This is a genomic window from Actinomycetota bacterium (genome assembly GCA_030017835.1).
GTDB lineage: Bacteria > Actinomycetota > Aquicultoria > UBA3085 > Oleimmundimicrobiaceae > Yes70-04.
On record JASEGU010000007.1, the window covers coordinates 1 to 45,977 of the forward strand.

The following is a 45,977-nucleotide window of genomic DNA, read 5'->3' on the forward strand; positions in this document are numbered from 1 at the left end:
AGCTCTGGGTGGCTGATATCACCTACATTCCGACTTGGGAGGGCTGGTTGTTTCTGGCGGCCGTGCTGGATGTTTTTACCAAAAGGATAGTTGGCTGGTCGATGAGAGATGATCTCAAGGCCGATATCGTCATCGATGCGCTTGGTATGGCGGTCGCCATGAGACGTCCTGGTCCAGGGCTAGTTCATCATTCAGATAGAGGCGGACAATATCGAAGCCTTGTCTTCGGCAAGACACTTCGAGACTCCAAGATTATAGCTTCGATGGGAAGCAGAGGCGACGCCTATGATAACGCTGCGGCCGAATCTGTCATGGCCACGATCAAAACCGAGCTTGTCCATAGAAATCGCTTCAAAACCAAAGATGAAGCAAGGTTTGCTATCTTCAGATATATTGAAGGATTCTACAACCCTTTAAGGCTTCATTCATCTTTGGGATACATAAGCCCAGCCGGGTATGAGAGAATGCTGATGGAGAGAGCGGCAGAAGCCGTTGTGCGTAGTTAAGGTGTCAACAGAAACGGGGTAACTCCACTTAGCTACTAGTTCAAGCTGGTGGGCTCATATCCGACAGCTTTGTAAGCAAAGAGGCAATCGGGGACTTCATCGATACAAGGGTTCGCGAAGCCGCGGGGGAGACCCTTGAAGAGATCATGGAGGCGGAGATGCGAGCCCACCTCGGGGCGGCCAAAGCATGTTTTCCGTCGGCCCGCTACCAGAGATGCAAAGTCCACTTCATGCAAAACGTCTTCTCAAAAGTGCCCAGGAGGGAGTCGGCCGATGTTGCCTTAATGCTCAAAGCAATTTTTGCCCAAGAATCAAGAGAGGCCGCTCTGTCAAAAGCCAAAGAGGCGGCAGATAAGCTTAGGTCTTGCCGGCTCACCAAAGCAGCCGAGGTTGTTGAGAACGGTATTGAGGCGAACCACAACCTTTTATTCGTTTCCGCCCCACCGCGAGCGCTATATCGCAAGCAACAATTTAATGGAGCGAGTCAACCGTGAGATCAGGCAACTTAGATATATCTCAGATGCTTGGGCTAGGCGCCGCTACATGGATATGAATCTGTTGCATGATATGGAGTTAGAGGAAGAGCCAGCCCGGGTGGGCTAGAGGAATTTACACACAAATGCTTGCACAACCCAAGTCCGGTCAAATCGAGTTAATTTATAGTAAATATTTTTTCAGGCATAAAGATTGAACTTAAATCGGTCGATAATACTAAAACCCAAAAACATCTTACCCACGTAAGCACGGGGGCAAGGGGGACAATGTCGGTCTAACCGGATTAAGGCGGTGCCATCTTGATTCCCAGTCTGGGGGACGATCTTTTAGATGTTAATAGCTGTGGGGTCTTGCTCGTTTCGTCCGACGGGAAGATCATCATGTCAAGCCGGCAATTTGAAGAGGTTAGCGGCTACGCTAAGGACGAAATCCAAGGAGCATACCTTAAAAAAATTATCTCCGAAAGCGATCTTGCGGCGGTTAGTGGCCTTCTTGAAAGGCGAAAAAAGGGAGCCATAAGCGATAAAGAGTGCCTGGAGGTTACCCTGATCAAGAAGGACCAGGGTGAGAGTCCAAGCCTCCTCGACATCAAGCCCTTAAGGAGCATCGATCTAATCGCCCTTAGATTTCGCAAAGCAAGTCACGCTTCGGTAAATATCGACGATCTTCAGCACGAAAAACTTCTGAGAGACTCCCTGCTTAAGGCTATCTCCCATGCGGTCATCGGCATAGAGAACCGCAAGATAATCTTTGCCAACGATGCCGCCTTCGATGTCTTCGGCTGGAGGCCGGAAGAGCTTATTGGCCAGAGTACCAGGGTGCTCTATCGGGATGAAGATGATTACAAAAGGATCGGCTCTCTCTTCTACCTCGTCCTTGAGAAAGATAAGAGCCACCGCGAGGAGTTTACCTGCGTTCGCAAGGATGGCAGGGAGATAATCTGCTCGGTCACCGCTTCCAGGATAGGCGAGGTTCTACAGAACAAGAAGATAGTTGCGGTCTATGAGGATATAACGGTCGAAAAGTCGGTCGTAGAGAATCTAAAGCGTCGGATGTTTGAACTCAAGGCGCTCTCCGATATCACCTCCAAAATAAGCTCATCCCTCGATTTGAACGAGGTCTTGAAGATCAGCTTAGGCAGCATCAAGCAGCTTTTGACGGCGGAGTCCGGCTCGATAATGCTTCTCGATGATGAGGCCTCCTATTTGAGCGTCGTATATTCGGTCAATCTGCCCAAGAAGTATATGAGCTTCAAAGAAGGCATTGGCGAGGGGATTGCGGGTTACGTGGCCAAGACGGGCGAGCCGCTCCTGCTCAAGAAGGACATGAAGGATACCCGCTTCCACAAATATCAGAGGAAGAAAAAGATTAGAGACGCTCTCTGCGTTCCCATTATCTCCAAGGGCAAGACAATAGGCGTCTTCAACCTGAACAACAACAAGGGCGAGACCTTCGGCCAGAGCGACCTTCGTCTCTTTACAATCCTAGCCTCCCATGTCGGGGTGGCCATCGAGAACGCCAAGCTCTATCAGGATGTCAAACAGGGACTTCTAAATACAGTCCAATCTTTGGCCATGGCCGTCGATGCCAAAGATCCCTACACCAGGGGTCATTCCGAGCGTGTTACCAGGATAAGCATAGGTATCGCCAGAGCTATGAATATGAACTCAAACGAGCTCGAAGATATTGAGATGGCGGCCAATCTGCACGATGTCGGAAAGATCGGGGTGGCCGAGAGCGTCCTAACCAAACCCGGTTTTCTCTCCGATGTCGAATGGGAAGTGGTCAGAGAGCATCCTCTGATTTCGGCGAGGATTCTGGAGCCAGTCGCTTTCTCCAGCAACGTCATAAATTTTGCTCTCTATCATCACGAGCGGCCGGACGGCACCGGCTATCCGGTCGGTCTTGCCGGCGACGACATCCCGCTTGGAGCCGCCATCATCAACGTGGCCGACGCCTATGATGCCATGACCTCAAACCGACCATACCGAAAACCCCTCTCGGTCGAGGAGGCGAAGATGGAACTGATAAAAAATAGCGGCAGCCAGTTCCACCCCACGGTGGTCGATGCCTTCCTCTCGGCCGAGATCAATTGACACCTCCTTCTTTGATTAGCCCGAGCCCCTAAAACCTGCTAAAATTCTCGATTATGACCTTTAATTCCGTCAGAAAAAAGAGGAAGAGACTCCTTGTGAGCGGGGTCGTTCAGGGAGTCGGTTTTCGCCCCCTCATTTATCGTCTCGCCCATGAACACGATCTTAAGGGTTGGGTCTCAAATTCCCCCAAAGGCGTCGTCATCGAGGTCGAGGGAGAAGAGCGCGCTCTTAAGCGCTTCATCGAGGAGGTAAGACCCAAAGCTCCGCCGCTTGCCAGCATCGACGGGTTCGAGGTGGAGGATATGGCCTTGGCCGGCTACTCTGATTTCACCATCGAAGAGAGCGAGGCCGACGAGGCGAAATCGACTCTGGTCTCGCCGGACATCGCAACCTGCAAGGATTGCCTTTCCGAGATATTCGACCCAGCCGACCGAAGACACCGCTATCCCTTTACCAACTGCACGAATTGCGGTCCCCGCTTCACCATCATCGAAGATCTTCCTTACGACCGGGATAAGACGACCATGAAAAAGTTTACGATGTGCGCTCTTTGCGCCTCGGAATATAACGATCCCTTGAACCGCAGATTCCATGCCCAGCCCAATGCCTGTCCGGTCTGCGGCCCCAAGCTCATTTTGGTGGGGAGCGGAAAGCTGACAGCTGGCGGCAGAGATAGAGAAATTGACCCCGATGACCCAATCAAAGAGGCGGCAAGGCTGCTCAAAGAGGGCAAGATAGTTGCGATCAAGGGCCTGGGCGGCTTTCAGCTCGCTTGCGACGCTCAAAGCGAGGCGGCCGTAAGCGAGCTTAGAAAGAGGAAGCGTCGCCCGGCAAAACCCTTTGCCGTGATGATGGGGGGCCTTGCGCAGGTGAGAGAGCACGCTCTTGCAGGAGGTAAGGAAGAGGAGATACTCCTTGGCACAAAACGACCGGTCCTCCTTCTTGAGAAAAGGCCGCATAGCGGGCTTGCCGCCTCCATCGCTCCGGCCGTCGATCGTTTCGGCGTCATGCTTCCCTATACGCCCCTTCACCACCTGCTCATGGAGGAGGTGAACCTCCCCCTCGTCATGACGAGCGGCAATCTTAGCGAAGAGCCGATCGCCTACAAGAACGGGGAGGCCTTGGGGCGGCTCTCTTCGATCGCCGACCACTTTCTCTTAAGCGACCGAGACATCCATTCCCGCTACGACGATTCGGTTGCCGAGGTCACAAACGGTCAAGAGGTGATCGTGAGAAGGGCCAGGGGTTATGCGCCCGCTCCCATAAATCTCACCTATGACTCGAAACCGATTCTGGCCGTCGGACCGGAGCTCAAGAACACCTTCACCTTGGCCAAGGGCTCATACGCCTTCGTAAGTCAGCACTTTGGAGACATGGAGGACATGGAGACCTTCTCTCACTTCGAAGAGACTCTCAGTCTATATAATAAGCTCTTTGCCATCCGGCCCAAAATCGTCGCCCACGATCTCCATCCGGATTACATGACGACTAAATTTGCCAAATCAATGGACGGGGTGGAGCTCGTAGCCGTTCAACATCACCATGCCCACATCACAAGCTGCATGGTCGAAAATGGTCTTGAAGATGAGGTCATAGGGCTCGCCTTCGATGGGAGCGGGCTTGGGACCGATTCAAGCATATGGGGCGGTGAATTTTTCCTCTGTGATCTCAAGAGCTTTAGCCGCCTCGGCCACCTAAAGGAGGTCGCTCTGCCCGGGGGAGATGCGGCCATAAGGGCGCCCTACCGGATGGCCCTAAGCCATCTTATCAATCATTTCGGCCCCGACTTATCACATCTTAAACTGGACTTTCTAAAGCGGATGGATGATAAAGAGATGGAGAATATCAAGATCCAGGTCGAGCGGGGGATAGCCAGCCCGCCGACCTCCAGCATGGGCCGCCTCTTCGACGCCGCCGCCGCCCTTATCGGCATAAGGGAGAGGGTTAGCTACGAGGGGCAAGCGGCCATAGAACTCGAGGCGGCCGCAAGCCTGAGCGAGGAGGGCGCCTATCCCTTCACGCTTACGGCCACAGAGAAAGAGGGCTCTTCCCATCCCGTCTGGGCGGTGGACGCGGGCCCCCTCATCGAGGCCATGGTCTCCGATCTCAATTATGGCGAGGAGACGGGAGTCATATCCGCAAAGTTTCATGGCGCCGTGGTCGATTTCTCAGCCCTTATCTGCGAGCGGATATCTGAGGCGACCGGCATAGATAAGGTCGCTTTGAGCGGCGGGGTCTTCCAAAATCGGCTGCTAAGTAATAAACTTATCTCTCGGCTTGAAGCTCTCGGCTTCTCTGTCTATACTCATAAGCTCGTTCCGACAAACGATGGGGGCATCTCGCTTGGCCAGGCGGCGGTGGCCAATTTCAATTTGAGGATTTGATGAACTTTTCAAGGAGGCAATTATGTGTCTGGCCGTACCCGGTAAGATAGTTGAAATGAAGGATAACCAGATGGCCGACGTCGAGGTGAACGGGGTCAAGATGGAGATCGGCCTCCACCTGATCGGCGAGGTTCAGGTCGGCGATTACGTTCTGGTTCACGCCGGATACGCCATCGCTCCGGTCGATGAGGAGTCGGCCAAGGAGACGATGGAGTTCTTGAAAGAGATTGAAGAACTGGACGAGATAGCGAGGCTTGCCCACCAAGATGAGATACATTGACGAATATCGGCAGCCCGATTCCATAAAGGGTCTGGTTGCAATGATAAAAGAGATATCGACCAAGCCAGCCAGGATAATGGAGGTCTGCGGCACCCATACCGTCTCGATCTCCAAGAACGGTCTGCGTCAGCTCCTTCCCAAAACCGTATCCTTAATCTCAGGGCCGGGTTGTCCGGTCTGCGTCACGGCCACCGGCGATATCGACCGGGCCATAGCCTTTGCCGAAAGCGAGGGAGTCATCTTGGCCACCTTCGGCGACATGATGAAGGTGCCGGGTTCATTTAAGAGTCTTGGAGAGGCCGCGGCCAAAGGGGCGGATGTGCGAGTTGTCTATTCCACCTTGGACGCCGTCAAGCTTGCCGAGAATAATCCCAAAAACAAGGTCATCTTCTACGGCGTCGGTTTCGAGACGACCGCTCCGACGGTAGCCCTCTCCATCCTTGAGGCCAAGCAGCGAGGGCTCAAAAACTATTTCATCTACTCTGTCCACAAGGTGGTGCCGCCCGCGATGGCTGCCCTCTTAAGTCTGGGGGAGATAAAGCTGGACGGCTTCCTCTGCCCAGGTCACGTCAGCGCCATCATCGGCAGCCGTCCCTACGAGTTTATTGCCACCGAGCACAAGATACCCTGTGTGATAGCCGGGTTTGAGCCGGCCGATATCCTGATGGGCATCTATATGCTGATTAAGCAGATAGAAGCGGGCGAGTCCAAGGTCGAGATCGACTATGGCCGTGGGGTCAAGAGGGAGGGCAACGAGCGGGCAAGGGAGATAATGGACGAGGTCTTTGAGGTGGCCTCGGCCAACTGGCGGGGAATTGGCGTGATAGATGGGAGCGGACTCGCCCTGAGAGAGGAATTTGGCCGTTTCGACATAACCAAGGCTCTCAGTGTTGATCTTCCCGAGGCAAGGGAGGTCAAGGGGTGCGGTTGCGGCGAGGTCTTAAGGGGGGTCAAGCTCCCCTTCGAGTGCAAGCTCTTTGGCAAGGCCTGTAGGCCGGAGCGTCCGGTCGGTCCCTGCATGGTCTCGAGCGAAGGAAGCTGCGCCGCCTATTACAGATACGAGGGAGAGGCCATTTTGAAGGAAGGTGAAGATGACTCAAGATAGCCAAGATATCATCACCCTAGGTCACGGGAGCGGAGGCAAACTCTCGGCCGAGCTTGTGAGCGGGGTGTTTCTACCCTTTTTTAAGAGCTCCATCCTAAATAAGCTGGACGACTCGGCCGTCATCTCGCCCCAAAAGGGTAGAGTCGCCTTCACCACCGACAGCTACGTCATCGATCCCATCTTCTTCAAGGGGGGAGACATCGGAAAGCTGGCCGTCTGCGGAACGGTCAACGATCTGGCCATGAGCGGGGCGACCCCTAGATATCTGAGCGCCTCCTTTCTGATTGAGGCCGGCTTCCCCCTCACCGATCTCAAGAGGATCGCTTGGTCGATGGCGGTCGCAGCCGAAGAGGCCAAGGTAGAGATAGTTACCGGAGATACCAAAGTGGTCGAGGCGGGTTCGGCCGATAAGCTCTTCATCAATACGGCCGGCCTCGGCTTCATCGAGGACGCCGTCGATATATCGGCTTCCAAAGCCAAGGTCAAAGACCTCATCATAATCTCGGGCACCATCGGTGATCATGGGATATCTATAATGAGCGAGAGGGAGGGTCTCCGTTTCGAGACCGATATCCTAAGCGACTGTGCTCCCTTGAATCATCTGGTTGCCGCCATGATGAAAGTGAGCCGCAATATTCGTGTCCTTAGGGATCCGACCAGGGGCGGGCTGGCCACCGTCCTAAATGAGATCGCAGCAAAATCCAATGTTGGAATCTGCCTGGAAGAGGCGAATGTCCCGGTAAAAAGCGAGGTAAAGGGGGCTTGTGAGCTTCTAGGCTTAGACCCCCTCTACGTTGCCAACGAGGGCAAACTCTTGGCCGTGGTGGCCAAGAGCGATGCTGAGAAGGTCTTGGAAGCGATGCGGACTCGCCCGGAAGGGAGAGAGGCCGCGATAATCGGCGAGGTCGTCGAGACGCCGAAGAAGAAGGTCTTCATGAGGACACCGTTTGGCACGGCTAGGTTGGTCGATCTTTTGGTCGGCGAACAGCTCCCCAGGATCTGCTGATCTTATCCCAAATTTTCCCTGCTCAATTGGCAAAGTTTCAAGGCGGCGCAGAGGACGGCCGCGTCCTTGAAACTCTTGGGGTCCAGCCCGGTCAGATCGTAAATCTTCCCTAGTCTATATATAAGGGTGTTCCGGTGGGCAAAGAGCATCCTTGAGGCGGTCGTAATGTTTAGATCGGCTTCGAAGAAGACATCGAGCGTCCTTATGAGCTCACCCTCACCCTCGATCGCGCCCAGGACCCCGGCGCAGTAGTTCTCCCTCTCGGTAAAGTCTATCGATGCTAAGAGGTTTGTCAGCGAGTTGTCCTTAGCGTGAAATATCCCGCTTATCATACCCCTGCTTCGCCCGATCTTTAGGGCCAGCACGGCTTCCTTAAAGGAGCGTCTGGCCGAGTCTGTCGCCGAATAGTAGTTGCCGATGCCGATGGAGGTTTCGACCTTATCTTTGGTCTTAAGGTATTCAAAGAGGGCGCCTCCGACCTCGATCAGTTCGCCCACTATCTCGCCCGATCTCAAGATGTGGCGGTCAAAGGGATCGCTTACCGAGGCGTCGGATATTTGAAGGCTCTTTATGACAAAGGCTCCGCCGCCTCCCATCCGGGCGGAAAGGTGGTTGGTCTGGCCGAAGAAGGCCGAGATCGAGGCCAAGAGTTTCTCCTCTTTCGGCCCCAGATTATCCTCCCTCCGAAAGCCGCTCCAATCGATGACCATAGTCGCGAGCGGACGGCTGATGTCGAAGGAGAGGAGCTGGCTCATGATGTTTATCGAGTCCATATCAGTTTCGTCGCTCATGGAGACCAGGTCGAAAGCGAGTCTCTCTTCGTGATTTTGATTGCTCGGTCTTGCCATCTCTTTCATATGGGATCTTCCCCCCGTTCCACTAAAGCGCGTTCGTCCCTTGGGACTCGCTTTCCTTGTGCAATTATAACAAATTTGACTATATGTTTTTAGCCATTTTGACTAATGACAAGGCTGGCTCTGGGCGGTAAGCTCAATCAATAAAAGTACGGTTTAAGGTCGTTATTTTCTTTAAAGTTCCGGTCTTTTTTAGGGGTTTTATTACGAAAATCCGCTTGGAAGTCGCCTTAAGGCGACTTTATGGATTTTTCTTTACCATATATGCATCTTGAAAACCCTGGTTACTTAGACTACCTGTCCAGATGAAAGTCGCTCGGCTTCGATTTGGACACTGCCGCTACCAATAGTTGGCATGGGCGCCCAAAGATCGCCGTCTTGGCCTATTCTTCCATTTAAGCCGGTCTTTTCTTGGCTTTACGTTTGGCTTCGCATATAAGGAGGTGGGGAGTTTTTTCAAGGCCTTGTAACCGATGTTTACAAGCTTCTAAAGAACTTCAAGCTAAACCGGTTTTTTCCTTATCTACACGGATATTCGCATGAAAAGCAATCCCAAAACCTACAAGGAGGTGTAAGTGAATTGAGAGATATTTTTAAAAGCTTGAGCCGAAGAGAATTTCTTAAATATTCGGCAAGCCTGGCCACCCTTCTCGGTCTCTCCGAATTGTACGTTCCCCAGATCGCCTCGGCCATCGAGGGGGCCAAGGCAAAACCGGCTCTTCTCTGGCTGAATGGGGCAAGCTGCACCGGAGATACCGTATCCTTGGTCAACTCCGATCAGCCGACCCCGGCCGAGATAGTCTTAGACATCCTCTCTGTCCGCTATATGGAGACCGTTATGGCCGGTCAGGGCGACGTGGCCGAGAAGGCCTTTGAGGATACAGTGGCCGGCGGCGGTTACGTCTTTGCTCTGGAGGGTTCAGTCTCGACTGGAGCCGGCGGCATGTACAACACCATCAAAGGCAAGCCCGTCATGGACATGATCAAGAGGGCGGCTGCCAATTCCATCGCCAACATCGCCGTTGGAACCTGTGCTTCTTACGGCGGCGTTCCGGCCGGAGATCCCAATCCGACCGAATGCAAAGGCCTACAAGAGGTGGTCGGTGGCACGGTCGTCAACATCCCAGGTTGTCCAGCTCACCCCGACTGGATCGTTGGAACCGTCACCCATCTGCTCCTCTTCGGCAAACCGCCGGAACTGGACGCTCAGGGTCGCCCCAAGCTCTTCTATGGCAAGCTCATCCACGACAATTGTCAGAGACGCAACGCTTACGAGAGGGGAGAATGGCTCAAAGAGTTCGGCCAGGACGAGACCGACATGCTTCATTGCATGGCCGGCAAGGGCTGCCGCGGTCCGATAACCCATTCCGATTGCCCGATCCGCCTCTGGAATAGCGGAACCAACTACTGCATTGGAGCATCGGCTCCCTGTGCAGGCTGCGTGGAACCTGACTTTCCCGATTTCAAGGATAAGGACGGCAATATAATATCCCTCTATTCGCCCGTTATGGAGACTCTGGCATTCAAAGAGAGGCTGGATGCGGCCGCAGAGCCGGAAGGTTCCTCTTCCGGTGCCGTCTTAGGCGCGGTGGCCGGAGTGGCCGCTGGTGCCGTCGGCGGGTATTTGGCGGGCAAGAAAACGAAAGAGGGTGATGAATAGATGGCAGAGAGAATCGTAGTCGATCCGGTAACAAGGATTGAGGGCCATCTGGCCATTGAGGTTGAGGTAGAAAACGGCGTCGTCAAGGATGCCTGGAGCAACGGAACCCTCTTTAGGGGCATCGAGCTCATCCTTACGGGGCGCGATCCGCGCGACGCTGCCATTATTACCCAGAGGATCTGCGGCGTCTGTCCGGCCGAACATAAGTACGCTTCGGTCGAGGGACTCGACATGGCCTTTGGGGCCGACGTGCCCGATAACGGCCGCATCATCAGGAATCTTATCTCCGGCGCCAACTTCGTCCAGTCGGCCATTTTACACTTCTATCACCTGGCCGCTTTGGATTATTTGGACATCATGGCCGTAGCCAGCTACGCCGGAAATGATCCGGCCCTGCTTGAGGTCAAGCGCAAAGTGGTGGCCCTGGTCGAGGCGGGAGATACCAGTCCATTAACTCCTCGTTATGATCCAGATGAGTTTTCGGTCAGCGATCCGACTATCGTCACCGCAGCTGTGGCCCACTACCTGCAAGGTTTGGAGGTCAGGAAGAAAGCTCAGGAGATGCTGGCCATCTTCGGCGGCAAAATGCCCCACCACGCGAGCTTCGTTCCGGGTGGCGTAACCGTCCGCGTCGATGCCGACAGGATCTCCAGGTTTTACAGATATCTTACCGAGATAACCGAATGGGTGAGAAGGGTATATGTCCAGGATGTCCTAACCCTTGGCACCGGTCCCCTAAAGCCGCTCCACGATCTCAAAGTCGGCTTTGGAACCGGCAACTTCTTAGCCTATGGCAACTTTGACATGGGCCGCTCCGGCGATTACAAGAATCGTTTCTTGCGCTCCGGCGCCATCGCTGGCGGCGAGCTCGTTCACATCCCCTTGGATCCGGATAAGATCAAGGAGTTCGTCAAGTACTCCAAGTATACTGACGAGTGCACCAATCTGCACCCCTCTCAGGGCAAGACGATACCCGATGTCAACAAGGAAGGCGCCTACTCCTTCATCAAGGCTCCACGCTACGATGGACGCTCAAGTGAAGTTGGGGCGTTAGCCAGGATGCTGGTCACCACCGCCGAGGGCAAAGATCCCGGCGTCACCTTGGCCGGCGGCAGCAAGAAGACCTTGGCCGACATCATCGGGCCGCTTGGCGTCCATCCTTCGGCTGTGGCCAGGCATGCGGCTAGAGCCTATGAGTGCTTGCTTGTCTGCGAGGGCATGCAAGACTGGGTTATGCAGCTAGATCCAAATGGGCCGGTCTGCAACGACACCCCAGTTCCCAAGAGCGGCAAGGGCTTCGGTATAGTCGAGGCTCACCGGGGCGCCGTGGGTCACTGGATGGAGATAGAGGACAGCAAGATCAAGAGCTATCAGGTCGCTTCGCCAACCCTGTGGAACTGCTCGCCACGAGATGATGAAGGGGTTAGAGGCCCGGTCGAGACGGCTCTGATTGGAACTCCGGTTCCCGATGTGACCAATCCGACCAACCTGGTTAGGGTCGTCAGATCCTTCGATCCGTGAATTGGTTGCGCGGTGCACGTGGTGCACCCAGAGACCAACGAGATCTTGAAGTTCAAGGTGACTTAGAGATAACTTCAATCTCGTCAGATAGTAAGAAAGCAATAGTTAAAACCGTCGTTCTCGGAGTGGGAAATATCCTGCTCCGAGACGAAGGTTTTGGGGTCTTTGTCGCCGAGGAATTGGCAAAAATGCCCCTTCCCGAAGGGGTGACCGCCGTCGATGGTTCGATGGTTGGACGCGACTTCGCCCCCCTTCTGCAAGAGAATGATAAGGTAATCCTGGTCAACGTCCAAAAGAGAGACCTTCCCCCCGCCACCCTATTCAAAAGCGATCTTAATCAAGTGAAAGAATCGATATCCAAGAAGGTTACATCCCTCGATCAGCTCGCCTTCTTTGCCGCCCTAGATGATCTAACCTTTGCCGGTATCCCTCCTCAAGTGGTAGTCATCAGTCTTATGCCCAAGGTAATAGACGTCGGCATGGGCCTTTCCGATGAGGTCAAAGCTTGCGTCCCCAAAGCCATCGAGATGATTTGGCAAGAGATAGAGGCGGTTAGGTAGTTAACTCATCTGGAGACCGGCAGCTAACTGCAAAAGCTTTGAAACATATTGGACTCCCATGAGGAGTCTTAATGCAACAGATCAATGCTCATATTGAGAGATTCGTTTCCACCATCCAAAAGCAACACGTCGGCTGGCATATGGATGAACTATATGAACCAAGCGAGTTTAATCCCGGCCTAATGAAATACCTTATTTGGTACAATACTGAAAAAGCATACAGAGGACTTAACAAGCTCTCCCCACTCGCTTATTATGTTAACAACTTTATACCAGCCCAAAAGTCCAATATGTTATGGACGCTTACACTTTAATGCTCGTCTTGGATATAAGATTTAGGTTAGCTTAGGATTGGCTTAAATGACTGTCCAGGAAGTGAAATCTTGAATGAATATATAGTCAGCGCCTGTTTGGCCGGGGCCAAGTGCTCATACGATGGGCGGGGTAGACTAAACGAAGAGATATTTGCCCTCGTCCAAGAGGGGCGGGCGATTGCCATCTGCCCCGAAGTGATGGCCGGTCTCCCTGTGCCCAGAATCCCGGCCGAGATACTGGGGGCAAGCGGCGAAGATGTGCTGGATGGGCGGGCCAGGGTTATAACAAAAGACGGACGCGACGTGACGGACAAATTTTTAAAGGCGGCCCTTCTCTTTGTGGAAGCGGCAAAATCTAAGGGGATAAAGCGGGCAATCCTTAAGGCCAAGAGCCCCTCCTGCGGGGTGGGCCAGGTCTATGACGGGAGTTTCGAGGGGAGATTAATCCAGGGCGATGGGGTTACGGCCGCCCTATTGAAACGGGAAGGCATAGAAGTTGAAGTCAGATAGGCTAAGGGCGATAGCCCTCTTCTCGGGCGGTTTGGACAGCATCTTGGCCGTAAAACTGATTGAGGACCAAGGGATCGAGGTTATCGGGGTCACCTTCGTAACCCCCTTCTTCTCCGCAAAGGCGGCCGAAAAATCGGCCAAAGAGATAGGAATTCCTTTAATAATCAAAGATATAACAGAAGAGCACTTTGAAGTCGTTAAATCACCCAAGCGGGGGCGGGGCAAGAATATGAATCCCTGCATCGACTGCCACTCCCTGATGGTTAAAGTAGCCGGCGAATTAATGGAAGAGACGGGCGCCTCCTTCATCATCAGCGGCGAGGTCTTGGGCGAGAGACCGATGTCTCAGCGGAGGGACGCCCTAAAGCTGGTCGAGAAGGACTCGGGCTTTGAGGGGTATCTTCTTCGTCCGCTCTCGGCCAAACTGCTTGACGAGACGATCCCGGAACGGGAGGGCTTGGTCGACAGAGAGAGGCTCTTGGGTATCAGCGGCCGCTCGCGAAGGGTTCAACTTGAATTGGCCGAAAAGTATGGGTTGAAAGAGTTTCCGGCCCCGGCCGGGGGATGTCTTTTAACCGATATCGGATTTTCAAACAAGCTAAAGGAGCTTCTAAAACGAAATGAAAACCCGAGCCGAAAGAGTCTTGAAGTTTTACGTTTCGGGCGCCACTTCTGGCTGGACGGGGCTCTTGTCATCGTCGGCAGAGACCAAAATGAGAATGATAATCTTTTGAAACTGGCCGAAGAGGGCGATACCATCCTTTTTGCCAAAGACTTTCCCGGCCCCTTGACGCTGATCAAAGGAGAAGTGGGTGATGATATACTTAAGAAAGCGGCCGAGCTAACCACCCGCTACGGCAAGGCCAAGGAGCTAGGCGAGGTCGAAATGGTCTATAGGAAACCTTGGCAAGAGCCGAAGACATTTACGTTTAGAAAACCGAAAGGGTAAGGGGGCAAGATGTTCTCTCTTCCGTCGTTTAAGATCGGGCGCATCTTAGGTTTCGACATCGAGATCAATCTGACCTGGCTGGTAATCTTTGCCATCATCCTCTATCAATTCACCGGCATCTATCTGGAGGAGACCTCCTTTGGGATCAGTCTGGCCCTCGGCTTCATAACCGCCTTCATCTTCTTCTTCTCGCTCATACTCCATGAGGTAGCCCACTCCTTTGTAGCCAGGGCGAACAATCTTCCCATCAAGAAGATCACGCTCTTCATCTTCGGCGGGGTGGCTGAAATGGGAAGCGAGCCCGCGGCTCCAGGCGTGGAACTTAAGATGGCCGTGGCCGGTCCCTTGACCAGTCTTCTGATATCGGCCCTCTTCTACCTCGCCTTAAATGCGGCCCGAAGATTCGGCCTGGCCGGTCCTTTCGAAACTCTCCTCTATTACATCTTCTATCTCAACATGGCACTGGCCATCTTCAACCTGTTGCCCGGCTTTCCTCTGGATGGGGGGCGGATAGTTCGGGCCGTTCTCTGGCACTTCTTGGACGACATAAAACAGGCCACCAAGGCCGCAGCCATCCTCTGTCAAGTTCTCGCCTATTTTCTGATATTCTTGGGAGTGGCATCGATCTTTGCCGGAATCATCGCCGGGATCTGGCCCATTATGATCGGCTGGTTCTTGAGCCAAGCCGCCCAGGGCAGTTACCAGAACGTTGTCCTACAGAAGGCTCTTTCCGGAGTCAAGGTATCGGAGCTAATGACGCCAAATGTGGTCACCGCTTCGGCTGAGGTTAACTTGGCCGAGTTGGTCGAGGAGTATTTCATGCGGTATCGCTTCGGCCGCTTTCCCGTGGTGGATGATGGAAGATTATTGGGCGTGGTAACCCTGCACGACGTCAAAGAGGTGCCCAAAGAGAGTTGGCCGAGCGTTCGGGCGGGCGATATAGCTCACATGGCCGGGGCCACCACGATCAGCATGGAGAGCGACGCCGTCCATGCCTTAATGCAGATGGCCTCAGGTGAGCTCGGCCACCTTCTGGTCGTAGATGCGGATGGAAGGCTGGTGGGCCTGGTGACCAGGACGGATATCATCCGCCTGATCAAGATAAAGAGCGAGCTTGGTTCCTAGCCTTCAATCTAGAAGCTCTAGAAGCTTTTTCTCCAAATCCTCTCCCGCGATGTAGCCGATATCCTGGATGGTTCCATCGGTCCTCAAAAGGACGAAGGTCGGCAGAAATGTCACGTTGAACTGCCTAGCCTCATCTTCACCCTCTCCAGCCGAACCATCGAAGATCCTAAACTCCACCCTATCACCGTACTTCTGCCAGAGCCCGTCCACGACGGGCCTTATCTCTATGCAGGCCGGTCAGGTGGGCGAGGTGAACATGATGAAGACGGGTCTCTCGGTTGAGTTACCCTGGTGGTTATACTTTGCTCCTGCTGGCTTTGCGCAGGAGGCAAGGAGTAAGACCGCGATGAGGCCAAAGGTTGCCATCAGTCGTTTCTTCATAAAGTTGCCTCTTTCGTATCCAAGGGTCTGGTTTGCTATCTGCAAATGGCACAGCAATAATTTTAATCTCTTTTCCGCAAAATTCAAAATGGGCCAGAGATTTGTTAAATTTGCAAAAAGCCATTAAAATCGGCGGCAAAAAATGTTAAATTGAAACAGTAAGTTACAAGCCTTTAAGAGGGGGAGAACTAGCCGATTTGAAGAAGAGGATACCAGAGGGCGCCATAGAGAGACTTGCCCAATACTTGGATTGCTTGATGGAGCTCAAGAAGAATGGGCATAGCACCGTATCATCCAAGGATATCGGGGAGATAACCGACATCAACCCGGCTGAGATCAGGCGCGATCTGGCTCTCTTTGGCTCCTTCGGCAAGCGGGGCGTCGGCTATGATACCGACGATCTGATAGAGAAGATAAAGAAGATAATGGGCTCGGACGAGCAGCACAAGATAGCCGTCATCGGGGCCGGAAATCTGGGCTCGGCCATAGTAAGTTACGGCAAGTTCAAGATGCATGGTTTTTTGGTGGTAGCCGTCTTCGATAACGATCCCGCCAAGATCGGCAATAAGATAGGCGGGCTCATCGTCAGCGATTTACGGGAGCTGAAGGACCAGGTCATCGATAAGAATATTACCGTTGGCGTGATCGCAACCCCGCCCGCGGCCGCCCAGGCTATCGCCGACCTATTGGTCGAGGCTGGTATCAAAATAATCTTAAACTATGCCCCGGTAACCGTAACCGCCCCCAAGACGGTCAGAGTCCACAACACCAGTCCCTTAAAGGAACTCCTCTATACCCTCTATTACCTTTCAGGCAGCGGCAAAAGGAAGCGCTCTAAATCGTAGAAACAACTCCTCTGTGAGCCTTTGAAAAATTGGGCATTGACATCTGAGGGATTTTGTTGTAACACTAAAATCAAGCAACAAAAGTTACAATAGCTAATCGAATAACAGAATAAAATCAAGAATCTCCGACTCATCTCCTCCTACTGGGAGGACTGAGCGATAGGGTGTAGGAAGCAATTTCTATGCCTGCCTGTTAACTTGCAAAGGAGGTCCTTGGCAAATTGCCATGGGCCTCCTTTTTATTGGTCTTTTTTGAAGATCTCATAACTCAGCTTTGACGGTGGGAAGAAAGGAGGGGGGGATATCTCTTACCGGTTTCTTTGGTTTAGGGATGCGAAAAATTTTGGGATTGATTTGAGAGTGTGGGAACGTTTGAGAAGGGAGTGATTTTACGCGTGAGGTTGACACGAAGAAGCTTTCTAAAACTTACTGGTTCATCGGTGGCTACAGCCACTCTGGTGGAGTTCGGCTTCGATATGGCGGCTGCCGCCGCCGAAGCCGAACAGCTCAGAACGACTGGGGCCAATATGGCCCATACCATTTGTCCTTATTGCTCCTGTGGTTGCGGGGCCATCGTCTACTCCGATGAGAAGGGGCATCCGCTTGCCATAATCGGCGATCCCGATCATCCGACCAACCAAGGCAGCCTCTGCCCCAAAGGAGCCTCGATGTTTCAGGTAGCCGCCGATACCGCCGGCAAGAGAAACAGAGGTGTGCTCTATCGCAAGCCGGGCGGCCGCGACTGGGAGGAGAGGACTTGGGATGAGGCGATCAAGACCATAGCGAAGAAGATCAAAGAGACTAGAGACAAGCACTTCATCGAGAAAGATGCTGACGGGAATCTGGTCAATCGTCTTGAGAAGATGGCCGCCCTGGGCGGCGCCGCCGTGAACAACGAGGAATGCTATCTCTGGGTCAAGGCGATGAGAGTGCTTGGCCTGGTATATATCGATCACCAGGCTCGTATATGACACTCCTCTACGGTGGCAGGTTTGTCACCGACGTTTGGCAGGGGTTGCATGACCAACCATTGGATAGATCTCAAGAACAGCGATTCGGTCATGATTATGGGCGGGAACGCGGCTGAGAATCACCCGATGTCTTTCAAGTGGGTCACCAAGGCGATGGAAGAAAGAGGGGCGAAACTCATAGTGGTCGACCCCAGGTTCACCCGGTCCGCGGCCAAAGCGGACATATACGCGCCCATTCGCCCGGGCAGCGACATAGCCTTCATCTTGGGCATGATCAATTATGCCCTCGAGAACGGCAAATATCACGAAGAGTACGTGAAACACTATACCAACGCTAGCTGCATAATCAAACCCGATTTCAAGTTGCCCGGTGATTTGGACGGCCTCTTCAGCGGCTTTGATGCGTCAAAAAAGGTCTACGACGAAGCGTCTTGGGGATATCTGACCGAAGAGCTCTACGATGAGAAGGCGCCCGAAGGCAAGGTCAACGCGCCAAAAAGGGATATGAGCCTGTCCGACCCGAGCTGCGTCTTCCAGCTTCTTAAAAAGCATGCGGCCCGCTACAGCCCCGAGATGGTCGAGAAGGTCTGCGGGACGCCGAAGGAGAAGTTCCTTGAAGTCTGTGCGGCCTTTACCGAGACCGCCGATCCCAAAAAAGCCGGCACCATCCTCTATGCCATGGGCTGGACCCAGCATACGGTCGGTACGGAGAATATCCGCGCCTTCGCCATGCTCCAGCTCCTTCTGGGCAATATCGGACGGCCGGGTGGCGGAGTGAACGCCTTGAGGGGCGAGCCCAACGTTCAGGGCTCGACCGATCATGCTTTGCTCTTCGATATCTTGCCGGCCTACTTGGCAGTTCCAAAGGCCGGGGATACCTTCCGGGCTTACGCCGATACTTTTACGGTAGATCGGGCGGTAAAAAATGTCATCCCCGGCTCCATCTCCTGGTGGAGAAACGGCGAGAAGTATATAGTCTCCCTCCTTAAAGAGTGGTGGGGAGATGCGGCGAGCCCAGAGAGCGACTTTTGCTTTGACTGGCTACCCAAGATCGGCAAAGGCTTCATGGGCGGCGGCTACTCCCACATAGCCATGTTTGAGGCGATGTATGCCGGCGAGATCAAGGGGCTTCTCTGCATGGGGCAGAATCCGGCCGTAAGCGGCCCCAATTCCAACATTGAGCGGGCTGCCTTGGATAAGCTGGATTTTATGGTCGACATCAACCTCTTTGAGACCGAGACGAACAGCTTTTGGAAGCGGCCGGGGGCAAATCCCAAAGAGATCCAGACGGAGGTCTGGAGGTTGCCGGCTGCCGATTCAGTCGAAAAGGCGGGCTCAATCAGCAATTCGGGCCGCTGGATCCAATGGCGCGAGAAGTGCGCTGAGCCCCTGGGTGACTGCAAGAGCGATCTTGAGATCGTCGACCTGATCGTAAAAGAGGTCAAAAAACTCTATGCTGAGGAGGGCGGCAAGGCCGCCGAGATAATAACCGGTCTCAATTGGGACTATTCCAGCCCGCAGGGCGAGGTCGATGTGGTCGAGGTGGCGAAGGCTTGCAACGGCTATACTTGGCCCGATAGGACCAAACTGGTCAAAAACTTTACCGCCCTGGCGGCCGACGGTACGACCGCCTGCGGCAACTGGCTCTTCTCGGGGACCTTTGCGCCTGACGGAAAAAATCTCATGGCCAGAAGAACTCCTGAGGCGGAGGGCATCGGAAACAATCTCGAGTGGGCGTTCGCTTGGCCGGTGAACAGGCGGATCGTCTATAACCGTGCCTCTTGCGACCTGGACGGACGGCCCTGGAATCCGGATCTTCCCGAGGTCTGGTGGGATGGCAGCGCCATCGATAAAGAGACGGGCAAGCCAGGCCTCTGGGTCGGCAATGATATTCCCGACTTCGCCAAGACGAAAGCGCCAAGCGCCCTTGGCGGGGATCTGCCGGCTATCATGATGAACGAGGGCTTATTCAAACTCTTTGCTTCCCGCAAGGAAGGTCCCTTCCCAGAGCACTACGAACCGCTTGAGAGCCCGGTTCAAAATGGCATGTCGAAGCAGCAGATCAATCCGGTCATCAAGCTCTGGCATGAAGTCAACAAGGATAACAAGGTAGGCACCGCTTCCGATTACCCCATCATAGCCACCACTTACCGCCTCACCGAACACTGGCAAAGCGGCATCATGACCAGAAACCAACCGTGGCTGAACGACTTGGTGCCGGGGATGTTCGTCGAGATCAGCAAGGAACTTGCCGAAGAGAAGGGGATAAGATCCGGCGATACGGTCGAGGTGGTTAGCGCGCGTGGTTCGGTCCAAGCCTCGGCCATGATCACCGGGCGGATAAAGCCGTATACGATTGATGGCAAACTGATCCACTTGGTGGGACTGCCCTGGTGTTTCGGCTATAGCGGACTCTCAACCGGCGGCCCCAAAAGGATTGACTACGGCGCCAACCAGCTCACTTCCCATGTGGGTGACGCTAATACCATGATCCCCGAGTACAAGGCGTTTCTGGTTGACGTAAGGAAGGTGAGTTAAATGGCCAAAGCGATACTTTACGATGCCTCAAGATGTACAGCCTGCCGCGCCTGTTATGTCGCCTGTAAGCAGTGGAATGTCTTGGCGGCCGCCGGGGTCAAGGAGATCGGCGGCGATTATAACGCCTTGACCCTGGATGGCACGACCTGGAATCTGATAGACTTCGTCGAGAAGAATGAGCCGGAGGGGTTTAAGTGGCTCTTCATAAGCCAGAGGTGTATGCATTGTGCCAAGCCGAGCTGTGTAAATGTCTGCGCCGCCAATGCCATCAAGAAGGATGAGGAGACCGGATTCGTCCTGATAGACCAAGATCGCTGTATCGGCTGCAAGAATTGTCATTATGCCTGCCCTTTCTGGGGAGGGGTCCCTCGCATCAGAGAGAGGCTCTCCAAAGAAGAGGTCGATTGGCTGGGAGCGGATAAGATCATCCCCGGAGGCCGCCGGGCCGGGGTGACCTACAAATGCCGTGGCTGCGTTGACCGGGTCAAGAACGGTCTCGAGCCGGCTTGCGTTACCACCTGTCCCACCGATGCGCTCCAATTCGGAGAAAGAGAGGAGATACTCTCGATCGCCGCCGGGCGAGTTGAGTTCCTTAAAGATCGGGGAGAGACCAAAGCTCAAATATACAGCCCGGAGGGAGTCGGCGGGACGGGAACGATCTATCTTATACTCGATGACCCCAAGGTCTACGGTCTTCCCGAAGCGCCCAAGATCTCAACATCCGACATGCTGACCAAGTGGTTAACAGGCTTGGTTACGGCCGGAATATTTGGCATCGTTCCCTTGTGGGCGATATTTAGGACAGCTCAGCCACAAGAGAAGGAGGAGAGCTAATGGAAATGGCACCTACCTATTATTGGAACTGGTTGTTGGCTTTGGAGATGTTCTCGGGAGGCATGGCCGGGGCCGCCTTCTTCATTGGAGCCATGGCCGAATTCTTCGGCCATGGCCGGCTTAGGAGGATAACCGAGCTTGGCTCGGAGATGGTCCTGCCCTTGACGGCCCTCTCGTTTTTGGCCCTTCTGCTCGATCTCCCGCTTCAGAGAGTCTTTTTCTTCTGGCGCTTTCTGATCTTTAAGCCGATCTCCTCGATGAGCCAAGGGGTCTGGCTGCTCATCTCCTTCACCCTGGTTGCCGGAGTTATAGTTCCGGCTATCCTCTTGGCTGGGGGCAGCCCGGTCTTCCTTTATTTAAAAAAGAGGGAAGAATTGGGAAGGTCACTCTCGTTCCTTCAAGGGAAAGAGGGCTTAAGGAAGTTTCTCTCGTTCATAGGCATGCTCCTTGGGGTCGGAGTCATGGGATACTCCGGGGTGGTCTTGGCCGACAAGTCTGTCCCCCTCTGGAGCGCCAGCATATTTCTCCCCGCCACTTGGGTGGCTGCCTCCTTCACCAGCGGGCTTGCGGCCATAAGGCTCATCTTGATCCTGCGGGGTGAGCGGGGCGAAGCGGCCGAGATTGCCGTCTCTAAAGCTCTTAAGATTTCGATATTCGGCATGGCCGCCGCTATCGTCGTATTTCTGGTGGCTTCAGGCAGTCATGCCGGCGCTCTTCTGTGGAGCGGTTGGGCCATACTCTTTTGGATAGGGGTGGTCGGTGTCGGAATCGTGGCGCCGGTATTCTTGGAAGCTACCAGAAAAGAGAAGGAACTCACTTCGACCATACTCGTCTTGATCGGGGTATTTTTCTACCGCTTGGTCATCCTCTATGGAGGATAGACTTAAAAACGGCAGAAAGGGAGGCGAGACGATCGGCCTTGGATGAATGGAGCAGCCGGTTTGTGATGTTCTAAAATTTGGAACATAATTATCTATCACATAAGGGGCCTTGGCCCCTTATGTGATTCGGATAGGAGGTGCCGATAATTCTTAAGCTCGACCAGAAGACTCCGTCAAAGACGGATATCAAGGAAGAGATAGATCGCTACAAGGAGAGCCTTTCGACCCCGCAGGGGATGCTCGACCTCTTTGGGTCGATCTTTGAGTTGCAGTCGGAATATTTGGAGAGGATCGATCCCTTGAGGCCCGAGCTATCAGAGGAGGAGATAAACGCCTCCTTGAAGCGGGGGGAGCCCTTGCTTCCGACGGCGCCAAGGGGGGAGGTCCCGCCGGTCTTGTTCAAAGAGATGCTCGCCCGGTTAGCCCTTATCATCGATGAGAGAATCCCCAGGAAGATTGCCGGTCTGGGCAGGCTCATGGGCGGCAGCGGATTGGGAATCGAAGAGGTCGGCCCGTTCGTTGAGAAATTTGAAGCCGGTGACGATCGTTTCTTTGAGCAGTTGGCCAGAGAGTGGGAGATAGAGAAGTCTGTCATTCTCTTCATGGCCACGCAACTCTTAAATCCATTCTATGATGCCTCTTCCCAAGGTCTAAGACCGAAGATCAACCACCATAACTGGGGCAGAGAGATTTGTCCGGTCTGCGGCGGCAAGCCCTTTATCGCGAAATTGAGAAGAGAGGATGGACTCAAGATCTTATGCTGTGATGCCTGCAATACGCAGTGGTGGATTCAGCGGATCCACTGTGCTCACTGCGGCAATACCGAGAGCCGGGGGTTTACCCTATTCTCCATTGAAGAAGACCAAGCTCATCAGCTCGAAGTCTGCAACGAGTGCAAGAGGTATATCAAATTGGTGGGTGAAGGGATGGCCGAGCGCCAACCAATCCCAAGGGTGGAAGATGTTGCCACCATTAAACTCGACATGATCGCCAAAAAGAAGGGGTACCTGCCGCTAGTCCAAATGCCGGCCGGTCAGAGCCGGTTGATATGATGAAGGATGTTGCATCGATCATCCTTACCGGCGGCAAGAGCAAGAGGATGGGAAGCGACAAGTGCGCCCTTAAGCTCTCCGATAAGAGCATCCTTGCCGAGCTGATCGATCTTGCCGGGCCCATTTCGAGCGAGATCATCCTAGCCGGCGGCCAATTCGAAAAGTTAGCCGCCTATGAGGTCAAAACCGTTCAGGACGAGGCGGCCGGTCTCGGCCCCCTTTCAGGGATTCTGGCCGGTCTCAAGGGTTCAAACTCAGAACATAATCTGGTCGTATCCTGCGACATGCCCTTCGTTAACAGAGATTTGATAAAAGAGATGATCGGGCGGGCGGCCGGAAACGATGTGGTCGTCTGCGAATCGCCCAATGGCCTAGAGCCCCTCTGCGCTCTCTACTCCAAGGCCTGTATTCCTCATATCGAAGCGGCCTTGGCTAAGGGTGAGAGGAAGGTCATCTCCTTCTTTGGTGAGGTCAGAGTCGAAGTCATCGCCCAAGGTGAGGTGGCCAAGATAGATCCCGATTTCTTGACCTTCTTCAACATCAATACCCCGCTCGATTTCGAGCGGGCCAGGGAGATAAGAGAGATGAAGCTTACGGGAGAGATAGAATGAAGCCCAAGGTGGTCATCGTCATCGGAAAATCTAATAGCGGGAAGACGACGCTGATTGAGGGGCTCATTCCGGAGTTGACCAAGAAGGGATATAGGGTGGCCACGGTGAAAAGGGCGCGGCACGGTTTTGAGATAGATAAACCGGGCAAGGACTCGCACAAACACGCAAGGGCGGGAGCGAGCGCGGTCCTTGTCGTCTCCGATGACCGCTTGGCCCTCATCAAAGAGCTTGAGGGCGAGCCGCCGCTTGGAGATCTGATCGAAGCTCATTTTGAAGCGTTCGACCTGGTGATCGTCGAGGGCTTCAAGGAGGAGGGTTATTCCAAGATACTGGTTTTAAGGGGCCTTGAGGGCGAGGAAGAGTTCTTGAGACTTTCAAGTATCTTAGCTCTGGTCAGCGACGAGGCAAAGGATTTTGGAAGCAAGAGATTTAGAAGCAGCCAGGCTGTAGAGGTAGCAGCCTTCATCGAGAAAGAGATAATAGCAGCTAAATAAGGGTAAATCCCTTTGACAGCCCTTTGCGCTTTGTGCTATATATACAGAGTCTTTTTGAAAAATTGGGAGGAAATCTAAATGACATTACTTGGTCTTATCGGCGGGCTTGGCATACCGGAACTTGTAATAATCTTGGTCATAGTCTTGGTCATCTTCGGGCCAAAGAAACTTCCCGAGATCGGCAAGGCCCTTGGCTCGGGCATCCGCGAGCTCAAAAAGGGAGCCGAAGGCAAGGATGAAGAGACCGAGGTTAAGAAGGAAAACGCCGAGGGCGAAGAGAAGAAATAAGGATTTATTATCCGGCAAATTTAACCGTTCAATCAAGAGAGATACCGCTTGGGTGCGGTATCTTGCGTTTTGAGGGGTTTTTGTAGCTTTTCTATTTCACTTACTTAATATATATTTTGTAATCGGAAGGCGCCCAATCTCTAACTGACCAAAGGAAGGTTGGAATCAAAAAAATAAAGGGGGTTAGCAGGGCGATCCCTTTCCGAAATTTTTGGTGCCATAGTCAAAAAAGGGGTTTTTAGTTGAAGATTAACACGCCTTTTAAGAAGCCGATTTCGGCTGTTTTTGTAGCTCTACTGATGTTTAGTACGCTATTTGGCCTTATCGGTTGCTCGCCAACCGCTAAAAAGACTGAGCCTAAAGGCGAAAAACTGATCTTGGCCACCACCACCAGTACCCAGGACAGCGGCCTCTTGGACGTTCTCATCCCAATGTTTGAAACCGACTACGGCTATAAGGTCAAAGTGGTGGCCGTCGGATCCGGCGAAGCGATGCAATTGGGGAGCAACGGAAATGCCGACGTTCTGCTGGTCCACGCCCCTGCCGATGAGGAGACTTTCATGGAGAACGAGTTCGGCAAGGACCGTAAGGCCGTTATGCACAATGACTATGTCTTATTGGGCCCAGCACAAGATCCGGCTGGGATTAGGGGAATGAAGGTGGCCGACGCTTTTAAGACCATCATGGAGAAGAAGGCCGTCTTCGTCTCACGGGCCGATAATTCGGGCACCCACAAAAAGGAGCTTAAGATCTGGGGCGCCATGGAGCCCTTGTGGGATAACTATCTTGAGAGCGGTCAAGGCATGGGCGATAGCTTGACTTTGGCCAGCAACAAGGGCGCCTACATATTGGCCGACCGCGGCACCTATCTTGCCATGAAGGGTGCGCTTGAACTGGGCATTATGGTGGAGGGGGAGGATATCATGTTCAATCCTTACCACGTTATTACAATCAACCCGGATGAGTTCGAAAAGGTCAACTATCAGGGGGCATCAGACTTCATGAATTTCATAACCCATGCAAAAACCCAGAAATTCATCGGCGAGTTCGGAGTGGATAAGTTCGGCCAGCCGCTCTTCTATCCGGATGCGGCTTAAGATTTAAAGAGAGGTTCGATGGAACTTCTGATAGAGGGATTTAAAGAGGCTCTCCATATCCTCTTATCCTTGGATCCTCAAGTAATCGAGATAACCAAGCTGACCCTGAAGATCTCAGGGTCAGCTACCCTTTTTGCCCTCATCATCGGCATACCCTTCGGTCTCTTTCTGGCCTTATACAGGTTTCCCGGCCGCCGGCTGATCGCCTCCCTGGTCAATACGGGCATGGGGCTTCCCCCGGTCGTGGTCGGTCTATTTTTGGCCCTCATCCTCTGGCGAAGCGGACCGCTCGGTTTTTTGGAGATCATGTATACTCCCCTTGCCATGGTGGCAGCCCAAGTCGTCATCGCCCTTCCTCTGGTCACCGGTTTTACCATGGCGGCCATCGGCGCCCTCGATCCCGATATCATTCTGCAGGCCAGAGCCCTTGGGGCCTCTAAAGGCCAGTCGCTTCTGGTCGTCCTGAAGGAGGCCCGCCTGGGAACCTTGGCCGCGGCCATGGCCGGCTTTGGCGGCATCATCTCCGAGATCGGCGCCGTTCTGATGGTGGGGGGGAACATCAAGAATCAGACGCGCGTCCTTACGACGGCCATCGTTCTTGAGACCAGGATGGGCCGGTTCGAGGCGGCCATCGCCCTTTCGATAATCCTGCTCGTTTTGAGCTTCTCCGTGAACTACGCCTTGACCGTCATCCAGCAGAGGGGGAGTGAGAATTGGCCGCGTCGCTTCTTAAAGTAGAGAACTTAAAGCACCGCTTTGGCGAAAGACTGGTTTTGAACCTTCCTTCATTTCAACTTGAAAGGGGAGAGACCACCGTCATCTTCGGTCCAAATGGATCGGGCAAGAGCACTCTGCTGCGCATTTTGGCTCTCCTGGAGAGGCCCAGCGAGGGCCGAAGCTATTATGATGGCCGCCAGGTCTCTTCCAAGAACTCCCTTGAGCTTGCAAGAAATGTGGTCCTGCTCTTACAGAAACCCCTCTTCTTTGCCGGAAGCGTGGCCGAGAACATCCTATTTGGGCTCAAAGTCAGAAGGGTTCCAAAGGAGGTGGCCCAAGAGAGGCTAAGCAGGGCGGCCGCCCTCTTCGAACTCGATGACTTATTGAAGAGGAGACCTCAAGATCTCTCCGGAGGAGAGCTGCAGCGGGTCAACTTGGCTCGGGCCTTCATACTCCAGCCCAAGGTCCTTCTGTTGGACGAACCATTCTCGGCTTTGGACGCGGCGATAAGGAATGATCTGATGGCCGTACTTAAAAGGGTCATCAAAGAGACCGACCAGACCACGCTCTTTGTCACTCATCACCGAGAGGAGGCGGCCCTTTTGGCCAAGCGGATGGTCGTCATGTTGAACGGTCAAATCGTCCAGGATGGCTCAGTCGAGGAGATCTTCTTGCGACCGGCCGGTCCCGAGGTGGCCAGGCTGATGGGAACCGAAGCGATACTCTACGGCCGGGTCGCCGAGAGATTGGGCGAGCTGGCCAGGGTAGCCGTGGGAGACGGGAGGTTCATCGTCGATGTTGGCGGAAAAGCGGGAGATGAGGTTACCCTCTTCATCCGGCCCGAAGACGTCTTCATCGCCAAGGAAAAGGTTCAAAGCAGCATCAGGAATTGGTTTGAAGGAGAGATAGTCGAGGTTGATTTCTTAGGACACCTCTTTCTCTTAACCCTCGATTGCGGGTTTCCGCTCAAAGCCATGGTGACCGGCCTTGCCCGCGAAGAGCTTGGCCTAGAGGTGGGCACTTCCGTTTTTGCCGGCGTTAAATCCTCCTCCATCCACGCTGTCAAAAGCTAGGCCGCCTGCGATTTTACATCGCTTAAGGAGTAGATTAAAATAGCTAGTTACTCGGTGTTACATATTGCGACCGAGGGCGATGCGCGATAGGTAATTTTAGGCGGTGATATTACGCTTAAGCCAAAAGAGGCTTTAGAAATAATTTTGAACGAGATAAGGCCGCTCCAAGCGGTAGAGATGCCCTTGTCCGCCTCCCTCAGCCAAGTCCTGGCCGAAGATATCTTCTCAAAGGAGCCCATTCCCCCCTTCGACAACTCGGCTATGGACGGCTACGCTGTAAGGTTTGCGGGCGCCCGTGGGGCTTCCAAGGATGGGCCGGTAAAGCTCAAAGTCATCTCTGACCTGGCCGCCGGCTGCTCGGATGAGTTTACGGTCAGCGCGGGTCAAGCGATAAGGATAATGACCGGGGCGCCCATCCCAAGCGGGGCCGATACGGTCGTCAAACAAGAGGATACCGATATGGGGGGCGATGAGGTTGCCATATTCTTTCCCCCAAAACTTGGAGATAACATCCGCCTAGCCGGTGAGGATATTGCCAAAGGCGAGAAGGTCTTGGAGGCCAAGCACCTCTTGCGGCCGGCCGAGATCGGGGTGCTGGCCTCTTTGGGCTGCTCGAAACTTAAAGTCTTTGCCCGGCCCAAGGTTCAAATCCTCTGCACGGGCGATGAGCTCATCGGGATAGATGAGGCGATGGCTCCTGGCAAGATTAGAAACAGCAATGCCTACTCATTGAGCTCGCAGGTGAAGGCGGCCGGAGCCGAGGCGCTCGGCTTTAGCACCGTCAGAGACGACCCGCAGGCGACCAAAAAAGCGATAAGCGAAGGGCTTAAATCGGCCGACGTCCTCATCATCACGGGCGGAGTCTCGGTCGGCGATTACGATTTTGTAAAGGAGGCCATGGAGACCCTCGGGGCCGAGCAAAAATTCTGGAAGGTCGCCCAGAGGCCCGGCATGCCGCTTGCCTTCTGGCTGCTTGGCGGCAAACCCGTCTTTGGACTTCCCGGAAATCCCGTCTCAACCATGGTCTGCTTTGAGGAGTACGTGCGGCCGGCCCTGCTCAAGATGATGGGAAGAAAGCACCTCTTCCGCCCAGAAGCTCAGGCCATCCTAAAAGAGGATTTTAAGAAGAAGGTTGCTCGCCAGTTTTTCGTTCGCGTTATAGTGCGCGCAGAGGATGGCCGCCACTACGCTTCGCTTACCGGGCCGCAGGGCTCGGGGATACTCAAATCTATGACGCTGGCAAACGGCCTTGCCGTTATACCGGCTGAAACCGACTTTGTAGCAGCGGGCGATCCGGTCAAAGTCCACCTGACCGAACTGCCGGAAGACCACTAAAGGGTGAGCAACGTGAGTGAGCTTATCGATCCATACGGCAGAAGAATAAATTATCTTCGGATATCCATCACCGATAGGTGCAACTTAAGGTGCCGATACTGCGTGCCCGAAGGCGGACTGAAATGTATCAAACCGCGCTCGGGTCTCCTCTCCTTTGAAGAGATGATCAGCTTGACCTCGATTCTAGCCGAGGAAGGGATCGAGCGGGTCAAGATCACGGGCGGCGAGCCGCTCACAAAGAAGAGTATCACCACGCTCATCAATGGTCTGGCCGCTATCAAAGGGATAAAGGACCTCTCTATCACCACCAATGGTCTTCTCTTGGCCGATCAGGCTGGATTACTCAAGGCGGCTGGGCTGAGCCGGGTGAACATTAGTTTGGACTCTCTGGACGGCGAGAAGTATTCTCGCTTGACCCGAGGCGGAGATCTAAGCGCGGTTCTAAAGGGACTTAAGGTGGCTCTTGAGGCAGGTTTTGATCCCATTAAGATAAACGTCGTCCTCATGAAGGGGATAAACGATGGGCTGGCCGATCTGGCCGCCTTCCTTGAGTTCATAAAGGAACGCCCCATCCACTTAAGGTTCATCGAATTCATGACGCTGGGAGACGGCGTCGATCCCGAATTTTTCATTCCTTCCTCTGTGATCATCGAGCGGGTAAGAAGCCTTGCCAGTCTGGTTCAGATCGAATCGCCAGCGGGCGGCGGGCCGGCCAGATACTTCGGTGTCAAAGGGGCGCGCGGCACGGTCGGGTTCATCTCTGCGATGAGCGATCCCTTTTGTGCAGAGTGCAACCGAATCAGGCTATTGGCCACCGGTGCCCTAAAGACCTGCCTCTTCACTCCCGAAGAGATCGACATAATCGGCCCGTTAAGAAACGGGGCGAGCGACGAGGAGATGAAGAGGATCCTCAAAGATGTTTTAGCCGGCAAACCCAAGGATCGCCTGGGCGGCCAGGGTGAGGATTTCAAATGGCGGATGTCCGAAATAGGAGGCTAAATCGTGAAGGATGACGATCGGACCAAGGTCCATATAATAGATGTCAGCCCCAAGGCCGAGACGCTGAGAGAGGCCGTTGCCAAGGGCTCTATCAGGATGAAGAAGGAGACGGTCGATCTGATCTTAGCGGGCAAGATGAAGAAGGGTGACGTCTTGGCCGTGGCCCAGGTGGCCGGGGTGATGGCGGCCAAAAGTACGCCGAGCCTAATTCCTCTCTGCCATCCCTTGAGGATCACCGGCGCAGACATCGATTTTAAAGTCGGGGAAGATATAATTGAGATAGTCGCCCGCGTCAGGTGTTTGGATAGGACCGGGGTAGAGATGGAGGCCCTGACGGCTGTGACTGCCGCGGCTTTGACCATCTATGATATGTGCAAATGGACGGATAGGGGCATGGAGATAGGCGAAATACACCTCGTCAGCAAGACGGGCGGAAAGAGCGGAAACTACCAAGCTAAATAGGGGGTCATCCATGAAGCTAGGTATCTTAACCATCAGCGATAGAGCGGCAGCGGGCGAGCGGGGGGACGGCAGCGGTACCCTGATTGCCGAGATTATGAGGGACGAAGGGGCGGAGGTCGTCGCCTACGAGATAGTGTCAGACGAAAAGAAGCTGATAACCAAAAACCTCATCAGGATGGCCGATGATCTCAAAGTTGATCTCATCATCACGACGGGCGGCACCGGTCTTAGCCCTCGAGATGTTACCCCCGAAGCGACTCTTTCGGTCATCGAGCGCGAGGCGCCTGGTCTCTCCGAAGCGATCAGGGCGGAGAGCTTGCGAATCACCCCTAACGCGATGCTTTCAAGGGGTGTGAGTGGGGTGCGCGGAAAGACCCTCATCGTCAATCTGCCCGGCAGCCCCAAGGCGGTCAAAGAGGGGCTCTTGGTCATCATCCCCGCCCTCGGCCACGGCATCGATATTTTGCGAGGCCTTGGCGAAGAGGCCGCCTCAGACGAGCGTTTGTAAACCGCAATAATCTTTGCGCCAAATCTCCTCCAAAGTTTTTGAAGCTAACTTCCATTTAGGGGCATCATGTTAATATATGCAACGAATTGCCGGTCTATTAAAAGGAGGATTAGCATGAAGAAGAACATGGGAACGGCGGACAGGGTCATCAGGCTTATAATCGCAATCGGGATATGGGTTCTCTACGCGATGGGCAGGATCGAAGGTCTTTTTGGAGTTATCCTTGGAATAATCGGCGGCATCTTCTTGGCGACCAGTTTGCTTGGCTTCTGCCCGCTCTATGTGCCCTTTAATTTCTCCACCAAGATGGACTAGTTATCTAAAGCTGCAGGTGTTAGTTGTGGAGCATTGTCTGGTCAACACGACTCTTTTGAGGCGCCGCAGTTATAAAAAAGGCAATGGGCGCCTCATTCTTGCTTGAAACTGGAAATTTCAGTCGAAAGGAGGTGAGAGGGAGTTGGTCAACAAAACTGAGGAGTCATCGAAGGAATGGGAGGCTAGTGGACTCTTTATTCTGGCAGGTCTATTTATCGGCATGGGGATTGGCTGGGCGCCAGGCTACCTTGCCTGGGGCCTCTTCATGGGCCCCAGGCGTCGGCCTTCTAGCCATGGCGATAACGAGGCTTTAAGTTTGGCGGTGGGTGAGATCGAGCCGCCAAATATCAATAAGGAATATTAACCACTCTTATTTATTGATGCAAAAAATCCAGCTTCCCGCTTGAAATTGCATTTTGGGGTATTTATGGCAGCGCGCCATCAACCTAACGCTCTCATCCTTGCGCTTATCGCCTCGATGATCGGTTCTATGGTGTCGTACTTTTCGAGATCTTCCGGCTTGATTTCCGAGGCCTCAAAGAGGTCCGCCCAGACCCTTTCGGCTATCCACTGGGCATATTTCTTGGTGCTTCCATGCCTTGACTTGTAGATGACGACAGTTTTCATCCCCTCTTTACCTCACTTTCCCATCGGGCCGGCTAGGCAAGCATATATTGACAAACGCCCCTCTTAAACCAATTTATCAGAAATCGGTCCATAAGGTAAGATTGAAAAAAACTTCACATCCCTTGAGGGAGGCTGACTGCCCAAATACCTCTTAAAATTACCCTTTGCAGCCGCCTTATTTGTATTTTGCACCTTTCTTGGTATGATGTATAAACTTTAAAAGTTCAAGGGGTAAGCGATGGGTAGCAGGAAAAAAAGGACGATAATCACCATCATTCTGATACTCTTTTTTTTGGCGGCGCTCCTCTACACCACGGCGAGTTCCTTCAATTACTACCGGACGCCGAGCGAGGTCTCTGGCGACCCCTCTCTCTCTGGTAAGCGGATAAAGGTTGCAGGTCGCCTCTCTTCGGAGATTGCGCCGGTGGTGGGCGGCGGACAGGCCTTTACCATCACCGATGATAAGACGGATATCAGGGTCACTTATGACAAGTCTCTGCCCCCTTCGCTTGGCGCTGAGACCGAGATAATAGTCGAGGGGACTTTTGATGGTAAAAATGGGCTGATCGAGGCGGACTTGGTTCTGACCAAATGTCCCTCCAAATATTCTTCCAAATGATGAGGTAGCAATGGCGCAGCTTGGCAGGATAAGCATCCTTATCTCCCTTCTATCTTCGGCCACCGCGGCCGCAGCCTTGCTCTATGGGCTCAAGATGAGACATGCAAAATCGGTAAGAGGCGGCCACTTGGCCCTCCTTGTCACCCTCTTTTTTACCGCGCTCGCCTCGCTTGCCTTACTCATCGCCTTTTTGACGAGGGATTTTTCTCTCACCTACGTCTACAATCATTCCAACCGGAGTCTCTCTCCGCTCTTTACGATCAGCGCTTTTTGGGGGGGTCAAGAGGGTTCGCTCCTCTTTTGGCAGCTTCTAACCTCGATCTGTAGCGCGGTCTTCTTGGCGAGCGACAGAAAAGGGCGGCTGAGTCAGCACGCTCTTTTCATCCTGGCTCTGGTGCAGCTCTTTTTTCTGGTCCTTCTGGCCGAGCCGGCCAGCCCCTTCAAGCTGATGGGTCAACTACCATCTGACGGCCTCGGTCTAAACCCGCTCCTTCTCCACCTTCAGATGGTCTTTCATCCACCCATCCTCTTTATGGGTTACGCCGCCTTTACCATACCGTTTGCCCTTGGCCTGGCCGCTCTGACCACCGGTCAGACCGATGGGGCCTGGGTTGAGCGGGCCAAGAAATGGACTCTTTTTGCTCACCTCTGTTTGGGCATCGGGATCCTGCTTGGCGCCCTCTGGGCCTACGATGAATTGGCCTTTGGCGGCTACTGGGCCTTCGATCCGGTCGAAAATGCTTCGCTTCTTCCTTGGCTGGCCGGCTCGGCCCTCCTTCATTCCTTAAACATCCACCAGAGGCGGGCCATCTTAAAGATCTGGTCGGTGGCACTGGCCGCCATCGCCTTCTTCTCCTGTCTGCTCGCCACCTTCATCACCAGGAGCGGGGTCATAGAGTCGGTCCATGCCTTCGGCCACTCGCCGATTGCCGCCTATTTCACCTGGTTTCTAGTCGTCCTGACCGCGGCCTTCATAATTCTCATCATCTTCAAGGGGCGGGTTTTTGCGTCCGATGAGATGGAATCGCTTCTCTCCAAGGACTACGGCTTCCACTTAAACAACATCCTTCTCGTCTTTTTTTCGATCGTCATCACGTTCGGCACCTTCTATCCCGTCATTACCGAGGCCGCCTTCGGCAGCCGGATATCGCTCGGCCCGCTCTTCTTCAATCGCATCATCCCGCCTCTGGGTTATATATATCTATTATTTTTGGGCATCTGTCCCCTCTTGGGCCAGAAAGCGACCGAGCGGGAAATGCTTATCAAAAAGATGACCTATCCGCTGCTTGCCGCGGCGACTCTCTTCAGCCTGGCCTTCTTCCTTTGGGGCAATAGGCTCATGGGAAGTTTGGGGTTTGGCATCTCTGCCTTCACCTTCGTCGCCACCCTTTCCGCCATATTTTCGGCTAGAGTTGAGGGGACTTCTTCGCTTGCACAAAGATTTGTCTCAAACCGCTCAAAATACGGCGGCTATCTGGCCCATCTTGGGATCGCCATAATCTTTGTCGGACTCATCGGGACCAATTTTTACGCCGCAAGCGGTCAGGCCACCTTAAAAAAGGGAGAGTCATTCATGGTGGGAGACCTTCAGGTGACAAATCTTGCGGTTAGCGTAAAAGAAGACGAAAGCAGAGTCGAAAACATCGCCGCCTTGAGCGTAGAGACCGGGGGCGAGCGGATGATAAGGGTTGAGCCAAAGCTCATTTTTCACAAGGACTTTGGCAAATCGACGGCTAAAGTAGATATCAAGGGGGGCCTTTTGCGGGATATCTATGCCAATCTGATGAAATTCCATGAGGACGGCACCGTTCACGTCGAGATCAAGATAAACCCCTTTGCCTCCTGGCTCTGGATGGGCGCCTGGGTCCTCTTTAGCGGAACCTTGGCCGCCTTCTGGCCCAAGGGGCGCGGCCGGTAACTCAATTTTGGAGCGGGATATGAAAGTCGATTCCGATTCGATCATAATCGAGAACTTAAGCTTGAGTTATGGCGTCCGCCGGGCCGTTTCGGGACTCGACCTTAAGGTGGAGAGGGGAGAGACTCTGGCCATCTACGGGCCGAACGGGGCCGGCAAGACGAGCCTGCTAAAACTGATTGCTACCCTGCTTAAACCCAAATCAGGCTCGATATCATACTTTGGTCTAACTTCCAGAGACGATCCGGCCTCCGTCAAGAGGATGATCGGATACTCCGCCCACGAAACGCTCCTCTACAAGGACCTGACCGCCCAGGATAACCTGATTTTCTATGGCGGTCTCTACGGCCTCTCCGATCCCAAGCGGCGCGCCTTAGAGATTTTGGACCTGGTCGGCTTGAGCGGGCGAAGGGGCGATGCGGTAAGATCGCTTTCGAAGGGGATGGGTCAACGCCTGGCCATCGGTCGCACCCTCCTGCACGATCCGCAAATAATCCTTCTTGATGAGCCGCTTAGCGGGCTTGACCTCAGAGCCGCCTCCATCTTTGAGCGGCTAATGAGCCGTTTAAAAGAGGATAAAAAGACGGTCATCTTCACCACCCATGATTTTGAGAGCGGTCTTGGCCTCTCTGACTCGGCCGCCGTCATGGCGGGCGGCAAGATAAGGTTTAGAAGCCAAGGGGAGGCGCCGAGCCCAAACGATTTCAAAGAGATATACGCCTCTGCGCTAGAAGGGGGCCCCTAAAGCCATTAAAGAGATACTCGTCTTGATGAAGAAGGACTTGAAACTCGAGCTTGTCACCAAGGAGAGCATGAGCGCCATGCTGATCTTCGCCCTCCTTGTCATGGCTACCTTCGGTCTCGCCTTTGGAGGCGAGCTTCCAAAGGGAATGGCCGCGGCCGGGCTGCTCTGGATAACCTTCCTCTTTGCCCACATCCTGGGCTTAAACCGCGCGTTCTTCTACGAGAAGGAGGAGGGCTGTATGGAGGGGCTTCTTCTTGCCCCGATCGACCGCTCCTGCATATATATCTCCAAGGTCCTCTCCAACTTCATCTTCTTGTCTCTGATGGAGGCCCTGGTCATACCGATCTTCCTGATCTTCTTTGCCGGTTCGGCCTTAAGCCTCATCTCTTGGCTGATGCTTGCAACCTTAGTCCTGGCCAACCTCGGGATGTCGGTCATCGGCGTCTTGCTCGCGGCCATCTCGATGAATACCAGGGCAAGGGATCTCATGCTTCCCCTCCTCTTCATCCCGGTCATCGTGCCGGTCCTGCTTGCTGCCATAAAATCGACCGAGATAATCACCGCAGGCGGGGAGGCCGGCGCGCTATTTGTTTGGCTGAGACTCCTTCTCTTTTATGATATCATCTTTGCATTGGTCGCCTTTTTGACCTTTGAATATGTCGTGGAGGAGTAGATATTGCATAGCGGCCAGCGCCTTGCACCCCTAAGGCTCATCGCCTTCATATCCGTCCTTTTATCACTCTATCTGGTCTTCTTTTATGCTCCGATCGATAGCTATCTTGGGCCGGTCCAGAAGATCTTCTACATCCACTTCGCGACCGCCATAATCCCTTATCTCGCCTTTCTGCTGGTGTTTTTGGCAAGCGTGGCTTATCTTTCGACCAGAAGGAGGGCTTTCGATCGATTGGCCCACGCTGCGGCCGAGGTGGGCCTCCTCATTGATACGATTTTGCTGGTGACCGGGACCATTTTCGGCAAGCCGACCTGGGGGGTCTGGTGGGTCTGGGAGCCGCGCCTAACTACTTCGCTCATCATGTGGCTCCTCTACGCCGGCTATCTCATGCTCCGCTCCATGACCTTGGACGGCGACAAGCGGGCAAGCCTTTCAGCCGTTTACGGCATAGCGGCCTTTGTCAGCGTTCCGATATCCTTCATGTCGATCAGATGGTGGCGGTCCGTCCATCCCCTTCTGATCTCGCCAAGCAAGATAAACTTGGATCCCTCGATGTGGGGGGTGGCCTTGTCCACCCTTGCCGCCTTCACCCTCTTATTTTTCTATCTCTTGCTCCTTAAAATGGAACTCATTGCCGTTCAAGATGGCATAGATGAAGTCAAAGAAGAAATGGGGGACCTGATATGAGCTACGTCTTAGCCGCCTATTTTGCCGCCTGGCTCCTGCTCTTTCTCTACGTATCCAGTCTGGAGATGAGGGCCGCCTCTTTGAGGAGGGATCTTAACCGGCTAAAAGAGGGCATAAAGGACGGTCGGGCTTGATATGGAGCGCTTAAGCGTCGTCTTTATGCTGCTTAGCATCTTCGCCTATCCACTCGCTTTTCTGGCCTATCTTGAGCACTTCTTCACCAGAAGGAGGATGATGGCAGGTTTGGCCACGGCCATTCTCGCCTTCGGCCTTGCTGCTCAGACGATTTCCTTCATTTTTCGGATGAGCGCTTCGGGCCACCTGCTTGGGGCGAGCGCCTACGAGTCTCTGGCCTTGGCCGCCTGGTTCGTCGTCCTTGGCAACCTGATGGTCGAGCGGTACCTCAAGATAAAGACCTTGGGGCTGGTCGTCACCCCGGTCGCTCTGCTCTTTCTCCTTAGAGCCTACTCCTACTATAAACCGCCGAGCGCCAGGGTCGCGCCCATTTCCGGCTCGTTCGTCGATATCCACTTCATCTCGATGTTTACGGCCTCGGCCGCCTTCGCCATAGCGGCGGCCTCAGCTATCCTCTATCTGATTCAGGAACATAACTTCAAGAAGAAGAGAGCGAGCGGTCTTGCCATGCGCCTTCCCTCCTTAAGCATCTTGGAGCGGGCCGAAGAGGGGGCGGTCATTTTGGGTTTCATCTTTCTGACCATCACGCTGATCACCGGGGCCATTAGGGCCAATCAGGTCTGGGGCACCTTTGTCGATGCCATCGTCATCGCCTCGGGCGTGGCTTGGCTGATATATCTCGCCTATATCCTGCTTAAAATGGTAATCGGTCTGCGCGGACGCAAACCGGCCCTCCTTGCCATCATCGGTTTCGGGGTCATTCTTGCCATACGATTTGCCGTTGTGCCGTATCTTAGTTATCTGCACGGCTACCGGGCTTAGATGCCATGGCCAAAAGGGGTTTTTGATGGGTTACTATCCGATAAATATCGATCTTGAAGGGGTAAATTGCCTGGTGGTCGGCGGCGGAACGGTGGCCGAGAGGAAGATCTTGAACCTGATTGAGGCGGGCGCCAAGGTAAAGGTCGTATCGCCCGATTTGACGCCTGCCTTAAGTCAACTTAAAGAGGCCTCAAAATTGGAGCACGTCAAAAGGGTCTACCGAGCCGGCGATCTTGAGGGAGCCCGCCTCGTCATAAGCGCAACCAGGGATGCTGCGGTCAACGGGGCCGTATCAAAAGAGGCTAAACGGTCCCACCTTCTCATCAATGTGGTCGATGCCCCAGGTCTCTGTAATTTCATCGTTCCCTCGACCGTCAGGCGGGGCGATCTCACCGTTGCCATATCCACCTCTGGGACGGCGCCGGCCCTGGCCAAGAAGATACGGAGGGATTTGGAAGATCTCTTCGATGAGGCCTACTCCGATTATCTGGCCATCCTCTCTGAGGCGCGCGCCGCGATAAAGGAGAGGTACGGGGCCGAATCCGAAAGAGCCAAGGCCTGGGAGCGGATAGTCGATCTGGACATCGCCGATCTTTTGAAGAAGGGCAACCTAAAAACCATAAAAGAGATGGTGAACGGGTGCATATAATCGTAAGCGGCCTGAGCCACAAGACGGCGCCGGTCGAAGTGAGAGAGAAGTTTGCCCTCTCGGGACCAAGACTCGAACAAGCCCTTTTGACGCTTTCCTCAAGAGAATATTTGAGCGAGACCGTCATCATCTCCACCTGCAACCGGAGCGAAATCTACGCCGTAGCGAGCGACCCGCTCCACTTTAAGGCCGAGATAAGGGAGTTTCTGCCCAGCCTCTGCGGCCTCGAGGCGGCCGAGATAGCTAAATACCTCTATTTCAAGGAGACCGATGAGGCCGTAAGCCACCTCTTCTCGGTCGCGGCCAGCCTAGATTCTATGCTGGTCGGCGAGGCTCAAATATTAGGTCAGGTCAAAGAGGCCTACGAGGCGGCCTTGGAGAGCGGAGTGACCGGCTCCATCTTCAATCGGCTCTTTAGGGAAGCCATCCTGATCGGCAAGAGGGTGAGAAGCGAGACATCGATCGGGGAGAACGCCATCTCGATAAGCTCGGTTGCCGCCTCCTTGGCCAAGAAGGTCTTTGAGTCTCTGGAGGGGCGGACCGTCCTCGTCCTTGGGGCGGGCGAGATGGGCGAGCTTGCGGTCAAAAACCTCATCGCAAGCGGAGCGAGCTCCATCTTCGTGGCCAACCGTAGCTTTGCCGCAGCTGAAGAGATGGCCAAGAGATTCGACGGCCGGGCCGTCAAATTCGATGATTTTCCCGCCGAGCTAACTCGGGCCGATATAGTCGTCGGCTCGACGGCCGCTCCCCACTCTGTGGTCACCAAGGAACAGGTGGCTGCGGCCATGCGGGCAAGGCGCGGCCGGCCCATCTTCTTCATCGATATAGCCGTGCCCAGAGATATCGACCCCAAAGTCGATGAGCTGGAGAACGTATTTCTTTACGACATCGACGACTTAAAGTCGGTGGCCGACCTAAATCTGGCCGAACGCAAAAAGGAGGCGGCCAAGGCGGCCAGGATAGTCGAGGCCGGCGTCGTCTCTTTCGTCTCCTGGCTGGGCTCACTTGAGGTCGTTCCGACCATCTTGGCCCTGAAGCGGGAGGCCGAGGAGATCCGAAGCTTCGAGACCGAGAAGTTTCTCTCCAAACTCTCTCACCTCTCTGCGGCCGATAAAGAGACAATAGACGCCCTTTCGAGTTCGATAATAAACAAACTGCTTCATCGCCCGATAATTTCACTCAAGGAATGTGCCAACACCAAGGGCGGCTATGTTCACATAGATTCCTTGAGACGGATCTTCAGCTTGACCGAAGGCGGTGATGACAAAGAATGAAGAGGAAAAAGATAGTTATCGGCAGCCGCGAGAGCAGGCTCGCCCTTTTTCAGACAAGCCTTGTGGCCGAAAGGCTTAAGAGCGACTTTGAGGTGGAGATAGTCAAGATCAAGACGACCGGCGATAAGATTTTGGACTCAGCCCTCTCGGCTATCGGAGACAAGGGCCTCTTCACCAAGGAGATAGAGACGGCTCTGCTTGATGGGGAGATAGATATGGCCGTTCACAGCATGAAGGATCTGCCGACCGAGCTTCCGGCCGGGCTCATGATAGGGGCCATACTAGAAAGGGAGGATGCCGGCGACGCCTTGATCTCGAAGGGAAACCTTCCCCTGGCTAAGCTTCCCAAAGGGGCAAAGGTGGCAACCAGCAGCCTTCGCCGCCGGGCCCAACTATTGAGCTTGAGAAGTGATTTAGAGGTGGTCGACATCAGGGGCAATCTCGATACCAGGATCAACAAGTTCGATGGCGGCGATCTGGACGCCGTAGTCTTGGCGGCGGCCGCCCTCATCAGGATGGGGCACAAGGAGAGGATCGCCCAAAAGTTCACCCCCGATGAGATGCTTCCGGCCGTTGGTCAGGGGGCCATCGGCATAGAGACAAGGGCCGGCGACGAACGGGTTTATGCGGCCATAGCGGGCCTCAATCATCCGGCCACCTCGGTGGCCGTTCTGGCCGAGCAGGCCTTTTTGCGTAGGCTCGAGGGCGGTTGTCAGATACCGGTTGGAGCGCTCAGTTCGCTAGATGATGAAGGTCTTGAGCTGATCGGGCTCATTTCGGATTTGAGCGGCAAGAGATTGATAAAGGGCTGGATGATCGATGAAGAGATCCGCCCCGAAGAACTTGGCAAAAACCTTGCCGAAAACTTGCTCAAACAGGGGGCGGGCGAAATACTCAAAGAGATAAGGGAGAGGGCTCCAGGTGATAAGGATGGCTAAGGGTAAGGTCTTTCTGATAGGGGCCGGCCCGGGCGATCCCGGGCTCATAACGGTCAAGGGCAAAGAGGCTACCTCGGCGGCCGGCGTTGTCATCTACGATTATTTGGTAAATCCTGCTCTGCTCAAATATGCCAATGAGCAGGCCGAGCTCATCCATGTGGGCAAGAGCGGCGCATTTCATACCCTAGAGCAGGATGAGATAAATAACTTGCTGGTCGATAAGGCCAGGGCCGGTTGGACCGTTGCTCGCCTCAAAGGGGGAGATCCCTTCATCTTCGGGCGGGGCGGCGAAGAGGCTTTGGCGCTGGCAGCTGAGGGCCTTGAATTTGAGGTCATCCCGGGCGTCTCCTCGGCTTACGCCGCTCCGGCCTACGGGGGCATTCCGGTCACCCATCGGGGGATGGCAACTTCTGTCTCTTTCATCACCGGTCACGAGGACCCCACAAAAGAGGAGAGCGAGATCGACTGGCAGGCTTTGGCCCATCTCAAAGGGACGCTCGTCTTTTTAATGGGGGTCAAAAATCTTGGCTTAATCTCAAAGCGTCTGACCGAAGCGGGCAAAAGCGGGGCGACACCTGCCGCCGTCATCAGATGGGGGACGACCGCTTCCCAAGAGACGGTCAAGGGCACTTTGAGCGACATCTCGGATAAGGTGAAGGCGGCAGGGCTCAAACCTCCGGCCATAACCGTTATCGGCCAGGTGGTCAATCTCTCCGATGACTTGGCCTGGTTTACCAAAAAACCTCTCTTTGGTAAGCGAGTGGTCGTTACTCGCGCTCGCAGCCAAGCGAGCGCCCTTAGCGCAAAGCTTGCCGCTCTTGGGGCTGAAGCCATCGAATTTGCCACTATAAAGATAGTGCCGCCCACCAATTTTGAGGCGCTAGATCTGGCAATTTCTAGTATCACTAACTCCAAACTCCCGTCTCCCGACTCCAAACCAGCCTTTGATTGGATCGTTTTTACCAGCGCAAACGGGGTTAAGGCTTTTATGGAAAGGTTGAATCATCTTGGCACAGATTTGCGAGACTTAAGTGGAATAAAAATTGCGGCCATCGGGCCTGCCACAGCAGGTGAGCTTGGGATGCACAATCTAAAGGCCGACCTAATCCCAACCGAGTTCGTGGCCGAGGCGGTGGCCCAGGCATTAAAAAGTGAGGGTGTTTCGGGGGCAAATATTTTGATTCCAAGGGCCGAAGAGGCGAGAGACGTCCTGATAACCGAGCTTGAGGCGGCCGGAGCCAAGGTTACCGTTGCCCCGGTCTATAAGACAGTCATAGACGGAGCGGGCGGCGAGCGAGCCCGGGCGATGCTGGCCAAAGGCGAGGTTGATTTCATCACCTTCACCAGCTCTTCTACGGTAAAAAACTTCGCTAAGAGCTTTAAGGGCAATAATACCGGAGAGCTTTTAAAGGGCGTAAAGATAGCCTCAATCGGCCCGATAACCTCATCTGCTGCCAAGGAGCTGGGCTTAAAAGTTGACATTGAAGCTAAAGAGTATACGATTGACGGGCTCGTTGAAGCGATCTGTAGCTATGAGGCAAAGTAGTTTAGATTGGAATTTCCAAAAAGCCGAATGGTAAAGGGCAGTAAATTAAATTTTCCTAGCTGAGACTGTGGGCCAAAGGCCCATCCACCTCTGGCGGAGAGGCTAAAATATGATAGGAATATCCAAACTATACATGGGAGCGGTCGAGCCGTCCGACGCCTTAAGATATGGGCGCAGGTCGAACTGCTTGCCCTCGCACCTCTTGCAGTTCTCGATCGACAAAAAACCGGTCATCGTTTGGAACTGCACCAAGCGCTGTAATTTGAATTGCGTCCACTGTTACTCCCGTTCGACCGATGAGGGCGGCCAAGGCGAGTTGACCACGGCTGAGGCTAAGGCGATGATCGATAACTTGGCCGATTTTGGCGCGCCCGTCCTTCTCTTTTCGGGCGGCGAGCCGCTCACCCGAAAAGACTTGCCTAAGCTTGCTGCTTACGCAAAAGTGAAGGGGCTTCGGGCCGTCATCTCCACCAACGGCACCTTGATCGACAAAGAGATGGCCCAAGTCTTAAAGGAGATCGGCCTCTCTTACGTTGGCATCAGCATCGACGGCCTGCGCGAGGTGCATGACAACTTCCGCAGAAAAGAGGGCGCTTTTGAGGCTGCTATAGAGGGTCTTAGAAATTGCAAGGAGGCTGGGATCAAGGTGGGCCTTCGTTTTACTATGAACGCCAGAAACGCAACTGAGATTGATGGCGTCTTTGATCTTATGGAGAAAGAAGATGTGCCTCGCATCTGTTTTTATCATTTGGTCTATAGCGGACGCGGCAGTGAGCTTAAAGAGGAGGACCTAAGTCATAACGATACCCGCGCGGCTCTAGATTTAATTATCGAGCGGACAAAAAGGATGTTTGCAGCTGGCAAAAATCCCGAAGTTTTAACGGTGGACAATCATGCCGATGGGCCATATTTATACCTTAAGCTTTTAAAGGAAGACCCAGAGCGGGCGGCCAAAGCTTTAGAACTCCTTAAGATGAATGAAGGCAACTCAACGGGGATTGGCATCGGCTGCATAAGCTGGGATGGCTCGGTCTACCCCGACCAGTTCTGGAGGAATCACCTCCTGGGAAATGTGCGAGAAAGGCCATTTGGCCAGATTTGGACCGATACCTCCAATCCTTTTTTGGCGGGGCTTAAAAGTAGGAAGCCCCTGATTAAAGGAAGATGCGCGAGCTGCAAGTGGCTGAATATCTGTAACGCCAACTTTAGGGCTCGGGCTGAAGCGGTGACCGGCGACACCTGGGAGTCCGACCCGGCTTGCTACCTCACCGATGAGGAGATCGGGCTGTGAGTTAAAAGCTGTTAGTTGGTAGTTTTTAGTCTTAATGTGGTTAAAACGGCCACAAATGAGTATACTTTTAACTTGTTTTTAAGCCTCGTCTTCCTAGTGGCCGTCGGCTGATAGCTGGTGGCTGAATCTGGGGGTGTAGCTCAGTGGGAGAGCGCTACCTTCGCAAGGTAGAAGTCGGCGGTTCAAATCCGCTCACCTCCACCAAGTTTCTTCCTCCTTCATTAATTGCTATCGATCAACCTCTGACGTTAGACGGCTCAAATTCAAGCGCAAAAGCCGATAATCCATGATAATATTATTTACAGAGCAGGCCTATGAAAGAGATAAATATGAGAACTTTTACCGCTGTTGTGGAGAGATGTTCTGAGACTGGCCTTTACGTTGGGTTTATTCCAGGATTTCCCGGAGCGCACTCACAAGCCGAAACCTTAGACGAACTTAATGAAAACCTCAAAGAGGTAATTGCCATGCTTCATGAGGAGGGAGAGCCAGAATTAGAGGGCGAGTTTGTATGTATTCAGAACGCCATCAGGTTGTGATGATCAGACGCACCTATCAAGCCGTCGCGATGATTAGGCTTAAGGGGAGCGGGGAAGCGTAATGCCGACGGTGTTTAAAATCGGCTCATACAGATTTTTCTTCTACGCTGGTGATTGGGGTGAACCTAAACACATTCACGTTGAGGCCGATAAGAAAGTTGCTAAATTTTGGCTAGACCCAGTTGTGCTACAAGTTAGCGGCGGGTTTAATCGTATTGAAATTAGTCAAATCTATAAGATAATTAATGAGAACCAAAAAGAAATCGAGGAGGCCTGGGATGAATATTTCGGCACTTGAAATAGAAGTTCCAAGGATTGAAAGAGCTGATATAGCCGAAGATACATTGACGGTTGATCTTAGCGACGGAAGAACTATCTCAGTTCCTTTGGCATGGTTTCCAAGACTTATGCACTCTACCCTTAAAGAGCGCAGCAACTGGAGATTAATTGGCAAAGGTGAAGGCATTCACTGGGACGATATTGATGAAGATATCAGTGCTCAAAGTTTGCTTTTTGGGAAACCCTCAGGTGAGAGCCAAGAATCTCTCAAAAAGTGGTTAAAGAGTAGGAAATCTAGCTGATTCCAAGCCGTTAAGCTAAAAACGCTACCTTCGCAAGGCAGAAGTCGGCGGGTCAAATCCGCTCACCTCCACCAAGTTTTTCTATCCTTTTATTGTTTTGTCTCACTACTTTTCTTGACACGCCTTAAAGAAAAGTAGCAAAAGAAGGACGGCCTAATCATTTTTTTAACGGCTTTAAAATCACGGGGGCTTAAGGTGCCTGCAGAACTCGCCCCTTCGGGGCTCAAACAACTTCGGCACTTTTCTTAAGTCCCCTATTTTTCCGCCTAAAAATGATATGGCGGCTTAAAACATGGAGGCTGGCGACGGGAATCTGACAGCCCCTCTTCATTGAATATTGCCGTCGCTTGGCATAAGATTATTTGTAGCAATTTTATCATATAATTAGCTGGTCTAATGAGGATTGGAGGAACGATGGCAGGGGATCCAACGAATTTTCAAAAAGACAAAGAAGGCGCTTGGAACAAAGCGATGGATGAGGCGGCCAATACGGCCCAGGCCGCAGGCCTTGGCGCCGTTGCAGGGGGCTTGGCTGCTGCCGGCCTTGGTTTGACAAATCCCGTTGTTGGAACGGTCGGCATAGGGGCCGGGGTTGGATTTATAACCAGCGAAATAGCGCAAGCGGCCGGCGAAGCAAGCGTAGATACGGCTGGGCCTGCTTTAGAAGAGAAGATCACAAGAGAGGCAGTAGAAATGAAGAAGGAAAATCCTGATATGCCCGCTGCTGAAGCGCTTAGGATAGCCAGAGAGCAAAATACGCAAAAATAGATTCCGGCATTATTTGAGCGTCGTGTGTTATGACGCTAATTCGGGGGTCAAAGGTGTTATGAAGAAACCATATAATTGTTGCTGGGTAGACAGGCTGGGCTCTGATGTGGAAGCGTAGGCTGCGAGAGGGTGAACACGAGGCTCGTGCTACATATGCCTTGATCTTGAATCGGCTCTTCTCAGCCGCTCTTAGTGCCGCACCCCTCGACACGGTTTGCACACTCCTTAGGGTCGGTGGCCTGCAGTCCGCGAACTGGGATGCGTTTGAGGAGTCCCAGAAGGCGTTCGAGGACTACAATTGGCTGCTGAAGACCGTTCTCAGGCGTCGGGGTCTCACGTCGGGGCGCAGGGTGGGACTCCTGATGTACTGCCAGGCAGTCGAGATGACCGCACCCCACGAAGTTCTCGCGAATCTGCTCCGTTGCGCAGCGAGAAATCCGTATGTCATTGATCCCTTTGCCGACCTTGTGCGCAGGAAGAAGGAGGTTTTGTCCTCGACCATTCCACCTAGCGCCAAGCAGAAGTTCCTCAGGATCAAATATCTGGCACAGGTAGTCAGACAGACCGAACTCGAGTCCACCATCGACGACGTGTTCGACAATCGCGTCCGAAACGCCTTTTCTCACTCGGACTATATCCTCACTGACTCCAGTTTCCGCTTCAGCGAGGGGGGATTCGCCCAACATATGAACGTGGAAACCCTCGACGGTCTACTTGCGCGGGCATTCACGTTCTACGGCGTTTTCCTAGACCTGCATCGTGAATGGCTGCGCATCTTGGGTCGCGGAAAGCGCTTTCACAAATGCCCCAACTACGAGGTGCTCGAGCTCCTGGTCGCTGAGAATGAGGGGGTGTACGGCTTTCACGTTCACTTCTCCAATAGTACTCGCTCTAAGTGCAGCCGGCGCAAGTCAGGCACCGAAGCTACAAACGTGTTCTTCGAGACCGATGGCACCATCAACTACATGGTCGGGCTTCTAGACGATCTCGAGCCCGTGTGGAAGATCAATGGCTCGCCGGTCAAGGACTGGGATGAACTCGCGTAGGCTGCCCGCTCAAACCGCAACCATTATGCCCAAAGCCGTTAGGTTTGAATTATCAGTTTCCAAACAAGTAAGCGAAAAACAAGGAATTCTATGCCAAGATTGACTGAGCAGGAACAACAAGAGATCATCCGCTACGTTGAGGCGAATAAGCCTCTGCCGGAAAAGTACCGCTTTCTGCTCTTTGAAGAGAAGCGGGAGGTGGAGCTGGTCTGGAATGGCAAGACGGGCGAGGTCTGCAATATCGTCCTGCCCTTTCAGGTGATCGAGCAGGTGGACGAGCCACGGGCGGAGAGGGATATCCGCTTGCAGATGAGCCTGTTCGACGTCGACGAGCGGGGGCGTCAAATCAAGGGTTG

The 45,977-nt window shown here is 53.6% G+C and carries 50 protein-coding genes, 1 tRNA gene, 2 pseudogenes and 1 riboswitch (1 of these 54 running past the window's edge); of the genes and pseudogenes, 49 read left to right on the forward strand and 4 right to left on the reverse strand.

Annotation, left to right across the window (positions count from 1 at the left end):
- From QMD53_02940 to hypE, 7 genes are all read left to right on the forward strand, one after another.
- Positions 1 to 506: IS3 family transposase (locus QMD53_02940; protein MDI6799613.1), on the forward strand; the 506-nt coding region annotated here is incomplete at its 5' end.
- Positions 507 to 652: 146 nt separating this feature from the next.
- Positions 653 to 1,000: a transposase gene (locus QMD53_02945; GenBank protein MDI6799614.1), complete on the forward strand. Its 348-nt coding sequence runs from the start codon at positions 653 to 655 to the stop codon at positions 998 to 1,000.
- A 300-nt stretch (positions 1,001 to 1,300) separates the two neighbouring features.
- Positions 1,301 to 3,097, forward strand: a complete 1,797-nt coding sequence (locus QMD53_02950) for a PAS domain S-box protein (protein ID MDI6799615.1) — start codon at positions 1,301 to 1,303, stop codon at positions 3,095 to 3,097.
- 53 nt (positions 3,098 to 3,150) lie between these two features.
- Positions 3,151 to 5,481 carry a carbamoyltransferase HypF gene (hypF, locus tag QMD53_02955; GenBank protein ID MDI6799616.1) on the forward strand — a complete coding sequence of 777 codons (2,331 nt, stop codon included), beginning with the start codon at positions 3,151 to 3,153 and terminating at the stop codon, positions 5,479 to 5,481.
- 22 nt (positions 5,482 to 5,503) lie between these two features.
- Complete coding sequence (locus tag QMD53_02960; protein MDI6799617.1) at positions 5,504 to 5,761, forward strand: HypC/HybG/HupF family hydrogenase formation chaperone; 258 nt, start codon at positions 5,504 to 5,506, stop codon at positions 5,759 to 5,761.
- A complete protein-coding gene (gene hypD / locus QMD53_02965; protein ID MDI6799618.1) occupies positions 5,748 to 6,866 on the forward strand; it encodes a hydrogenase formation protein HypD in 1,119 nt (372 codons plus the stop codon). The genes QMD53_02960 and hypD overlap by 14 nt, the downstream gene beginning before the upstream one ends.
- Positions 6,853 to 7,872, forward strand: a complete 1,020-nt coding sequence (gene hypE, locus QMD53_02970) for a hydrogenase expression/formation protein HypE (protein MDI6799619.1) — start codon at positions 6,853 to 6,855, stop codon at positions 7,870 to 7,872. The genes hypD and hypE overlap by 14 nt, the downstream gene beginning before the upstream one ends.
- Positions 7,873 to 7,874: 2 nt before the next feature.
- On the opposite strand, the gene QMD53_02975 is transcribed toward hypE, so the two are convergent.
- A complete protein-coding gene (locus QMD53_02975; protein MDI6799620.1) occupies positions 7,875 to 8,729 on the reverse strand; it encodes a helix-turn-helix domain-containing protein in 855 nt (284 codons plus the stop codon).
- 577 nt (positions 8,730 to 9,306) lie between these two features.
- On the opposite strand from QMD53_02975, the gene QMD53_02980 reads away from it, so the two are divergent.
- The 6 genes from QMD53_02980 (at position 9,307) to QMD53_03005 (ending at position 15,365) form a co-directional block, all read left to right on the forward strand.
- Positions 9,307 to 10,386 (forward strand): hydrogenase small subunit, encoded by a 1,080-nt coding sequence (locus tag QMD53_02980; GenBank protein ID MDI6799621.1) that lies wholly within the window; start codon positions 9,307 to 9,309, stop codon positions 10,384 to 10,386.
- Positions 10,387 to 11,973 (forward strand): nickel-dependent hydrogenase large subunit, encoded by a 1,587-nt coding sequence (locus tag QMD53_02985; GenBank protein MDI6799622.1) that lies wholly within the window; start codon positions 10,387 to 10,389, stop codon positions 11,971 to 11,973. It abuts the gene before it with no gap.
- Positions 11,974 to 12,032: 59 nt separating this feature from the next.
- Entirely contained in the window at positions 12,033 to 12,467 is a 435-nt protein-coding gene (locus QMD53_02990; protein ID MDI6799623.1) for a hydrogenase maturation protease, read from the forward strand.
- A gap of 380 nt (positions 12,468 to 12,847) precedes the next feature.
- Positions 12,848 to 13,291: a DUF523 domain-containing protein gene (locus tag QMD53_02995; GenBank protein ID MDI6799624.1), complete on the forward strand. Its 444-nt coding sequence runs from the start codon at positions 12,848 to 12,850 to the stop codon at positions 13,289 to 13,291.
- Positions 13,278 to 14,240 (forward strand): tRNA 4-thiouridine(8) synthase ThiI, encoded by a 963-nt coding sequence (locus QMD53_03000; protein MDI6799625.1) that lies wholly within the window; start codon positions 13,278 to 13,280, stop codon positions 14,238 to 14,240. Before QMD53_02995 ends, QMD53_03000 begins: the two co-directional genes overlap by 14 nt.
- A 9-nt stretch (positions 14,241 to 14,249) precedes the next feature.
- Positions 14,250 to 15,365: a site-2 protease family protein gene (locus QMD53_03005; protein ID MDI6799626.1), complete on the forward strand. Its 1,116-nt coding sequence runs from the start codon at positions 14,250 to 14,252 to the stop codon at positions 15,363 to 15,365.
- A 3-nt stretch (positions 15,366 to 15,368) separates the two neighbouring features.
- Here QMD53_03005 and QMD53_03010 read toward each other — a convergent pair whose 3' ends face one another.
- Positions 15,369 to 15,575, reverse strand: a complete 207-nt coding sequence (locus QMD53_03010) for a hypothetical protein (GenBank protein ID MDI6799627.1) — start codon at positions 15,573 to 15,575, stop codon at positions 15,369 to 15,371.
- 27 nt (positions 15,576 to 15,602) lie between these two features.
- Positions 15,603 to 15,746, reverse strand: coding sequence for a hypothetical protein (locus tag QMD53_03015; GenBank protein ID MDI6799628.1), 144 nt, complete (start codon positions 15,744 to 15,746; stop codon positions 15,603 to 15,605).
- A 197-nt stretch (positions 15,747 to 15,943) separates the two neighbouring features.
- On the opposite strand from QMD53_03015, the gene QMD53_03020 reads away from it, so the two are divergent.
- The 17 genes from QMD53_03020 to QMD53_03100 all read left to right on the forward strand — a co-directional run bounded on the left by QMD53_03020 (position 15,944) and on the right by QMD53_03100 (position 31,130).
- Entirely contained in the window at positions 15,944 to 16,591 is a 648-nt protein-coding gene (locus QMD53_03020) for a redox-sensing transcriptional repressor Rex (protein MDI6799629.1), read from the forward strand.
- Between the two features lie 111 nt (positions 16,592 to 16,702).
- A riboswitch (molybdenum cofactor riboswitch) is annotated at positions 16,703 to 16,816 on the forward strand.
- Positions 16,817 to 16,986: 170 nt separating this feature from the next.
- On the forward strand, positions 16,987 to 20,100 hold the full coding sequence (gene fdnG, locus QMD53_03025; GenBank protein ID MDI6799630.1) for a formate dehydrogenase-N subunit alpha: 3,114 nt from the start codon (positions 16,987 to 16,989) through the stop codon (positions 20,098 to 20,100).
- On the forward strand, positions 20,101 to 20,934 hold the full coding sequence (locus QMD53_03030; protein ID MDI6799631.1) for a 4Fe-4S dicluster domain-containing protein: 834 nt from the start codon (positions 20,101 to 20,103) through the stop codon (positions 20,932 to 20,934).
- Positions 20,934 to 21,815, forward strand: coding sequence for a polysulfide reductase NrfD (nrfD, locus tag QMD53_03035; protein MDI6799632.1), 882 nt, complete (start codon positions 20,934 to 20,936; stop codon positions 21,813 to 21,815). The genes QMD53_03030 and nrfD overlap by 1 nt, the downstream gene beginning before the upstream one ends.
- A gap of 137 nt (positions 21,816 to 21,952) precedes the next feature.
- Positions 21,953 to 22,867 carry a formate dehydrogenase accessory protein FdhE gene (locus QMD53_03040; GenBank protein ID MDI6799633.1) on the forward strand — a complete coding sequence of 305 codons (915 nt, stop codon included), beginning with the start codon at positions 21,953 to 21,955 and terminating at the stop codon, positions 22,865 to 22,867.
- Positions 22,867 to 23,478, forward strand: a complete 612-nt coding sequence (locus QMD53_03045) for a molybdenum cofactor guanylyltransferase (protein ID MDI6799634.1) — start codon at positions 22,867 to 22,869, stop codon at positions 23,476 to 23,478. Before QMD53_03040 ends, QMD53_03045 begins: the two co-directional genes overlap by 1 nt.
- On the forward strand, positions 23,475 to 23,972 hold the full coding sequence (gene mobB / locus QMD53_03050) for a molybdopterin-guanine dinucleotide biosynthesis protein B (protein MDI6799635.1): 498 nt from the start codon (positions 23,475 to 23,477) through the stop codon (positions 23,970 to 23,972). Before QMD53_03045 ends, mobB begins: the two co-directional genes overlap by 4 nt.
- A 96-nt stretch (positions 23,973 to 24,068) precedes the next feature.
- Complete coding sequence (tatA, locus tag QMD53_03055; GenBank protein MDI6799636.1) at positions 24,069 to 24,260, forward strand: twin-arginine translocase TatA/TatE family subunit; 192 nt, start codon at positions 24,069 to 24,071, stop codon at positions 24,258 to 24,260.
- A gap of 242 nt (positions 24,261 to 24,502) precedes the next feature.
- Positions 24,503 to 25,357 carry a substrate-binding domain-containing protein gene (locus tag QMD53_03060; GenBank protein ID MDI6799637.1) on the forward strand — a complete coding sequence of 285 codons (855 nt, stop codon included), beginning with the start codon at positions 24,503 to 24,505 and terminating at the stop codon, positions 25,355 to 25,357.
- 18 nt (positions 25,358 to 25,375) lie between these two features.
- Entirely contained in the window at positions 25,376 to 26,095 is a 720-nt protein-coding gene (locus QMD53_03065) for an ABC transporter permease (GenBank protein ID MDI6799638.1), read from the forward strand.
- Positions 26,071 to 27,147 (forward strand): ABC transporter ATP-binding protein, encoded by a 1,077-nt coding sequence (locus QMD53_03070; protein MDI6799639.1) that lies wholly within the window; start codon positions 26,071 to 26,073, stop codon positions 27,145 to 27,147. Before QMD53_03065 ends, QMD53_03070 begins: the two co-directional genes overlap by 25 nt.
- A 108-nt stretch (positions 27,148 to 27,255) precedes the next feature.
- Positions 27,256 to 28,482 (forward strand): molybdopterin molybdotransferase MoeA, encoded by a 1,227-nt coding sequence (locus tag QMD53_03075; GenBank protein MDI6799640.1) that lies wholly within the window; start codon positions 27,256 to 27,258, stop codon positions 28,480 to 28,482.
- Between the two features lie 12 nt (positions 28,483 to 28,494).
- Positions 28,495 to 29,481 (forward strand): GTP 3',8-cyclase MoaA, encoded by a 987-nt coding sequence (gene moaA / locus QMD53_03080; protein ID MDI6799641.1) that lies wholly within the window; start codon positions 28,495 to 28,497, stop codon positions 29,479 to 29,481.
- A gap of 3 nt (positions 29,482 to 29,484) precedes the next feature.
- Positions 29,485 to 29,943, forward strand: coding sequence for a cyclic pyranopterin monophosphate synthase MoaC (moaC, locus tag QMD53_03085; GenBank protein MDI6799642.1), 459 nt, complete (start codon positions 29,485 to 29,487; stop codon positions 29,941 to 29,943).
- Between the two features lie 10 nt (positions 29,944 to 29,953).
- Positions 29,954 to 30,451 carry a MogA/MoaB family molybdenum cofactor biosynthesis protein gene (locus tag QMD53_03090; GenBank protein ID MDI6799643.1) on the forward strand — a complete coding sequence of 166 codons (498 nt, stop codon included), beginning with the start codon at positions 29,954 to 29,956 and terminating at the stop codon, positions 30,449 to 30,451.
- Between the two features lie 114 nt (positions 30,452 to 30,565).
- Entirely contained in the window at positions 30,566 to 30,766 is a 201-nt protein-coding gene (locus QMD53_03095; protein MDI6799644.1) for a DUF2892 domain-containing protein, read from the forward strand.
- 142 nt (positions 30,767 to 30,908) lie between these two features.
- Positions 30,909 to 31,130 (forward strand): hypothetical protein, encoded by a 222-nt coding sequence (locus QMD53_03100; GenBank protein MDI6799645.1) that lies wholly within the window; start codon positions 30,909 to 30,911, stop codon positions 31,128 to 31,130.
- A 125-nt stretch (positions 31,131 to 31,255) separates the two neighbouring features.
- On the opposite strand, the pseudogene QMD53_03105 reads toward QMD53_03100, so the two are convergent.
- Positions 31,256 to 31,393, reverse strand: a pseudogene (locus tag QMD53_03105) (flavodoxin domain-containing protein).
- 238 nt (positions 31,394 to 31,631) lie between these two features.
- Between QMD53_03105 and QMD53_03110 the strand changes: the two are divergent.
- From QMD53_03110 to QMD53_03200, 19 genes and pseudogenes are all read left to right on the forward strand, one after another.
- A complete protein-coding gene (locus QMD53_03110) occupies positions 31,632 to 32,012 on the forward strand; it encodes a cytochrome c maturation protein CcmE (GenBank protein MDI6799646.1) in 381 nt (126 codons plus the stop codon).
- Positions 32,013 to 32,022: 10 nt separating this feature from the next.
- Positions 32,023 to 33,930, forward strand: coding sequence for a cytochrome c-type biogenesis CcmF C-terminal domain-containing protein (locus QMD53_03115; protein MDI6799647.1), 1,908 nt, complete (start codon positions 32,023 to 32,025; stop codon positions 33,928 to 33,930).
- 19 nt (positions 33,931 to 33,949) lie between these two features.
- Positions 33,950 to 34,672 carry an ABC transporter ATP-binding protein gene (locus QMD53_03120; protein ID MDI6799648.1) on the forward strand — a complete coding sequence of 241 codons (723 nt, stop codon included), beginning with the start codon at positions 33,950 to 33,952 and terminating at the stop codon, positions 34,670 to 34,672.
- Positions 34,673 to 34,697: 25 nt separating this feature from the next.
- Entirely contained in the window at positions 34,698 to 35,345 is a 648-nt protein-coding gene (locus QMD53_03125) for a heme exporter protein CcmB (GenBank protein MDI6799649.1), read from the forward strand.
- A gap of 3 nt (positions 35,346 to 35,348) precedes the next feature.
- Positions 35,349 to 36,032, forward strand: a complete 684-nt coding sequence (gene ccsA / locus QMD53_03130; protein MDI6799650.1) for a cytochrome c biogenesis protein CcsA — start codon at positions 35,349 to 35,351, stop codon at positions 36,030 to 36,032.
- Positions 36,029 to 36,166: a CcmD family protein gene (locus QMD53_03135; protein ID MDI6799651.1), complete on the forward strand. Its 138-nt coding sequence runs from the start codon at positions 36,029 to 36,031 to the stop codon at positions 36,164 to 36,166. Before ccsA (QMD53_03130) ends, QMD53_03135 begins: the two co-directional genes overlap by 4 nt.
- Position 36,167: 1 nt before the next feature.
- Positions 36,168 to 36,989 (forward strand): cytochrome c biogenesis protein CcsA, encoded by an 822-nt coding sequence (gene ccsA / locus QMD53_03140; GenBank protein MDI6799652.1) that lies wholly within the window; start codon positions 36,168 to 36,170, stop codon positions 36,987 to 36,989.
- 25 nt (positions 36,990 to 37,014) lie between these two features.
- Positions 37,015 to 37,638: a bifunctional precorrin-2 dehydrogenase/sirohydrochlorin ferrochelatase gene (locus QMD53_03145; GenBank protein MDI6799653.1), complete on the forward strand. Its 624-nt coding sequence runs from the start codon at positions 37,015 to 37,017 to the stop codon at positions 37,636 to 37,638.
- Entirely contained in the window at positions 37,629 to 38,912 is a 1,284-nt protein-coding gene (gene hemA, locus QMD53_03150; GenBank protein ID MDI6799654.1) for a glutamyl-tRNA reductase, read from the forward strand. Before QMD53_03145 ends, hemA begins: the two co-directional genes overlap by 10 nt.
- Positions 38,909 to 39,850, forward strand: coding sequence for a hydroxymethylbilane synthase (hemC, locus tag QMD53_03155; protein ID MDI6799655.1), 942 nt, complete (start codon positions 38,909 to 38,911; stop codon positions 39,848 to 39,850). Before hemA ends, hemC begins: the two co-directional genes overlap by 4 nt.
- On the forward strand, positions 39,843 to 41,396 hold the full coding sequence (gene cobA / locus QMD53_03160) for a uroporphyrinogen-III C-methyltransferase (GenBank protein MDI6799656.1): 1,554 nt from the start codon (positions 39,843 to 39,845) through the stop codon (positions 41,394 to 41,396). The genes hemC and cobA overlap by 8 nt, the downstream gene beginning before the upstream one ends.
- Positions 41,397 to 41,505: 109 nt before the next feature.
- Positions 41,506 to 42,687: a 12,18-didecarboxysiroheme deacetylase gene (gene ahbC / locus QMD53_03165; GenBank protein MDI6799657.1), complete on the forward strand. Its 1,182-nt coding sequence runs from the start codon at positions 41,506 to 41,508 to the stop codon at positions 42,685 to 42,687.
- 129 nt (positions 42,688 to 42,816) lie between these two features.
- Positions 42,817 to 42,891, forward strand: a tRNA-Ala gene (locus QMD53_03170).
- 125 nt (positions 42,892 to 43,016) lie between these two features.
- Positions 43,017 to 43,226 (forward strand): type II toxin-antitoxin system HicB family antitoxin, encoded by a 210-nt coding sequence (locus tag QMD53_03175; GenBank protein ID MDI6799658.1) that lies wholly within the window; start codon positions 43,017 to 43,019, stop codon positions 43,224 to 43,226.
- Between the two features lie 61 nt (positions 43,227 to 43,287).
- A complete protein-coding gene (locus tag QMD53_03180) occupies positions 43,288 to 43,524 on the forward strand; it encodes a DUF4160 domain-containing protein (protein ID MDI6799659.1) in 237 nt (78 codons plus the stop codon).
- Positions 43,505 to 43,807, forward strand: a complete 303-nt coding sequence (locus QMD53_03185) for a DUF2442 domain-containing protein (GenBank protein MDI6799660.1) — start codon at positions 43,505 to 43,507, stop codon at positions 43,805 to 43,807. Before QMD53_03180 ends, QMD53_03185 begins: the two co-directional genes overlap by 20 nt.
- A gap of 414 nt (positions 43,808 to 44,221) precedes the next feature.
- Positions 44,222 to 44,575, forward strand: coding sequence for a hypothetical protein (locus tag QMD53_03190; protein MDI6799661.1), 354 nt, complete (start codon positions 44,222 to 44,224; stop codon positions 44,573 to 44,575).
- 164 nt (positions 44,576 to 44,739) lie between these two features.
- The gene (locus QMD53_03195; GenBank protein ID MDI6799662.1) at positions 44,740 to 45,621 is read left to right on the forward strand and encodes a hypothetical protein; all 882 of its coding nucleotides are present in this window, start codon (positions 44,740 to 44,742) and stop codon (positions 45,619 to 45,621) included.
- A gap of 90 nt (positions 45,622 to 45,711) precedes the next feature.
- A pseudogene (locus tag QMD53_03200) lies at positions 45,712 to 45,977 on the forward strand (site-specific DNA-methyltransferase); it runs 1,941 nt beyond the window's last position.

What these genes read in the sequence shown, in the direction of transcription:
- QMD53_02945 (MDI6799614.1), top strand. Translation starts at nt 653, where the DNA reads ATGGAGGCGGAGATGCGAGCCCACCTCGGGGCGGCCAAAGCATGTTTT.
- hypF (MDI6799616.1), top strand. Translation starts at nt 3,151, where the DNA reads ATGACCTTTAATTCCGTCAGAAAAAAGAGGAAGAGACTCCTTGTGAGC.
- QMD53_02960 (MDI6799617.1), top strand. Translation starts at nt 5,504, where the DNA reads ATGTGTCTGGCCGTACCCGGTAAGATAGTTGAAATGAAGGATAACCAG.
- hypD (MDI6799618.1), top strand. Translation starts at nt 5,748, where the DNA reads ATGAGATACATTGACGAATATCGGCAGCCCGATTCCATAAAGGGTCTG.
- hypE (MDI6799619.1), top strand. Translation starts at nt 6,853, where the DNA reads ATGACTCAAGATAGCCAAGATATCATCACCCTAGGTCACGGGAGCGGA.
- QMD53_02975 (MDI6799620.1), bottom strand. Translation starts at nt 8,729, where the DNA reads ATGAAAGAGATGGCAAGACCGAGCAATCAAAATCACGAAGAGAGACTC.
- QMD53_03005 (MDI6799626.1), top strand. Translation starts at nt 14,250, where the DNA reads ATGTTCTCTCTTCCGTCGTTTAAGATCGGGCGCATCTTAGGTTTCGAC.
- QMD53_03015 (MDI6799628.1), bottom strand. Translation starts at nt 15,746, where the DNA reads ATGAAGAAACGACTGATGGCAACCTTTGGCCTCATCGCGGTCTTACTC.
- QMD53_03030 (MDI6799631.1), top strand. Translation starts at nt 20,101, where the DNA reads ATGGCCAAAGCGATACTTTACGATGCCTCAAGATGTACAGCCTGCCGC.
- nrfD (MDI6799632.1), top strand. Translation starts at nt 20,934, where the DNA reads ATGGAAATGGCACCTACCTATTATTGGAACTGGTTGTTGGCTTTGGAG.
- QMD53_03045 (MDI6799634.1), top strand. Translation starts at nt 22,867, where the DNA reads ATGAAGGATGTTGCATCGATCATCCTTACCGGCGGCAAGAGCAAGAGG.
- mobB (MDI6799635.1), top strand. Translation starts at nt 23,475, where the DNA reads ATGAAGCCCAAGGTGGTCATCGTCATCGGAAAATCTAATAGCGGGAAG.
- QMD53_03065 (MDI6799638.1), top strand. Translation starts at nt 25,376, where the DNA reads ATGGAACTTCTGATAGAGGGATTTAAAGAGGCTCTCCATATCCTCTTA.
- QMD53_03090 (MDI6799643.1), top strand. Translation starts at nt 29,954, where the DNA reads ATGAAGCTAGGTATCTTAACCATCAGCGATAGAGCGGCAGCGGGCGAG.
- QMD53_03095 (MDI6799644.1), top strand. Translation starts at nt 30,566, where the DNA reads ATGAAGAAGAACATGGGAACGGCGGACAGGGTCATCAGGCTTATAATC.
- QMD53_03110 (MDI6799646.1), top strand. Translation starts at nt 31,632, where the DNA reads ATGGGTAGCAGGAAAAAAAGGACGATAATCACCATCATTCTGATACTC.
- QMD53_03115 (MDI6799647.1), top strand. Translation starts at nt 32,023, where the DNA reads ATGGCGCAGCTTGGCAGGATAAGCATCCTTATCTCCCTTCTATCTTCG.
- QMD53_03120 (MDI6799648.1), top strand. Translation starts at nt 33,950, where the DNA reads ATGAAAGTCGATTCCGATTCGATCATAATCGAGAACTTAAGCTTGAGT.
- QMD53_03125 (MDI6799649.1), top strand. Translation starts at nt 34,698, where the DNA reads ATGAAGAAGGACTTGAAACTCGAGCTTGTCACCAAGGAGAGCATGAGC.
- QMD53_03135 (MDI6799651.1), top strand. Translation starts at nt 36,029, where the DNA reads ATGAGCTACGTCTTAGCCGCCTATTTTGCCGCCTGGCTCCTGCTCTTT.
- ccsA (MDI6799652.1), top strand. Translation starts at nt 36,168, where the DNA reads ATGGAGCGCTTAAGCGTCGTCTTTATGCTGCTTAGCATCTTCGCCTAT.
- QMD53_03145 (MDI6799653.1), top strand. Translation starts at nt 37,015, where the DNA reads ATGGGTTACTATCCGATAAATATCGATCTTGAAGGGGTAAATTGCCTG.
- hemC (MDI6799655.1), top strand. Translation starts at nt 38,909, where the DNA reads ATGAAGAGGAAAAAGATAGTTATCGGCAGCCGCGAGAGCAGGCTCGCC.
- cobA (MDI6799656.1), top strand. Translation starts at nt 39,843, where the DNA reads ATGGCTAAGGGTAAGGTCTTTCTGATAGGGGCCGGCCCGGGCGATCCC.
- ahbC (MDI6799657.1), top strand. Translation starts at nt 41,506, where the DNA reads ATGATAGGAATATCCAAACTATACATGGGAGCGGTCGAGCCGTCCGAC.
- QMD53_03175 (MDI6799658.1), top strand. Translation starts at nt 43,017, where the DNA reads ATGAGAACTTTTACCGCTGTTGTGGAGAGATGTTCTGAGACTGGCCTT.
- QMD53_03180 (MDI6799659.1), top strand. Translation starts at nt 43,288, where the DNA reads ATGCCGACGGTGTTTAAAATCGGCTCATACAGATTTTTCTTCTACGCT.
- QMD53_03185 (MDI6799660.1), top strand. Translation starts at nt 43,505, where the DNA reads ATGAATATTTCGGCACTTGAAATAGAAGTTCCAAGGATTGAAAGAGCT.
- QMD53_03190 (MDI6799661.1), top strand. Translation starts at nt 44,222, where the DNA reads ATGGCAGGGGATCCAACGAATTTTCAAAAAGACAAAGAAGGCGCTTGG.